53 protein-coding genes and 1 pseudogene (1 of these 54 cut by a window edge) are annotated in these 56,308 nt (G+C 66.7%); 21 read left to right on the forward strand and 33 right to left on the reverse strand.

Annotated elements, in window-relative coordinates; all coding sequences use genetic code 11:
- The 10 genes and pseudogenes from PY310_RS17645 to PY310_RS17690 all read right to left on the reverse strand — a co-directional run.
- Nucleotides 1-505, reverse strand: a pseudogene (locus PY310_RS17645) (HNH endonuclease signature motif containing protein); the annotation flags it as partial.
- Between the two features lie 159 nt (nt 506-664).
- The gene (locus PY310_RS17650; RefSeq protein ID WP_275215770.1) at nt 665-1,981 is read right to left on the reverse strand and encodes an ATP-binding protein; all 1,317 of its coding nucleotides are present in this window, start codon (nt 1,979-1,981) and stop codon (nt 665-667) included.
- A 109-nt stretch (nt 1,982-2,090) separates the two neighbouring features.
- Nucleotides 2,091-3,467 carry an FAD-binding oxidoreductase gene (locus tag PY310_RS17655; RefSeq protein ID WP_275215771.1) on the reverse strand — a complete coding sequence of 459 codons (1,377 nt, stop codon included), beginning with the start codon at nt 3,465-3,467 and terminating at the stop codon, nt 2,091-2,093.
- Between the two features lie 359 nt (nt 3,468-3,826).
- On the reverse strand, nt 3,827-4,321 hold the full coding sequence (locus PY310_RS17660) for a universal stress protein (protein WP_275215772.1): 495 nt from the start codon (nt 4,319-4,321) through the stop codon (nt 3,827-3,829).
- Nucleotides 4,322-4,491: 170 nt separating this feature from the next.
- On the reverse strand, nt 4,492-5,439 hold the full coding sequence (locus tag PY310_RS17665; RefSeq protein ID WP_275215774.1) for an L-lactate dehydrogenase: 948 nt from the start codon (nt 5,437-5,439) through the stop codon (nt 4,492-4,494).
- Between the two features lie 155 nt (nt 5,440-5,594).
- Nucleotides 5,595-7,115 carry an amino acid permease gene (locus tag PY310_RS17670; RefSeq protein ID WP_275215775.1) on the reverse strand — a complete coding sequence of 507 codons (1,521 nt, stop codon included), beginning with the start codon at nt 7,113-7,115 and terminating at the stop codon, nt 5,595-5,597.
- A gap of 78 nt (nt 7,116-7,193) precedes the next feature.
- Complete coding sequence (locus PY310_RS17675; RefSeq protein ID WP_275215776.1) at nt 7,194-8,627, reverse strand: aspartate ammonia-lyase; 1,434 nt, start codon at nt 8,625-8,627, stop codon at nt 7,194-7,196.
- Between the two features lie 8 nt (nt 8,628-8,635).
- Nucleotides 8,636-9,766, reverse strand: coding sequence for an asparaginase (locus PY310_RS17680; protein WP_275215777.1), 1,131 nt, complete (start codon nt 9,764-9,766; stop codon nt 8,636-8,638).
- A 55-nt stretch (nt 9,767-9,821) separates the two neighbouring features.
- Nucleotides 9,822-10,577, reverse strand: a complete 756-nt coding sequence (locus PY310_RS17685; RefSeq protein WP_419095518.1) for a FadR/GntR family transcriptional regulator — start codon at nt 10,575-10,577, stop codon at nt 9,822-9,824.
- A 108-nt stretch (nt 10,578-10,685) separates the two neighbouring features.
- Nucleotides 10,686-12,542, reverse strand: a complete 1,857-nt coding sequence (locus tag PY310_RS17690) for a glycoside hydrolase family 15 protein (RefSeq protein ID WP_275215778.1) — start codon at nt 12,540-12,542, stop codon at nt 10,686-10,688.
- Nucleotides 12,543-12,663: 121 nt separating this feature from the next.
- On the opposite strand from PY310_RS17690, the gene PY310_RS17695 reads away from it, so the two are divergent.
- Nucleotides 12,664-13,626, forward strand: coding sequence for a polysaccharide deacetylase family protein (locus PY310_RS17695; RefSeq protein WP_275215779.1), 963 nt, complete (start codon nt 12,664-12,666; stop codon nt 13,624-13,626).
- Nucleotides 13,627-13,647: 21 nt separating this feature from the next.
- Here the strand turns inward: PY310_RS17695 and PY310_RS17700 are convergent, their stop codons facing one another.
- Nucleotides 13,648-14,268 carry a DedA family protein gene (locus PY310_RS17700; RefSeq protein ID WP_275215780.1) on the reverse strand — a complete coding sequence of 207 codons (621 nt, stop codon included), beginning with the start codon at nt 14,266-14,268 and terminating at the stop codon, nt 13,648-13,650.
- 180 nt (nt 14,269-14,448) lie between these two features.
- Here PY310_RS17700 and PY310_RS17705 point away from each other — a divergent pair, with 180 nt between their 5' ends.
- Nucleotides 14,449-14,715 carry a helix-turn-helix transcriptional regulator gene (locus tag PY310_RS17705; RefSeq protein ID WP_275215781.1) on the forward strand — a complete coding sequence of 89 codons (267 nt, stop codon included), beginning with the start codon at nt 14,449-14,451 and terminating at the stop codon, nt 14,713-14,715.
- Nucleotides 14,712-15,956: a type II toxin-antitoxin system HipA family toxin gene (locus PY310_RS17710; RefSeq protein ID WP_275215782.1), complete on the forward strand. Its 1,245-nt coding sequence runs from the start codon at nt 14,712-14,714 to the stop codon at nt 15,954-15,956. Before PY310_RS17705 ends, PY310_RS17710 begins: the two co-directional genes overlap by 4 nt.
- Nucleotides 15,957-15,998: 42 nt before the next feature.
- On the opposite strand, the gene PY310_RS17715 is transcribed toward PY310_RS17710, so the two are convergent.
- On the reverse strand, nt 15,999-16,616 hold the full coding sequence (locus PY310_RS17715) for a uracil-DNA glycosylase family protein (protein ID WP_275215783.1): 618 nt from the start codon (nt 16,614-16,616) through the stop codon (nt 15,999-16,001).
- A 126-nt stretch (nt 16,617-16,742) separates the two neighbouring features.
- Here PY310_RS17715 and PY310_RS17720 point away from each other — a divergent pair, with 126 nt between their 5' ends.
- A complete protein-coding gene (locus PY310_RS17720) occupies nt 16,743-17,252 on the forward strand; it encodes a hypothetical protein (protein ID WP_275215784.1) in 510 nt (169 codons plus the stop codon).
- Here PY310_RS17720 and PY310_RS17725 read toward each other — a convergent pair.
- From PY310_RS17725 to PY310_RS17745, 5 genes are read right to left on the reverse strand one after another with little or no spacing between them, the layout of a single operon-like run.
- A complete protein-coding gene (locus tag PY310_RS17725; protein ID WP_164204101.1) occupies nt 17,249-17,629 on the reverse strand; it encodes an RNA-binding S4 domain-containing protein in 381 nt (126 codons plus the stop codon). The two genes, PY310_RS17720 and PY310_RS17725, sit on opposite strands and share 4 nt — an antisense overlap.
- Nucleotides 17,630-17,672: 43 nt before the next feature.
- Nucleotides 17,673-18,671, reverse strand: coding sequence for a sensor histidine kinase (locus PY310_RS17730; RefSeq protein WP_275215785.1), 999 nt, complete (start codon nt 18,669-18,671; stop codon nt 17,673-17,675).
- Complete coding sequence (locus tag PY310_RS17735) at nt 18,664-19,332, reverse strand: response regulator transcription factor (RefSeq protein WP_275215786.1); 669 nt, start codon at nt 19,330-19,332, stop codon at nt 18,664-18,666. The genes PY310_RS17730 and PY310_RS17735 overlap by 8 nt, the downstream gene beginning before the upstream one ends.
- A gap of 4 nt (nt 19,333-19,336) precedes the next feature.
- A complete protein-coding gene (locus PY310_RS17740) occupies nt 19,337-20,035 on the reverse strand; it encodes a DedA family protein (RefSeq protein WP_275215787.1) in 699 nt (232 codons plus the stop codon).
- Between the two features lie 26 nt (nt 20,036-20,061).
- On the reverse strand, nt 20,062-20,865 hold the full coding sequence (locus PY310_RS17745; protein WP_275215788.1) for a phosphatase PAP2 family protein: 804 nt from the start codon (nt 20,863-20,865) through the stop codon (nt 20,062-20,064).
- 139 nt (nt 20,866-21,004) lie between these two features.
- Here PY310_RS17745 and PY310_RS17750 point away from each other — a divergent pair, with 139 nt between their 5' ends.
- Nucleotides 21,005-21,889: a cytochrome c oxidase assembly protein gene (locus PY310_RS17750; RefSeq protein WP_275215789.1), complete on the forward strand. Its 885-nt coding sequence runs from the start codon at nt 21,005-21,007 to the stop codon at nt 21,887-21,889.
- On the opposite strand, the gene PY310_RS17755 is transcribed toward PY310_RS17750, so the two are convergent.
- From PY310_RS17755 to PY310_RS17770, 4 genes are all read right to left on the reverse strand, one after another.
- Nucleotides 21,886-22,545 (reverse strand): GntR family transcriptional regulator, encoded by a 660-nt coding sequence (locus PY310_RS17755; RefSeq protein WP_275215790.1) that lies wholly within the window; start codon nt 22,543-22,545, stop codon nt 21,886-21,888. The two genes, PY310_RS17750 and PY310_RS17755, sit on opposite strands and share 4 nt — an antisense overlap.
- Nucleotides 22,546-22,663: 118 nt before the next feature.
- A complete protein-coding gene (locus PY310_RS17760) occupies nt 22,664-23,617 on the reverse strand; it encodes a transketolase family protein (protein WP_275215821.1) in 954 nt (317 codons plus the stop codon).
- Nucleotides 23,618-23,658: 41 nt separating this feature from the next.
- The gene (locus PY310_RS17765) at nt 23,659-24,531 is read right to left on the reverse strand and encodes a transketolase (RefSeq protein ID WP_275215823.1); all 873 of its coding nucleotides are present in this window, start codon (nt 24,529-24,531) and stop codon (nt 23,659-23,661) included.
- A gap of 65 nt (nt 24,532-24,596) precedes the next feature.
- Nucleotides 24,597-25,934 carry an MFS transporter gene (locus PY310_RS17770; RefSeq protein WP_275215791.1) on the reverse strand — a complete coding sequence of 446 codons (1,338 nt, stop codon included), beginning with the start codon at nt 25,932-25,934 and terminating at the stop codon, nt 24,597-24,599.
- Nucleotides 25,935-26,124: 190 nt separating this feature from the next.
- On the opposite strand from PY310_RS17770, the gene PY310_RS17775 reads away from it, so the two are divergent.
- Genes PY310_RS17775 through PY310_RS17790 form a run of 4 tightly spaced genes read left to right on the forward strand, consistent with a single transcriptional unit; the run spans nt 26,125 to nt 30,117 of the window.
- Entirely contained in the window at nt 26,125-26,949 is an 825-nt protein-coding gene (locus PY310_RS17775) for a sugar phosphate isomerase/epimerase family protein (protein ID WP_275215792.1), read from the forward strand.
- Between the two features lie 43 nt (nt 26,950-26,992).
- A complete protein-coding gene (locus PY310_RS17780) occupies nt 26,993-27,769 on the forward strand; it encodes an SDR family NAD(P)-dependent oxidoreductase (protein WP_275215793.1) in 777 nt (258 codons plus the stop codon).
- Between the two features lie 42 nt (nt 27,770-27,811).
- Nucleotides 27,812-29,584: a dihydroxyacetone kinase family protein gene (locus tag PY310_RS17785; RefSeq protein WP_275215794.1), complete on the forward strand. Its 1,773-nt coding sequence runs from the start codon at nt 27,812-27,814 to the stop codon at nt 29,582-29,584.
- Nucleotides 29,581-30,117, forward strand: a complete 537-nt coding sequence (locus PY310_RS17790) for an RpiB/LacA/LacB family sugar-phosphate isomerase (protein ID WP_275215795.1) — start codon at nt 29,581-29,583, stop codon at nt 30,115-30,117. The genes PY310_RS17785 and PY310_RS17790 overlap by 4 nt, the downstream gene beginning before the upstream one ends.
- 26 nt (nt 30,118-30,143) lie before the next feature.
- Here the strand turns inward: PY310_RS17790 and PY310_RS17795 are convergent, their stop codons facing one another.
- The 4 genes from PY310_RS17795 to PY310_RS17810 all read right to left on the reverse strand — a co-directional run bounded on the left by PY310_RS17795 (nt 30,144) and on the right by PY310_RS17810 (nt 34,227).
- Complete coding sequence (locus PY310_RS17795) at nt 30,144-31,004, reverse strand: SDR family oxidoreductase (protein WP_275215796.1); 861 nt, start codon at nt 31,002-31,004, stop codon at nt 30,144-30,146.
- 9 nt (nt 31,005-31,013) lie between these two features.
- Nucleotides 31,014-32,018: an aldo/keto reductase family protein gene (locus tag PY310_RS17800; RefSeq protein WP_275215797.1), complete on the reverse strand. Its 1,005-nt coding sequence runs from the start codon at nt 32,016-32,018 to the stop codon at nt 31,014-31,016.
- A 107-nt stretch (nt 32,019-32,125) separates the two neighbouring features.
- The gene (locus tag PY310_RS17805) at nt 32,126-33,190 is read right to left on the reverse strand and encodes an aldo/keto reductase (RefSeq protein ID WP_275215798.1); all 1,065 of its coding nucleotides are present in this window, start codon (nt 33,188-33,190) and stop codon (nt 32,126-32,128) included.
- A gap of 170 nt (nt 33,191-33,360) precedes the next feature.
- Nucleotides 33,361-34,227 carry a hypothetical protein gene (locus PY310_RS17810; RefSeq protein WP_275215799.1) on the reverse strand — a complete coding sequence of 289 codons (867 nt, stop codon included), beginning with the start codon at nt 34,225-34,227 and terminating at the stop codon, nt 33,361-33,363.
- Nucleotides 34,228-34,471: 244 nt separating this feature from the next.
- On the opposite strand from PY310_RS17810, the gene PY310_RS17815 reads away from it, so the two are divergent.
- Nucleotides 34,472-34,867: a YchJ family protein gene (locus PY310_RS17815; RefSeq protein WP_275215800.1), complete on the forward strand. Its 396-nt coding sequence runs from the start codon at nt 34,472-34,474 to the stop codon at nt 34,865-34,867.
- Here PY310_RS17815 and PY310_RS17820 read toward each other — a convergent pair.
- The 3 genes from PY310_RS17820 to PY310_RS17830 all read right to left on the reverse strand — a co-directional run bounded on the left by PY310_RS17820 (nt 34,864) and on the right by PY310_RS17830 (nt 38,262).
- On the reverse strand, nt 34,864-35,808 hold the full coding sequence (locus PY310_RS17820) for a hypothetical protein (RefSeq protein WP_275215801.1): 945 nt from the start codon (nt 35,806-35,808) through the stop codon (nt 34,864-34,866). The two genes, PY310_RS17815 and PY310_RS17820, sit on opposite strands and share 4 nt — an antisense overlap.
- A 62-nt stretch (nt 35,809-35,870) precedes the next feature.
- The gene (locus PY310_RS17825) at nt 35,871-37,898 is read right to left on the reverse strand and encodes an acyl-CoA dehydrogenase family protein (RefSeq protein ID WP_275215802.1); all 2,028 of its coding nucleotides are present in this window, start codon (nt 37,896-37,898) and stop codon (nt 35,871-35,873) included.
- Nucleotides 37,899-37,959: 61 nt separating this feature from the next.
- Complete coding sequence (locus tag PY310_RS17830; protein ID WP_275215803.1) at nt 37,960-38,262, reverse strand: hypothetical protein; 303 nt, start codon at nt 38,260-38,262, stop codon at nt 37,960-37,962.
- Nucleotides 38,263-38,572: 310 nt separating this feature from the next.
- Here PY310_RS17830 and PY310_RS17835 point away from each other — a divergent pair, with 310 nt between their 5' ends.
- The 3 genes from PY310_RS17835 to PY310_RS17845 are packed head-to-tail and all read left to right on the forward strand — an operon-like array spanning nt 38,573 to nt 44,264.
- The gene (locus PY310_RS17835; protein ID WP_275215804.1) at nt 38,573-40,030 is read left to right on the forward strand and encodes a DUF3375 family protein; all 1,458 of its coding nucleotides are present in this window, start codon (nt 38,573-38,575) and stop codon (nt 40,028-40,030) included.
- Entirely contained in the window at nt 40,030-40,830 is an 801-nt protein-coding gene (locus PY310_RS17840) for a DUF4194 domain-containing protein (RefSeq protein WP_275215824.1), read from the forward strand. The genes PY310_RS17835 and PY310_RS17840 overlap by 1 nt, the downstream gene beginning before the upstream one ends.
- Nucleotides 40,827-44,264, forward strand: coding sequence for an ATP-binding protein (locus PY310_RS17845; protein ID WP_275215805.1), 3,438 nt, complete (start codon nt 40,827-40,829; stop codon nt 44,262-44,264). The genes PY310_RS17840 and PY310_RS17845 overlap by 4 nt, the downstream gene beginning before the upstream one ends.
- Nucleotides 44,265-44,390: 126 nt before the next feature.
- On the opposite strand, the gene PY310_RS17850 is transcribed toward PY310_RS17845, so the two are convergent.
- Both PY310_RS17850 and PY310_RS17855 read right to left on the reverse strand, forming a co-directional pair.
- A complete protein-coding gene (locus PY310_RS17850; RefSeq protein WP_275215806.1) occupies nt 44,391-44,960 on the reverse strand; it encodes a TetR/AcrR family transcriptional regulator in 570 nt (189 codons plus the stop codon).
- On the reverse strand, nt 44,957-46,927 hold the full coding sequence (locus PY310_RS17855; protein WP_275215807.1) for an MFS transporter: 1,971 nt from the start codon (nt 46,925-46,927) through the stop codon (nt 44,957-44,959). Before PY310_RS17855 ends, PY310_RS17850 begins: the two co-directional genes overlap by 4 nt.
- 240 nt (nt 46,928-47,167) lie before the next feature.
- Between PY310_RS17855 and PY310_RS17860 the strand changes: the two genes are divergently transcribed.
- The 6 genes from PY310_RS17860 to PY310_RS17885 all read left to right on the forward strand — a co-directional run bounded on the left by PY310_RS17860 (nt 47,168) and on the right by PY310_RS17885 (nt 53,416).
- On the forward strand, nt 47,168-48,277 hold the full coding sequence (locus PY310_RS17860) for an ABC transporter substrate-binding protein (RefSeq protein ID WP_275215808.1): 1,110 nt from the start codon (nt 47,168-47,170) through the stop codon (nt 48,275-48,277).
- Between the two features lie 10 nt (nt 48,278-48,287).
- Entirely contained in the window at nt 48,288-49,406 is a 1,119-nt protein-coding gene (locus PY310_RS17865) for a FecCD family ABC transporter permease (protein WP_275215809.1), read from the forward strand.
- Between the two features lie 122 nt (nt 49,407-49,528).
- Nucleotides 49,529-50,512, forward strand: a complete 984-nt coding sequence (locus PY310_RS17870; RefSeq protein ID WP_275215826.1) for a FecCD family ABC transporter permease — start codon at nt 49,529-49,531, stop codon at nt 50,510-50,512.
- A gap of 1 nt (nt 50,513) precedes the next feature.
- Nucleotides 50,514-51,329: an ABC transporter ATP-binding protein gene (locus PY310_RS17875; protein ID WP_275215810.1), complete on the forward strand. Its 816-nt coding sequence runs from the start codon at nt 50,514-50,516 to the stop codon at nt 51,327-51,329.
- On the forward strand, nt 51,326-52,378 hold the full coding sequence (locus PY310_RS17880) for a siderophore-interacting protein (protein WP_275215811.1): 1,053 nt from the start codon (nt 51,326-51,328) through the stop codon (nt 52,376-52,378). The genes PY310_RS17875 and PY310_RS17880 overlap by 4 nt, the downstream gene beginning before the upstream one ends.
- A 195-nt stretch (nt 52,379-52,573) precedes the next feature.
- Nucleotides 52,574-53,416: an SGNH/GDSL hydrolase family protein gene (locus PY310_RS17885; protein ID WP_275215812.1), complete on the forward strand. Its 843-nt coding sequence runs from the start codon at nt 52,574-52,576 to the stop codon at nt 53,414-53,416.
- Here the strand turns inward: PY310_RS17885 and PY310_RS17890 are convergent.
- On the reverse strand, nt 53,413-53,700 hold the full coding sequence (locus PY310_RS17890) for a YciI family protein (RefSeq protein WP_275215813.1): 288 nt from the start codon (nt 53,698-53,700) through the stop codon (nt 53,413-53,415). The genes PY310_RS17885 and PY310_RS17890 overlap by 4 nt on opposite strands.
- Nucleotides 53,701-53,769: 69 nt before the next feature.
- On the opposite strand from PY310_RS17890, the gene PY310_RS17895 reads away from it, so the two are divergent.
- Together PY310_RS17895 and PY310_RS17900 are read left to right on the forward strand one after the other, a co-directional pair.
- A complete protein-coding gene (locus PY310_RS17895; RefSeq protein WP_275215814.1) occupies nt 53,770-54,249 on the forward strand; it encodes a MarR family winged helix-turn-helix transcriptional regulator in 480 nt (159 codons plus the stop codon).
- A gap of 39 nt (nt 54,250-54,288) precedes the next feature.
- Complete coding sequence (locus PY310_RS17900; protein ID WP_275215815.1) at nt 54,289-55,050, forward strand: SGNH/GDSL hydrolase family protein; 762 nt, start codon at nt 54,289-54,291, stop codon at nt 55,048-55,050.
- 16 nt (nt 55,051-55,066) lie between these two features.
- Here the strand turns inward: PY310_RS17900 and PY310_RS17905 are convergent, their stop codons facing one another.
- A complete protein-coding gene (locus tag PY310_RS17905) occupies nt 55,067-55,885 on the reverse strand; it encodes an FAD:protein FMN transferase (protein WP_275215816.1) in 819 nt (272 codons plus the stop codon).
- A protein-coding gene (locus PY310_RS17910; protein WP_275215818.1) for an FMN-binding protein crosses the window boundary here: on the reverse strand, nt 55,869-56,308 show its 3' portion. Its footprint extends 52 nt past the window's final position; the window shows 440 of its 492 coding nt (coding positions 53-492); its start codon lies beyond the right edge, outside the window — the gene reads right to left on this strand; its stop codon occupies nt 55,869-55,871. Before PY310_RS17910 ends, PY310_RS17905 begins: the two co-directional genes overlap by 17 nt.

Consider the following 56,308-nt stretch of genomic DNA (forward strand, 5'->3'; position numbering starts at 1 on the left):
GGTTGGGTGCGGCGGGATCCAGGAAGTGGGCTTCCAGGGCGGCGGCGCCGGCGTGATCGAGGTTGAGGGTTTCGTCCGCCATGACCCGGGCGTGCTGCCAGGACATGGTTCCTGCCTGCAGGGCGGCGAGGGTCAGGGGCAGGGCGGTGGTGAGCCGGTGGGAGGTGGACAGCAGGGACGCGGCGTTTGGTTCGCTGACGGTCAGGACGCAGGCGAGTTCGGCGATCGCGGCCATTTCGTGGGCGGTATTCTCCTGCGGGGACGCGGCAGGGGGTGTGAGTGCCGTGGTCCCGTCGACGTATTCGGTGGTGGTGAAAACTTTCAAAGCGGCCGTGCTTGCTTCGAGCCGGGAGATGACGGCCAGGCGGTCCAGGGAGTCGTCCACACCCCGGCGCAGCGGATCCGGACCGGCTGGGTCCTCACGCTGGCGACGGCGGAGTTCGGCCAGCACGGCAACGGCAGCCACTACCTCATCAAACGCCGCGTCCGCTGCTGTGCCTTCCATGTTTCCATCATGTCGAGGGGGTACGACATTTAAGGTCCCTGAAGCCCCTTCCTGAAAAGAATTCTGGAAATCTTTTTGGCTGCCCCAGTCACCGCTCAGGTGGTCGCCCGCCCAGTCCTGCGCCCGCCCAGTCCTGCGCCGGCCCAGACCTGCCCCGGCCTAGACCCGCCCCAGCGAGTCGATGTCCTCAAGGAAGTCCTGATGGACCTCGGCGCTAACCGTAGTCCGCGTTTCCCCGATGGCGTCCAGGTAATCCTCCGTGGAGGGCCCCTTCCGAACCGCTTCGCGAACTGAAACGCTTCCGCCGGAAGCCGCCCCGCCGTCGTCGTACACTGCCTTTTCCAGCGCACGCTGGGAGGCGCTGCGGGCGGCATACTCAATGTCTGCGGGAGAAAACCCTTCGGTGCGCTCCACCAGGAGTTCCACGTCGACGTCGTCCACCACGGCGGCCGGGATGAAGCGCTGCCACATGGCTTCACGGGCCTGACGGTCGGGCAGTCCGATGGGAATGACGTAGTCGAACCGGCCGTGACGCAGGAATGCGGTGTCCAGCGCCCGGATGAAGTTGGTAGCGCAGACCAGCAGGCGGCCGGGCTGTTCACGGAACGCCGGGATGATTTTCAGCAGCTCGTTCGTGACGCCCTGCAGCGGCGATGGCGGTTCGCCCGAACGCTGGGAAGCAATCTCCTCCACTTCGTCGATAAACACCACGCAGTGCTCCAGTTCGGCAATCTCCAGGAACGTCTCACGCAGCGCACCCGCCAGGCCCTTGGGATCGGAGGCGAGCCGGGACGGGAAGACCTCAACAAACGGCCACTCCAGCCGGGACGCGATCGCCTTCGCGAACGTGGTTTTACCCGTCCCTGGAGGACCAAACAACACCACCGCGCGCGGTGGCACCACACCGTACTCATCCGCGAGGTCCGCCTCCGCGAGAGGCAGGACCAGGCGCCGTTCAAGGAGTTCCTTTTCCTTGCGCATGCCCGCCACGTTTTCCCACAGGTCGCGCGCCAGGACCCGGCCGCCCAGCTGGCCGAGTGCGCCAAGTTCCTGCCGCTGCACCGGGATGGTCCGCTCGAAGTACCGCAAGTTCTTCTTCAGCGCGAAGCCGCGGCTGAGGAAAGCTTCCACCCGGGTTTCGGCCTCGGGCATCAGCGCGGATAGCTTGTTGAGGCCATGCGGGGCCATCCGGTTTTCGACGGCGGCGAGCAGCGACGTGCCGATGCCCCGGCCGCGGTACTCCGGCAGCGTGGCCAGGAAGACGATCCAGCCCTGATCGTGCGCGGCACGTCCGACGGCGGCGCCCACCACCTGCTCGCCCTGCACCGCCACCACTGCATGGTCCTTTTCGCAGGACGCGAGGACCTCGGAGAGGGCATAAACGGGCTCCACGTTGGAGGCCTTGAGGGTCTCCCAGAGGTGCAGGATCCCGTCCAGGTCCGCTGAATGGAAATCCCTGATCCGCCAGTTGGTCATGCCGTGTCTCCCGGGTGGTTCGTCGTTGAACTGCGTGCTCTGCTGAGCATAGGGGATCAGCCCGCGACGAGGGGTTGCAGGAGCGTTGCGTTACAGGATGCCCGGAGGGTCAGGCGGCCGGTTTGATGTTCTGGTTAACGTGGAACAGGTTGTCCGGATCGTATTTCGCCTTGATGCTGGCCAGCCGCTGGTAGTTGCCCGAGTAGTTCTCCTTGGTCCGGGACTGATCGTCGGTGTCCATGAAATTAATGTAGGCGCCGCCGGCGCTGTGCTCACTAAGTCCGGCTGCGTACTCGCGGACCCAACTGATGTTCGCGTCGTTATCGGCAGGGTTCTCCCACATTCCTGCTATCACGGCGGCGAAATCGACATCCCGGTACGGGAAGGCCGTCGCGTCCTTTGGGACCCGATGAACTGCGCCGTTGATGGGGTAGAAGTGGTTGGCGGTCTGCAGGCTCGGGACAGTTTCGCCGTGGTGCTTCGCCAGTTTGATGACCTCGTCAGTCATGGCGGGCAGGAACTCCGCCTTCCAGTAGCCCTGGAGTCCTTTGGGCAACATGGGGTCGAAGAGGGTGTTCAGGACAGGGTAGGGGATCGGTCCCACAAAGGAGCCGGCGACAGGCGCCGCGTCAAAGAACGGCTGCCACTGCCGCTGCCCCTCATCGTGTTCTCCCATCCAGGCGCCCACGAGGACCACCACCGGACGCCCATGGTATTCCTCCGGCAGGAAGGGAACGGGCGGACCCTGGTGGACACCCAGGAAAACGCCCAGTTCCTCCGGAGCCTTGGCGATGGTGTCCCGGTACAACTGGCCCACGGCCTCTGCGTGCTCGAGCAGGTAGATAATCACGCCGCCGTAGACGACATCCACAGGATGAAGGGCGAATTCCAGGGAGGTCACCACGCCGAAGTTTCCGGTTCCGCCGCGGAGGGCCCAGAAGAGATCGTCGTTTTCCGTGGCGCTGGCATGCCGGAATCGCCCGTCTGCGGTGATAACGTCGGCCGATTTCAAGTTGTCGCACGACAGGCCGTACTGGCGCGAAAGGTAGCCGATGCCGCCACCCAAAGTTAGTCCTGCCACGCCGGTGGAACCGATGATCCCGCCTGTGGTGGCCAGTCCGAAGGCGTTGGTTGCGTGGTTGAAATCCGCCCACGTTGCGCCCGTTTCCGACCAAGCCGTTGCCGTGCCGGGATCTACACGTACGCCCCGGCGGTTAGAGAAGTCAAGCACCAGGCCGCCGTCGCAGGTGCCGAACCCGGGGGCGCTGTGGCCGCCACCGCGCAGGGCGATGTCCATCCCCTCGTCCCGGGCGAAATTCACTGCTGTGATCACGTCGGCCACCTGGGAAACCTGAAGGATCCCCGCGGGACGCTTATTGATCATTCCGTTGTACACAGCCCGGGCGGTGTCGTAATCGGGGCTGTCCGCCGTCGAGAGGGAACCGCGTACTTTTTCCTGCAAAGACAAAAGTGAGTTGTTGTTCATGGTGAACTCCAAAGCGCAAAGATGCTGAGGTGTTTAGGCGCGCACCCCGCCAGCTGGCTCTGCCCGATGTGAAAGTTGGAGACCGGTGCACCAGAGGCAGCGGTGCGGTCTGGCCGCACGGTCTGCAGTGGCGTGCTTTATGACTGCAGGGCCGCAGCAGGGCAGCCCGGAACCGGGCACTTCAACGGGTCCGGTTATCCACAAACGTAAGCCCGCGGTCCAGTGCGGTCAATGCCGGGTTTTAGGTCCGACGGTGCCACGTCCGACGACGGCACCGCTGGCTCCATAGGCAGGAAGCCGGGGCGCCGCCGTCGTGGGTTCAGCTTCTTTTTCGTGCCGGAGCGGAATAGCTCAGTGAACTACACCGCGGGGGTGTTTTCGCCCTCGGCCCGGAGGTCCCGTCCGAGGTGGTGCGGGGCGTAGCGGCCATCGGAGTGGATCACCAGGACCGGGCAGGCAGCATGTGAAACACAGGCTGAGCTGACAGACCCCAGATGCATGCCCATGATTCCACCGTGGCCGCGGCGGCCGACCACCAGCATTGCGGCGCCTGCCGCTGCTTCGACGAGCTTGGCCGGCGCGGGACCACGAACCAGCTCATGAGTCATGTTGGCAGGGGCGTCGGGGCCGAATGCTTTGCCGATCGCCTCAGTGAGGGTCTTGGTTGCGTCCGCTTCGAAGGCGTCGAAATCGGGCGGAACATAACCGGCGTACATCTGCGGGAAGTCCCAACAGGCCACCGCGTGAATCCGGGCATCGAGGGCGGGTGCCAGCCGTGCCGCGAGGCGCAGCGCCTGCACCGAGGAATCAGAGCCGTCCACACCAACAACAATCTTTGCTTCGGGGTTGTCCATCGGGATACTCCTTCAAGAAAGGTGATTCTTTACGAATGGAAGAGAACGACGGCGGCATGCCGGTTTCGCCGTTGAAACAGCAGGATGGGGCTGACGCTAGCCCCGGGCCGTGAGGCCCGTCAAGAGGCGGCACTGACATGTGGAAAGAGTCGTGCCCGTTCTTTCGCCGGCTAGATACCCAAAGTGGCCAGGGTGCTCCGCAGGGTGTCGGCGGAATGCTGAAGGGCGGCCAGCTCGTCGTCGTCCATGGGCGTGTGGAGGATCCGGTGCACCCCGCCGCGGCCCACGACGCTGGGGAGGGACAGGGCCACACCGCTAATGCCGTAGGGGCCGTCCAGCACGGTGGAAACAGGGAGGACAGCGTTCTCGTCCCGGAGGAGCGCCTCCACGATCCGTGCTCCGGACAGGCCGATGGCATAGTTGGTGGCACCCTTGCCGGCGATAACCTTGTACGCCGCCTGGGTCACTTCACGGGCGGTTTCATCGAGGTAGTCCGGGGTGAAGACGCGCTGGCCTCCTTCTTCCCACTCGCGGATGGGGACCGGACCGATCGTGGCGCCCGACCAAACGGGAAATTCAGTATCGCCGTGCTCGCCCACCATGCTGGCGTGGACGCTGGCGACGGCCACCCCGGCGCGCCGGGCCAGCAGCCACCGTAGCCGGGATGTGTCCAGCACGGTACCGGAGGAGAAGACACGTTCCGGTGGCAGCCCGGAGATCTTCCGGGCTGCCACCGTGAGCACATCGCAGGGGTTGGTGACCAGGACATAGACCGCATCCGGTGCATGCCGGAGCAGCTGCGGCATGAGCTGTTCGAGGATGCGGACGTTGGTCCCGGCCAGGTCCAGCCGCGTCTGGCCCGGAGCCTGTTTCGCCCCTGCCGTGATAACCACGACGTCGGCGTCTTCAGTCACGGCGATGTCGCCGCCGCCGGTGACGGTTGCCGCGGCCGCTGTGAATTGGGTGCCGTGCGCGAGGTCCAATACCTCCGCCTCCGCCTTCAGCGCGTTGACGTCAAAGAGCGCGACGTGGCTGGCCGAACCCCGGATCAGGGAAGCGTAGGCCAGGGAGGTGCCCACGCTGCCGGCTCCCACAACGGCAAGTTTGGATCCTGGCATGAGCCACCTCTTCCCCCGGTCCCGGAGCTGCGGGAGCTCCGGGGACCGCGTTGTTGGTTGTCCGCAATGGCCTCATGCTACCGATTCATGCAGGACCGCACAGCAGGGGAATCCCGCCGGGGGCTGCACCCATAGGGGAGGGGACAGCCGGGAGGCTACTTCTTGAATGTCGCCGCCGGCGGGTTGGCAATCACCGGGGCTGTGCCGGTGAAGCCCTCACGGGCCTCGGCGATCTCCCGGATGCGGTGACGGCAGGCGTACCACCCCACCACCATCAGGACGGAGGCGATGGCGGTGACCAGCATGGTGAGCGGGGATTCGATGAACACCATCACCAGCACACCCACGAGGAACAGCAGCGAGAGGTAGCCGGTGTAGGGGGCCCCGAACATCCGGAAGGACGGGCGCTCCACCCAGCCTTTGTCTGCCCAGCGTTTGAGCTGGATCTGGCAGAGGACAATGGTTGCCCAGGTCATCACGATGCCCACGGAAGCCACGTTGAGCACAATCTCGAAGGCCTGGGCGGGCACCAGGTAGTTCAGCGGGACGCCCAGCAGGGACACCACGGCGGTGATGGCGATGCCGCCGTAGGGAACGCCGGCCTTGTTCATCCGGGAGGCGAACCTGGGGGCGGAGCCGTTGACGGACATGGAGCGAAGTATGCGTCCGGTGGAATACAAGCCGGCATTGAGGGAGGACAGCGCGGCCGTAAGCACCACGAGGTTCATGATGACATCCACACCCTGAATGCCGATGGAGCCGAAGAACGTCACGAACGGGCTGACACCCTTTTCGTACGACGTGTACGGCAGCAGCAGGGCGAGCAGGATCACGGAGCCGACGTAGAAAACGGCGATGCGGAACACCACCGAGTTGATGGCCTTGGGCATGATCTTTTCCGGGTTTTCAGTTTCGCCTGCCGCGGTGCCCACCAGCTCAATGGAGGCGTAGGCGAACAGGACGCCCTGCATCAGGATGATCATGGGGAGCAGGCCGTTCGGGAACACGCCGCCGTTGTCTGAGAGGAGGTTGAGGCCAACCTGCTGGCCGTCCACGGGGGTGCCGAAGATGACGAAGTAGGTGCCCACCACGAGGAAGATGACCAGCGCGGCAACCTTGATGAGTGCGAACCAGAACTCCATCTCGCCGAAGACCTTCACGGAAACCAGGTTCAGGGCAAGGACCACAAGCAGGGCGGTCAGGGCCCATGCCCACTGCGGGACGGCCGCCATCCAGGGGATGTAGTTTCCGAAGAAGTGCATGTAAAGGGCGGCGGCGGTGATGTCCACGATGGTGGTGGTGGCCCAGTTGATCCAGTAGAACCAGCCGGACACAAAGGCGGCCTTCTCGCCGAAGAACTCACGGGCATAGGAGACGAACGAGCCGGACGACGGGCGGTGAAGGACCAGTTCGCCCAGGGCCCGAAGGATCAGGAAGGCGAAGAAACCGCACACAGCGTAGGCGATCACCAGCGACGGCCCGGCGGCGTTGAGGCGGCCGCCGGCGCCGAGGAACAGGCCGGTACCGATAGCGCCGCCAATGGCGATCATCTGGATCTGCCGCGGCTTCAGGTTCTTGTGGTAGCCCTTGTCCTCCGCGTGCAGTGCTGTTTCGGAGGCGTGGGCGTGGCCGCCGTCAATAACGTGGTCAGGGATGGGGGTGGGGGGATTAGACATGGGGGAGTGTCCTTTGAAATCCGGTTGGTGGGCACGGAACTGCAGGGTTGAGGGCCTGCGTCGGGGTGCTGCTGGGGATTACTTGCTGAGGTTGGCCAGGCGTTCGGGGCTGAGGAGCTCCTGCAGCTGGACTGCGGTGAGCAGGCCGTGTTCCAGGACGAGTTCGGCGACTCCCTTGCCGGTGGCGAGTGCTTCCTGCGCGATGGCGGTGGCAGTGGCGTAACCCAGGTGGGGATTCAGGGCGGTGACCAGGCCGATGGACTGTTCAACGGTGCGCCGGAGGTGCTCGGTGTTGGCGGTGATGCCCCGGATGCAGCGGGCCGTGAGGGTGCGGCAGGCGGCTTCGAGGTGGGAGATGCTCTTGTGGAGGCTGTGGACGATGATGGGTTCGAAGGCGTTGAGCTGGAGCTGCCCGGCCTCGGCGGCCATGGTGATGGTGACGTCGTTGCCGATGACTTCGTAGGCCACCTGGCTGACCACTTCCGGGATGACCGGGTTGATCTTGCCGGGCATGATGGAGGACCCGGACTGGACGGCGGGCAGGTTGATCTCGCCGAAGCCAGCGCGCGGCCCGGAGGAGAGCAGGCGGAGGTCGTTGCAGATCTTGGAGAGCTTCACCGCCACCCGCTTGAGGACGCCGGACAGGTGGACGAATGCGCCCACGTCCTGGGTGGCTTCGATGAGGTCGGGCGCGGTGACCAGCGGAAGGCCCGTGATCTCGGCCAGGTGCCGGCAGGCTGCTTCGGCGTAGCCGGCGTGGGCATTCAGGCCGGTGCCGATGGCGGTGGCGCCGAGGTTGATCTCGTGAATCAGCAGGTCTGCTTCGGCCAGCCGCAGGCGGTCCTCGCCGATGGTGATGGCGTACGTGCCAAACTCCTGGCCGAGGGTCATGGGGACCGCGTCCTGTAGCTGCGTGCGGCCCATCTTCACCACGGTACGGAATTCGAGCGCCTTCTCGGCGCAGGCTTCCTCAAGTTCTGCCAGGGCAGCGAGGAGTTCGCGGGCGGCGAAGATGGTGCCCAGCTTCACGGCCGTGGGGTAGACGTCGTTGGTGGACTGGCTGAGGTTCACGTGGTCGTTGGGGTGCAGCCTTGCGTAGTCACCTTTGGGATGACCGAGGATTTCCAGTGCCCGGTTGGCGATGACCTCGTTGGCGTTCATGTTCGACGACGTCCCGGCACCGCCCTGGATTACGTCCACCACAAACTGGTCGCTGAGTTTGCCGTCCATCACCTCGGTGCAGGCCTGGCCGATTGCTTCCGCCCGTTCAGCGTCCAGCAGGCCCAGCTCGTGGTTGGTCCGGGCGGCGGCGAGTTTCACCGCGGCGAGGCCGCGGACCAGGTGCATGTTGGAGGACAGGGGCTGCCCGGTGATGGGGAAGTTTTCCACGGCACGGAGCGTGTGCACGCCCCAGTAGGCGTCCGCGGGGATGTCGCGGTCGCCGAGGAGATCGTGTTCGGGCCGGGTTTCCTGTGCAAGGTCGGGGGCGTCGAGAGTGGTCAGGGTAGTCATCAGGGTCCTCAGAGGGCTTCGTTGACGGGGATGGGCAGGGGAGCTGCGGGGGCAGATGAGGCAAGCGCGGTTGATGGAGCGAGGAAATCCGTCGGCTGGAGCAGTCCCACCTGGTGGCCGCCGCCCAGAACCGGGGCGGTAGCGATGCCGGCCAGCGGTGCGGTGTCGAGGCCGAGGGCCGCCAGGATGTGGACGGTGGCGGGCATCCGGGCGCGGTCTCCGCCGTCGGAAATTTTGACCGCGACGGCGCGGCCGTCCGGCAGGCCCAGCAGCTGCACACCTTCAAAACCGTCCTTTGCCACGGTGCCCGGGAGCAGCCGCATCAGTTCGGTGACGTCCCGGCGCTCGCCGGCCACCATGTCCGGGTGTTGCCGCATGGCGAGTCCGACGGCGGCTTCCGGACGCAGCTGGGCGGTGGCGCCGTCGTCGGGGGTGCTTGCGTGAGAGGTGGCTGCGGCGGAAGCGGCAGCGGCGGCGATGGTGCCGAAGGCGCGGGCCATCCCGCGGAGGGTGAGGGCGAACAGCGGCGTTCCGCAGCCATCGGTGCTGCGGACGGACGGTTCCTCTCCCGCGAGTTCCGCGACCGTGGATGCGACCAGCTGCTGCAGGGGGTGCGACGGGTCCAGGTAGCCCTCCACCGGCCAGCCGTTGATGACGCAGGTGGCGGCCATGGCAGCGTGTTTGCCGGAGCAGTTCTGCGTCACCTGCGTGGGGTTGAGGCCGGCGCGCAGCCAGTTTTCGCGTTCGTTGGTGCCGTACGGGAGGTCGGTGCTGTTCTTGAGGTCGTTGGCGGTGAGGCCATGCATGGCGAGGATGCGCTGGGTGCCGCCGCGGTGCCTGGAACCGCCGGAGTGGCTCGCGGCGGCCAGGGCCAGGAGGTCCGGGGGGAGCCTCAGGCCGGCGCGGACCATGGCCACAGCCTGCAGCGGCTTCAGCGAGGAGCGCGGGTAGAACGGCGCCAGGGGGTCCCCGGCGGCGGCGAGGATGGTGCCGTCCGGGGCGGTAGCGATCGCCGAGCCGTAGTGGACGCTTTCCACGAGGCCGTCGCGGGTGGCGACAACCAGGGGCGCGTGCTGCGGAAGGTTGCCGGGGCTGCCGGGGGCAGCAGTCTGGGCAGCATGAAGTGCAGGGGCAGGCATGGAGTCCTAGGGTGTGGTGAAGGGATTCTTGCTGACGCGTTGGTGGCGGAAAGTTTTAGTGATTGAGGATGGAATCGAGGGCGACTCCCACGGCGCGCAGATGTTCGGCCATCGCGCTGCTGGCTTCATCGGCGGACTGGGCTTCGATGGCCTCGAGAATCCGCTGGTGCTCGGCGTCGGAGGCGTGCTGGCGGTCGGCCACCATGTTCAGCGTCTCGGACTGGAAGGCCAAGGCGCCCCTGATGTCCGCCACCACGCTGGCGAACACCCTGTTTCCGCTGGCCCGTGCGATGGCGGCGTGGAAGCTTGAGTCCAGGGCCACCCAGGACTCGGGGTCGGTTTCGGTGGTCATGGCGGCCACGATGTGGCGGAGGGTTTCCAGCTCTTCAGCAGTCCGGCGCTGGGCAGCCAGCCCGGCGGCGGGAACTTCGATGTGGGGGCGGGCCTCGGTAAGGTCCCGGGCCGAGTACTGCCCGAGGGTGAGATCGTTGGCCACCTTGTTGGCCACCACAAACGTGCCCTTGCCGGTCTTGGTGACCGTCAGGCCCAGCGCTGTGCAGGAACGGAGGGCTTCGCGGATGACGGAGCGGCTGACGCCGTACTGCTGCGACAGGGAAGCTTCGGAACTGAGCTTCCCGCCCACCGCCACGACGCCGGACTCGATGTCACCGCGGATGGCGTTGAACACCGCTTCGGCAGCGCTGAGTCTCGCGAGCGCCCGGAACGCCGTGGCCGGAGTCTGGAGTGCGGGGGGCTGCTCGCGTAATGGATCTGCAGGCTGTCCTGCTGTCCGGCTGTCTGACAGGTTCACCCCTCAAATATGGCACGGGTCACAGAGTGTGTCAATGTCTGAGGCGGCCCACGCGCCGGGAAGGCGGCCCAGTTGGGGGCCGGCGTCGCTCATTTCCCGCACCATGGGTCAGGACTGTGAGGCCTTCCGTCGCTGCGCCTTGAGTAGGCGCAGGCCGCTGGACAGCACCCCCACGTGGCTGAAGGCCTGCGGAAAGTTGCCAAGGAACTCCCCGGTGTCCGGGTGGATCTGTTCAGGGAACAGGCCCAGTGGGTTGGCCCGCCTGCACAGCGACTCGTAGAGTTCGTGCGCCTCATCCAGCCGCCCCTGGCCGGCCAGGTTGTCCACGAGCCAGAAGCTGCAGAGCAGGAAGGCGCCCTCACCGCCGGGCAGTCCGTCGGGTGACGCAGCAGGCAGGTAGCGGAAGAGGAGCCCGTTGCCTGCATCCAGGTTGGCTGCTATGGCGTTGGATGTGGATACCATCCGGGGGTCATCGAACGGAATGACATTCCTGATGGGGAGGGTCAGCAGTGCCGCGTCCAGTCCGCCCTGGCCGCCCTGGCCGCCCAGATGTTCGGTGAAGGTGTGCCGTTCCGGGTCCCAGGACAGGCCGAGGGCCGCCCGGTGGATTTGCCGGGCCGCCGCCTCCCAGCGCCTCTTCGGATAGGACAGCCTGTGCTTCCGGGCAATCTGGATGGCCCGGTCCAGGGCCACGTGGCACATGGCTGCCGAGTAGGTGAAGGGGCGGCCATCACTCCGGACTTCCCAGGGTCCGTTGTCCGGCTTCTTCCAGCTGGCGATGGCTGCTTCCACAATGGGCACCAGGGTGGACCACAACTGGTGGTCCACGGGCTGCCCGCTGTTGGACCACTGGTAGGCGATATCAACAATTTCTCCGTAGACATCGTGCTGCACCTGGTGGACCGCGCTGTTTCCCCACCGCACCGGGGATGACCCGCGGTAGCCTCGCAGAACCGGATCCACCACCTCGTCCGGAGGCTGGGACCCGTCCAGCGCGTACATAACGTGCGGGACGCCGTCGCGCTCCACATTCGTCAGGACCCAGGCGAGGAAGACGTCGGCGTCGCTGCGGTCACCGATCCGCCGGAACACATAGTTGGAGAAGGACGCGTCGCGCACCCACGTGTACCGGTAGTCCCAATTGCGGGCAGCGCCGGGCCACTCAGGGAGCGAGGACGTGGCGGCGGCCATGATGGCGCCGGTCTCCGCATGGTCAAGCAGCTTCAGGGTGATGGCGGACCGTTTCATCAGCTCTGCCTGGGAACCCTCGCAGTTCAGATTTGACGCCCATTCCCGCCAGGCTCTTACCGTCTGGTCGATGAGCCTCTTTGCGTCGGGGCGTTGGCGGAGGCGGAACCGCCCCGACCAGTACAGGGCCGCGGTCAGTGTTTCACCGGCGCGCAGGGTCAGCTCGGTACTGAGCCCGCGGCCGTCAGGATGGAGTTCCTCCGATGACCACAGGTAGACCTCCTGCATCCCGTCCACGGGCCAGTCGAAGCGCCAGCCGGATGCGAGCTGATCAAAAGTGGCACCGGCTTTGGGTTCGATCCGAATGCGCACCCGCACGTTGCCGCCCACGGCCTGAGCGTGCCGGAGCAGTTCGCTCCGGCCGGCCGGGACGGGTTCGGCAAGGTTCGCTCCGGAGCGCAGGGTAAGGCAGTCCGTCACCTGCAGCATTCCGCGGTCCGAAAACAGGGACGTCACCACCACCCCGGAGTCCTCTGTGTAGCGCTGGTCCGCGGACAGGAGCGGTACGGGCGTGATCTCGAACCGTCCCCCTGCCTCGCTGTCCAGAAGGCCGGCAAGGAACGGCGGGCTGTCGAATTCGGGCAGGCACAGCCAGGAGATTCCGCCGTCCCGCCCCACCAGGGCACACGTTGACCCGTCGCCGATGAGGCCGTGGTCCTCGATGGGCAAGTAGCCGTCGAGGCGCTCCACCGGACGTGAATGTGCCGGAGCATGCATGCCTGCTGGCTCCTTCAGTGGTTTCCTGTACCTCTTAATTCTCCCGCTGTTCCCTGACCTTTTCCACCGCCTTGGGCCTTTCTGCCCTTCCTTGGGGCTCTTCGTCCTGCCACGCTGAAGCATGAGCCCGCTCTCCGCCAAGGACCGCCGGATTTGGGCTGCCCTCCTGGCCGCGGCGCTGGTGATTGGCCTGGCCGTGTGGGGGATGGTGCTGTTGAGTGCCCCTCCGGCGGGCGGTCCGGCAACTTCAGTTTCGCCGTCGGCCGGGGCCATCACCGGGGTTCCCTCCTCGACTGGCGCGCCTGCCACGGCGACGGCTCCGGCGACGACGCCGCCCCCTCCCGCCGAGCGGCTTCCGTCCCCGGCGCCGACGGCTCCGCCGGTGGTGGGCCCGGAACCTCCCGTCACGCCGCAGCCCCCGCCGCCGCAACCGCCCCCCGCGGCGCCGTTCCCGCGGGCGCTCCTCGGCCAGGACATTGAAGCAATACCGGGTGCGGGACGGGTCGTCGCACTGACGTTCGACGCCGGCGCGAACTCGGCTGCCTTGCCCAGCATTCTGAACACACTCGCGCGGGCCGGAGTGCCGGCGTCGTTCTTCCTTACCGGGAGCTGGGCGGCAGCGAATCCTGCCGGCGTGTCCGCGATTGTGGCCTCCGGGCACCGTGTGGGCAACCATTCAATGACTCACCCCGGCTTCACCGGACTCTCGGACGCAGGAATCGCGGCCGAAATCCAGGGGGCGCAGCAAGCCATCCTCGCCGCTGGGGCAGACCCCGCGCCGCTCTTCCGTTTTCCCTTCGGCGAACGGGACGCCCGCACTATCGCGGCCGTGAACAACCTCGGCTACGTGCCAGTCAGGTGGACCGTGGACACGCTCGGCTGGAAGGGGACCAGCGGGGGAATCAGTGCGCAGCAGGTGGCGGACAGGGTGCTGGCAGCACTGCGCCCGGGCGAGATCGTCCTGATGCACATCGGGTCCAACCCGGACGACGGCAGCACCCTGGACGCCGACGCCCTCCCGCACATCATCGACCGTGTGCGGCAGGCCGGCTACGGCTTCGTTACCTTGGACAGCCTGCTGTAAGCGGTGTGCGGGGGAAGCCTGCTATTCCCCGTTTGATGTGCGTTCCCTGCGCCACTCCCGCAGGCGCCATGCCACCAGCGCGGCAACGGCTACCGCAGCGATGATGACGGCGAGGTCCTGGCCGGCTGCCTTGGCCACGGCCTCATAGGAGTTGCCGGCAAGGTAGCCCAGCAGGACAAAGCCGATGCCCCAGACGAGACCGCCGGCCGCGTTGAAGAGCAGGAAGCGGCCGTAGGGCATCCGCGACGCGCCGGCCAGGGCGGGCATCGTTGCACGGAAGAAGGCGACGAACCGTCCCAGAAAGACCGCCCAGCCGCCCCTGCGGCGCAGGAAGCCCTGCGCCTTGTGGACCCGTCTCCTGTGCCGGGACAGCGATCTGGACTTCAAAAGGCGAGGGCCCAAATGCTTCCCGACCTCGTAGCCCACGGTGTCGCCCAGAATGGCAGCGGCCACCACAACAAGCATCATCAGCGGCAGCTGGACTTCGCCGCGGCTGGCCACCACGCCACCCAGGACCGCTGCTGTTTCACCCGGAATGACAAAGCCGACGAACAGCGCGTCCTCGGCGAACACCAGGCAGAACACGGCGATGAAGGCCACGAGCGGGTTGACGTTCAGGATGCCATCGATGAAGCCGCTCATGGGGACATCCTAGGCCCGCCGGAGGGGAACACGAGGCGTGGCGGCGGAACTCAGCCACTACTCATCGGATACATTCGTCCGGCACGTTCGTGCCGATCCTCCGCTAGTCAGAAACCCGTGGCGGGCGTAGGATCGTGCCAGCCACTAAAAGCGGCACGATCGTACCTATTGGAGGTTGCGGTGGAACCCCTCGCCAGCATGCTCGCCGCCGAGGTCCGCCTGCGGCGCGGGCAGCTCGGCCTCACCCAGCGCGATCTCGCGGACATGGCCGGGGTCTCGGAACGGTTCGTACGTTTTGTGGAGCAGGGCAAACCCAGTGTTCAGCTCGATTCCCTGACCGCGGTCCTGGACACCCTGGGCCTCGAACTCCGGCTCACCACCAGGACCAGCGAGGCCGCCCGCGCCCTCGCGGAGAATGCCGGCGCCCACCCGAACACGCAGCCATGACGCACCGCATCGCAGATATCTACAAGGCCGGCGTCCTGGCGGCCAAGCTCGAACGGCACGACGGCGGCACCCGGTTCAGCTACCTCCCGGCCTACCTGCAAAGCGGGGGACCCGCCGTCGCCAGTTCCCTGCCCCTCACCGCCGAACCCGTGATCTCAGCAGCGGGAGCGGCGCCGCCCTACTTCACCGGGCTGCTCCCGGAGGGGCGCCGGCTCAACGCGCTGCGTCGGTCCATCAAGACCAGCGCCGACGACGACCTGTCCCTGCTCATCGCCGCCGGGGCAAACCCGGTGGGCGACGTCCAGATTGTGGGCCACGGTGAACCGCTGGACCCGGACGAGCACGCCGTGGAGCTGGACCCCAAGCTGCCCGTGGATTTTGACCAGCTGCTGGGCGACCCTGACCTGATCGACCCCGTGGCCCTCGCCGGTGTGCAGGACAAGTTGTCCGCCGGGATGATCTCGCTGCCCGTTGCCAGCGCCGGCAAGCGATTCATCCTCAAACTCAACGCCCCCGAATTCCCGCACGTGGTGGAGAACGAGCTGGTCATGTTCCGGTACGCGGCCAAACTCCGGATCCCGCTAAGCCCGGTGCGGTTGATCAGGGATGTCGAAGGACGGCCCGGGCTGCTCGTGGAGCGTTTTGACCGGGTCCCGGTTCCGGGCGGTCAGCCCGACCAGGTTCAGCGGCTCGCCGTGGAGGACGGCGCCCAGGTGCTCAAGCTCTACCCGGCCGACAAGTACAACGTGGGGTACGGCACGGTGTGCCACGCGCTCGCAGATCACTGCGCCGCCCGCCTCCCGGCCCTGCGCAACCTCGCCATTCAGGGGGCTTTCGCATGGCTGAGCGGCAACGGGGACCTGCATGCCAAGAACGTCTCCATGGTCCAGCAGCCGCACGGAGAGTGGACCATTGCGCCTGTTTACGACATTCCCTCCACAGTGGTCTACGGCGACAAGACCCTGGCCCTGACCCTGAACGGGAAGCGGAGCGGAATTTCGCGCCGGCATTTCCTGGGCTGGGCGACGGACCTCGGGCTCACCGGCCGCACCGCGGATCAGGTGGTGGAGCTGGCCCTCAGGGCGTCCGGTCCGCTGATCGCCGACCTGGAGGCAGGCACGGCCTTCGCCGCCGGCACCAGTCCGGGAAGAAACGACGACGGCGCCTCACCCTTCCCGGACATGGTCACCAGGGCGTGGGTGAAGGAGCTCAAGCACCGCAGGCGCCTGCTGGAGGGGTGAGGCACCACGGTGAGTGCCGCCGTCGTACTTAAGAGCGGGAGCTCAGAGGTGCTGGATGCCTGCCCGCTGCATGGCGTCCTTGTAGACTTCCACGCTCTTGGCCAGGAGGTCCTCCTGCTTGGCCTCGGAAACAGCAAAGGCCCGCCCGCCGAGCGCGCTGGCCTTATAGATCTTGATGCCGTTGTTCTTCAGGGAGGAATGGTAGGTCTTCTCGAAGAGGGTGAGGAACGTGGAAGCGTCGGTGCCGTGGGCGATGACTGCCGAGACCCGGCGGTTGATTTTCAGGAACTGGCGGAACGGCCGGAGGCCATCGGTCTTTTCCTGAACGTTCAGGGCCGAGGGCAGCTCCGGATCGCGGACCCACGGGTAGGCGTTCCACGGCATTACGTAGCGGGGATCGAGTTCCGCGAGTTCGTAGATCTGCGTGGCACGGCGGGCGGCTTCGTCATCGTTGAAATGGGAGACGAACCCCGATTCGGTACCCTTGCCCGGGCTCACATGGAGGCTGACAATGCGGCATTCGTCCTCGTCATGCACGGGATCGATGTAAGGAACAACGGACCCTGGCTTCTTTTCCATCAGTTCGTCGCAAAGCTGCGTTACCGCCGCGATGTTTGGTTCCTGTAGCAGGGCCTTTTTTTCGTCCCAGTCAATCGTCACGATCTCTCCCTCAGCAGCAAGGCGTCCAGAATCAGGCGTCTAATGCCACTCTACGCTTTTGGACGTTTCGGTGCGCAGCCGGGATGGGCTCACCGGACCGGTGCCCGCCCGGGTAACCTCGTCAGGGTGAACAGGAAAACGCTCAAATCCGACGGCTTCGCAGGCTTCAGGCAGTTCGACGACCTCGAGATCATGAGGGTGCCGCAAGGTACCGGCGTGTTCGCCGTCCTCCGGCCCAACGAGTACGAGCCGCACTTCCTGAAACGAAGCACCGCCGGTGTCTTCAAAAAGAAGATCCCCACGCTGCCGGCCGAAACGCTGTTCCAGGAGTGGGTGGACGGTGCGGACATTCTCTACATCGGCAAGGCGGGGCCGGGAAGCAAGGGCAACCGGGGCCTTCGCAGCCAGATCAAGGAGTTCCTGGACTTCGGCCGGGGTCTGCCGCCGGGACACTGGGACGGCCGGCTCATCTGGCAGCTGACCCACACGGACGAGCTGATCATCGCGTGGAAAGAGCTGCCCGCCGAAGAAGTGAACCAGGCCGAGGCCGCCTATCATGCTGCCTTCGTGGCGGACCACGGCCGGCTGCCGTTCGCAAACCTCGTGCAGGCCAGGTTCAAAACAGGCCAGGCTTAGGAGCCTTTGAGCCGTTCCATCTCGCGCCGGTCCTTCTTGGTGGGCCGTCCGGCGCCGCGGTCACGCTGCGGCAGTCCCAGCGCCGGTGCGACGGGGCGGGGCGGGGTGTGGTCCGTGAAGCAGTGCGATGCGGCCTCGGCACCCACCCGTTTGGCGATCAGGCGGCGGACCTCAAGGATGCGTTCGAAGCCGGACATGCGGATGGTCACGGTCTCACCCGTCACCAGCGTGGCCGAAGCTTTCGCGGGGCTGCCGTTGAGCCGCACATGGCCGGCCCGGCACGCGGCAGTGGCGGCGGAGCGGGTCTTGTAGGCGCGGATGGCCCACAGCCACGCATCAAGGCGGACGCTGGCGGGGGAGGCGGGAAGGCTGGTCATGGCTGGCACCGAGTATACGGCGTGGCGCATGCGTACCGGCAGTTCAGGGCGTGGCCAGCGGCAGGACGATCCGCATGGTGGTCCCGCCCGGGCCGGTGCTGGCGATCTCCACCGTCCCCCCGGCGGCAGCAGCCACATCGCGGACCAGCGCCAGCCCGATGCCGAAGCTGCGTTGCGCCCGGGTTCCGTCCGGACGCGCTGTCCTGACGAAGCGTTCAAAAATCCTGTCGCGTTCGACGCCGGTGATCCCGTTTCCCGTGTCCGTCACCGTGATCACCGCGTGCCGTTGGTCCGCTGCCGCGGCCAGGGTGATGGTCCCGCCGGCCGGAGTGTGCGCCAGGGCGTTGTCAGCCAGGGCGAGGATGGCCCGGCGGAGGCTGCTTTCGTCGATCCGGGCCAGCGGACGCGCGCCCGCCGTGACGGCCACGCTGACATCCTGACCGTCTGCGATGGTCCGGACACTTTCCGCCACAGCCTCCACCACTCCCGCCACGTCAATCGGCTCCGCCGGGATTTCTGCGGCGTCTCCCGTGGCCGCCAGGAGCAGTTCGTTAACAATGGCCGTCAGGGCCGAGGTGTCCTGGCGGATCCGGGCCAGCGCCTGCCCCGGTTTTGATTGGGGCGGGGTATCGCGCTGGGCCAGCTGGATCCGGGCATCCAGGATTGCCAGCGGCGTACGCAGTTCGTGGCTGGCGTCCTGGACGAACCGGCGCTGCAGGGCCATCGCGGCACCCAGTGGTTCGATGGCGCTGCGGGCACTGAACCAGCCGATTACCCCGGCAAGGACGATCCCTGCCGCACCGGCGATGATCAGGGCTTTGAGCAGGTCCTTGTAATCAAGGTACGCAAAGTCGGCGGCCGGGTTGGAGGTGCCGGGCAGTTCCGGGTGGGACAGCTGGTTGGTCAGGTAGATCGCGGCTCCTGCGAGCAGGCAGAGGACCATCACGGCGCAGGCGGCACTGATGCGCACGGCGATCCGCAGTGAGGCCTTGCGGAGGGTGGCCCGGTCCGGGTCTGCCGCGGCCCGGCGTCGTTCATTCATGGCCGTCCCCGATCTGGTAGCCCACGCCGTGGACGGTGCGGATCACATTCCGGGAAATCTTTCGGCGCAGGTGGTGGACATACGTGTCGATCACGCCGGGCTGGTCGGTGGAGGGGAACACGGCGCCGATGAGCTCGTCCCGGCTGAAAACGCGGTCCGGCTCCGTCGCGAGGGCTGCCAGCAGCTCGCACTCCTTCGCGGTCAGCGTCACCAATGGACCATAAACGGACCGCACGGAACGGCCCACGGCGTTCAGTTCCCAGTCGCCGATACTCATCGTGGGCTGTGCGTAACTGCGGGTCAGCGCGCGCAGCCGCGCACCCAGCTCGCCGGCGTCGAACGGTTTGGTCATGTAGTCATTCGCGCCGGCGTCCAGGCCCCGGACCTTCTCATCCGTTGCGCCCAGCGCCGTGAGGATCAGCACCGGCGTCGAAATCCCTTTCGCCCGGAGGGCGCTGATCAGGGCGATGCCGTCCATGCCGGGAAGGCCGCGGTCGATCACCATGACGTCCCAGGGTTCCCCGAGGGCGGCCCCCAGGCCGGTCCGGCCGTCCGCTACCAGGCTGATCCGGTAATCGCTTTCCAGGAGCTCGGCAATAAGCGGGCCCAGGACCGGATCGTCCTCGACCAGAAGCAGGGACGGCCGGGCATCTGTTGTCATGGGGCTATTCTTCCGTGACCAGCTCTTCCATGGGCTGATTCCCGGGTTCTTCGGCCGGTTCGCCGCTGGTGCGCTTGTTCTTCCGGCTCTTAAGGTACTCAATGCCCCACGGGATGACGGAGATCAGGACCATGGCCACCGCAATCAGGTCGATGTTGTTGGCGATGATGTCGAAGTGCCCCAGCCAGGAACCCAGCAGGATCACCGACGCCGACCACGCCACCGCGCCCACAATGTTCCAGAGGGCGAACTTCCGGTACGTGTAGTGGGCTATGCCCGCAGCCAGCGGGGCGTAGGTGCGCACGATCGGCACGAAGCGGGCCATCACCACCGCGCCACCGCCGTGCCGGTGGAAGAACTCTTCAGTCCGGGTCAGGTGCGAGGTCTTCAGGATCCGGGCATCATCCTTGAACCACCGGCGGCCGAACTTCCGGCCGAGGAAGTAGCCCACCTGGTCCCCTGCCACCGCCGCGACGGAGACGACGCCGATCAGGAGCGGGAGGGTGAGGTTCAGCTGCTGATGGAGCAGCCCCGCCGTGAAGAGGAGCGAGTCCCCGGGCAGGAACGGGAAGAGGACACCGGATTCGATGAAGACCATCCCGGCGATGACCGCCAGGGCGGCCGGTCCCAGGCCCTCAAGGAGGCCCGCCGGATCCAGCGGTGAAGAGGCGGCTACCGTGGCCAGTGCATGAAATGTCTGCATGATGCCTTTCTAGGGCTGAAAAGTCTTTAAGGCAGGAACGGACGCGTGACCGCGTTCACCGGTACCCGCTGCCACACCCGGGGCGCCAGCCAGTTCCAGCACCCGCTCACCAGGATCACAGCTGCGGTGCCCGCCAGCAGCGACCCGGCGACGTCGGACGGGTAATGGACGCCGATGTACAGCCGCGACCACGCCACCAGGGCCACCACCACCACGCCGGCAACGGCCGCAAACTTGGCCCGGCGCGTCCCGCGGGCCAGGAAATACACGGCGAAGGCAAGGGTCACGGCGAACGTGACGTGGCCGCTCGGGAAACTGTCCGCACCGTTTTCCGGGGCCAGCGGATCGAACAGCAACGCGGAATCCGGGCGCTGCCTGGCCACCAGGACCTTGAAGAATTCGCTCGCCGCCCAGCCGGACACGGCCACCAGGCCAAACGCGACAGCATTGACGGGGGCCCGGCGCACCAGGAGCAGGAACAACGCGACGGCGGCGATCAGCAAAACCCCGGTGACGGGTCCAAACAGCACATTCAGGGCCATGGCCACGCCGGTCAGCAGGGCAACGTGATGCCGGCTGAGGCTCTGGTCCACGCCGAGCTCGTCGGTGCTGATACCCGGAACGTCGGCAACGGTGATGCCAAGAGCCACCACGGCAGCCGCCAGGACGATCCCCCACAGGGCCCAGAGGCGGGGCCGGGGCAGGGCAAGAAGCCGCGTGCTTGCGCCGTTTGGGGTGCGGGTTCGGCTGGCGTCCGTCTGGGTGGCGTCCGCACGGACGGTGTCTGCAGGAGAAGGGGGCAAACTCTGGCTGTGGACGGTCTCAGGCATCAAATACTCCGGCTCGCTTTCTGCGGCCGGCCGGCCGCTTCAGGACCAGTCTTTCCCAGGGCCCTTAAGGAATCCTTAAGAATGAAGTACGCCATGGAGTGCCCGGCGTCTTCCAAGGAACGTCCCTTAACCTTGGCCTGTGCCCCCCTTCGAAGTTGTCTTAGGTGCCTGGCAGGCCGACTGGGCCGCCCTGATTCTCATTGTTTCCGCCGGCGTGCTGTACGCGCTCGGCATCCGGACGGCAGCGGCCCGTGGCCGCCGGTGGCCATGGTGGCGGACCGTGGCGTTCTACTTACTGGGCCTGGGATCACTGACGGTCCTGACCTGCGGCTTTCCCGGCGTCTACAGTGCGGAACTCCGTTGGGCGTTCACGCTGAAGATCTCCCTGCTGCTTTTTGTGGTGCCGTTGCTGATTGGGCTGGGGAAACCTATTTCCCTGGCCCGTGCGGCGCTTCCGGCCGCGGGCATCGCGCGGTTGAACGCCGTGCTGTCCCACTCGATGGTGCGTTTTTTCAGCAATTCACTGGCCGCCCCGCTGCTGGGGCTGGCCCTCTTTGCGACGTTCCTGACGCCGTTCTTCTACACCCTGAGGACGGATCCGGTGGCGGCGGCCCTGCTGACCGTAGGTGTCCCGTTGCTGGGCCTCCTGATGGCGCTGCCGATCATTGAGGAGGCGGACTTCCAGCGGTCCAGCGCCTTCATCACGCTCGAATTCGTCTTTGTTTTCATCGAGCTGCTGGTGGACGCCGTCCCCGGGATCCTGCTGCGCCTCAACGGCCAGGTGCTGGACCATGTGACCACCGTGGCGGGCTCGGCGCCGGCCTGGTTCCCGGGCGCCCTCCGCGATCAGCAGCTTGCCGGGGATCTCCTCTGGTTCATCTGCGAAATTGTGGACCTGCCGCTGATCATCCTGATGTTCATGCGTTTCTCACGGAGCGACAAGCGCGAGGCCCGCAGCTTCGACGACCTCACGGACCAGGAACTGGACGGCCTCAACGCCGAGCACCTCAGGCGCGGCCGCTAAGCGACCAGGTTCGCGGCCGCGGTATCCATGTGTTCCCGGATGGTATTGCGGGCCAAGGTGGCATCGCCGGTCTCGATCGCCGCCACGATGTCGTAGTGCCGGTCCACGCTCATGTTCATGACGCCCTTGTCCTGGCCCGCGAACATGATGGACATCCGTATGGAGCCCTCCAGTGACTCCCAGGAATGCAGCAGGGTTTCGTTGCCGGTCAGCCGGCACAGGGTCCGGTGGAATTCCAGGTCAGACTCAACCCGTTCCTGCAGTCCGGCCTTTTCCGCAGCGGCCATGGCATCGATGGCGGACTTCAGCGAGGCGATGGCCTGCTGGCGGTCGGAGAGTTCGCACAGCGTCCGGGCAGCCAGGGACTCCAGCGCAGCCCGGACCGAGTAGATGTCCCGGATTTCCTTGGCATCAAGGTGCCGCACGGAGAGCCTGCCGCGTGGTCCGGCGGAGAGCAGTCCCTCCTGTTCCAGCTGGCGCAGGGCTTCGCGAAGGGTGCCGCGGCTGATCTGGAGCATCTCGGAGAGCTCCGTTTCCACCAGGTGCCGGCCGGGCTCCAGCTCACCGCTGGTGATGGCGGCACGCAGTGCGGCAAGGGCCTGCTCGCGGAGGCTCCTCTTCTGCAGTCCCAGCAGCGGTGCTGTAGCTCCGGCCATGATGTATGTCCTCAATGTCAGTGGTCGACTGTTTACAGTCGATCTGTTAACAGTCGATGTTACGGCAGAAGCGCGGCGCCGGGGTGGGTTCGGCGCCGCGCTTCTGGTGGATTTCTTCCTACTTCAGTTCTGCGAGTACTTTTGCCACGATTTTTTGGATGCTCAGTCCGTAGCGGTCGTGGAGGGTGGGGAGGGCTCCGGCGTCGAGGAACTGGTCCGGCAGCGCGATGGGCACCACCCGCTTTCCCAGCCCTGCGGTGACGACGGCGGAGGCCACGGTTTCGAAGAGGCCACCGATCACGCTGTGGTTTTCCAGGGTGACGGCCAAGCGGTCGGTGTTGAGTTCGGCGAGGACGGTTTCGGCGTCGAACGGTTTGATTGTGGGAGTGTGCACGACGGCGACGTCCACGTTGTGTGCCGCCAGGACCTTGGCTGCGTCCAGGGCGCGCATGGTCATGAGCCCGGAGGAAACGAACACGACGTCGTTCCCACCGCGCAGGATCTTGGCTTTGCCCAGTTCGAAGGTGTAGCCGTACTCGTCCAGGACGGTGGGCACGTTCCCGCGCAGCAGCCGGAGGTAAGTGGGGCCTTCGGAGGCGGCGAGCTGGGGGACGGCCTGTTCGATGTCGATCGAGTCGCAGGGGTCCACGATGGTCAGGTTGGGCATGCCGCGGAAGATCGCCATGTCCTCGGTGGCCTGGTGGCTGGGTCCGTACCCGGTGGTCAGGCCGGGCAGGCCGCCCACGATGTTCACGTTCAGGTTCGGCTCGGCCGAGTCCAGGCACAGGAAGTCGTAGGCGCGGCGGGCGGCGAACACGGAGTAGGTGGACGCGAACGGGACGAGTCCGGTTTCGGCCAGGCCGGCGGCGGCGCCGAAGAGCAGCTGTTCGGCCATCCCCATCTGGAAGAACCGTTCCGGGAAGGCCTGGGCGAAGATGTGCATGTCCGTGTACTTGCCCAGGTCCGCGGTGAGCCCGACAACTTTGTCGTTCTCCTGTGCGGCTTTGACCAAGGCGTGGCCGAACGGTGCGGACGCGGTCTTCTGGCCGGGTTCGGCGAAGGACGCGATCATCGCCGAGGTCTTGAGCTTTGGTTTGGCGGCGGCGGTGGTGCTCACTTGGTGTCTCCTTCGGCGGTTTCGTATCCGGCGGTCAGCTGTTCGCGGCAGGTCTGCCATTCGTGTTCTTCGATGCGCATGAAGTGTGCTTTCTCGCGCTCCTCAAGGAGCGGCACGCCGCGGCCTACCTTCGTGTCGCACAGGATCACGGAGGGGCGTCCGACGGCGGCGGCCTGGTTTGCTGCGTTGTCGAACGCTGCGAGCAGCGCGCCGACGTCGTTTCCGTCCACGCGCTGGGTGTACCAGCCGAAGGATTCCCACTTTTCGGTGACGGGTTCGGTGCGGAGGACGGTGTCGGTCTTCCCGTCGGCCTGCAGGGCGTTGATGTCCACCATGGCGGTGAGGTTGCCGAGCTGGTGGTGGTGCGCGCCCATCGCCGCTTCCCAGGTGGAGCCCTCGTCCAGTTCGCCATCCGAGAGGAAGTTGTAGATCCTTGCCGTGGAGTTCTGGTAGCGCAGGCCGAGGGCCATGCCCACGGCGATGGTCAGGCCGTGGCCCAGGGAGCCGCCGGAGATTTCCATGCCCGGGGTGTAGGTGGACATTCCGGACATCGGCAGGCGGGAATCGTCGGAGCCGTAGGTTTCGAGTTCTTCCACGGGGACGATGCCGGCCTCGGCCAGGGCTGCGTAGTGGCCGATGGCGTAGTGGCCTGTGGAGAGCAGGAATCGGTCCCGGGCTTCCCACTCCGGGTCTTCGGGGCGGTAGCGGAGCTGGTCCGAGTAGACGGTGGCGAGCATGTCCGCCGCGCCGAGGGCCTGGCCCACGTAGCCCTGGCCCTGGACCTCGCCCATGTTCAGGGCGTGGTGGCGGATCCGGTAGGCGGCGGCACTGACGCGGTGCAGGCGTTCGGCGGCAGTTTCCTGGGTCATGCGTTCCTTCTGCGGGAGTTCAGGCGTGTGCGGTTCGTGAAGCTTCAGGTCCGGGGTGGTGGTCATCAGACGCTCACCGTGTTGGGGGTGCTTTTGGTGGCCTCATCCGCGAGCTGGCGCTCACGCTTGCCCCAGGTTTCGCGGGTGGCTACCGCGGCCCAGAGGCCGATGGCGGCGTAGGCGCCGAAGAGGAGCGCCGGGCCCATCCAGCCCAGGGCAACGAACAGCAGGGTGGTGATGAACGGGGTGAACCCGGAGACCATGGCCGAGATCTGGTAAGCCAGGCTGGCGCCGGAAGCGCGGGTCCGGGCCTGGAAGAGCTCGGGGAACCAGGCGCCCTGGGCGCCGGCAAGGGAGTTCTGGCAGACGGCGTAGGAGATGACCAGGGTGGCGATGATGAAGAAGAACATGCCGGTGTTCACCAGCAGGAACATGGGGACCGCAAACACCACGGCGAAGGCGCAGGACCAGAGGTAGACGGGCCGGCGGCCGATCCGGTCGGTCAGGCGGGCCCATGCCTGGGTGGCGAAAATGCCGATGGCGGAGGCGATGCAGAGGGCAACCAGGGTCTGGGTCTTATCGGCCAGGTGCTGGCTGTTGAGGTAGGAAATCATGTAGGTGATGGAGACGGCGTAGCCTGCGGTCTCGGCCACGCGGAGGCCGATGCCCTTCACAATGTTGCGCCAGTCGGTCCTGATGACCTCCACGATGGGGGACTTGACGATGTCGCCGCTGTCCTTGACCTCATCGAAAACGGGGGACTCGGGCACCTTGGAGCGGATGATCAGGCCCACGATCACCAGGATGATGCTGGCGAGGAAGGGGATGCGCCAGGCGAGTTCGCCGCCGAAGTTCACACTGACCAGGAAGACGAGGTTGGCCAGCAGCAGGCCCACGGGGAAGCCGGCCTGGACGATGCCGGTGTACTTGCCCTTGGATTTCCACGGTGCGTGCTCGTAGCTCATCAGGATGGCGCCGCCCCACTCGGCACCGAATGCCAGGCCCTGGACGATGCGGACGAAGACCAGCAGGGCCGGAGCCAGCAGGCCAACCTGTCCGTAGGTGGGGAGCAGGCCGATCAGGAACGTGGCCACGCCCATGAGGATGAGCGAGGCGACCAGCACGGGCTTGCGGCCCACCTTGTCGCCGAGGTGGCCGCCGATGATGCCGCCGAGGGGACGGGCGGCGAAGCCGACGCCGAGGGTGGCGAACGCTGCCAGCGTGCCCGTCACCGGATCGCCGGTGGGGAAGAATGCCGTGCCGAAGTACAGGGCGGCTGCCGTGCCGAACCCGATGAAGTCGTAGGTTTCGATGACGGCGCCAACGCCGGAGCCGATTGCGACGCGCCTGGCGTCTTTGGTGCCATGCACGTGGCCGCGCATTTTCAGAGCTTCATTGCCCATTGCTGGATCCCTTTCGAAAAGCGTTCCCGTGCTTCCGCCGGGCCGCTGTGTCGACTGTTAACAAATGATATGCCAGTGTGACCCGCGTCATGCGTCAATGTCAACAGTCAATGTTTGAGGTTGACTGTTAACAATGAATTGGCCTACAGTGATTCACATCACCACCCGCTTATCCAGAGGATCAACGACGATGTTCAACTCCCGACTCGGCTGCTCGTCCATCAGCTTCAGGCACCAGGACCTGCCGGCCGCCCTGCGGACCATCAGCGGCCTGGGCTTCGAAGAGATCGATCTCGGCGCCCTCCCCGGTGTCTGTGACCATGTCCCGTACAGCCTGGATCAGGCCGCCGTCAGCGCCGTGACCGCGGAAGTGGCCGCCTCCGGGCTCCGCGTCCGTTCAGTCAACGGGGATATCGGCGATCTCAACGCAGTGCTCGACGCCGATGCAAGCGAAGCCCGCGAACGTCACCTCGAGGCGCTGCTCACCCTCGCCGCCGGCACCGGTGCGAAGGCACTGGTTCTCCCGTGCGGCGCGCTCAGCCACAAACCGGTCCGAAGCCTCCGGGAGGACCTGGACCTTATTGCAGCCCAGCTCACCCACGCCGCACAACGCGCGGCGGAGTTCGGCGTCGAGCTCTGGACCGAGTCCCTGCACTTCCTGCGGTTCTGCTGGAACCTGGAGCGCGCGGAACTGCTGGCACAGCGGCTGGCGGGTGCCGGCGTCGGGATTGTCATGGACTTCAGCCACATCGTTGCCGCCGGCGAGGATCCGCTGGAGTACCTCGAACGGCATCAGGGCCGCATCTCCCACGTCCACCTCCGCGATGCGGTGCCGGGCAACATCAACCTGAGCATCGGCAACGGCCAGGCAGACTTCGCAGCCGGCCTCCGGGCGCTCGCCGCGAGCGGCTACACGGGCAACTTCTCGCTCGAACTCGAAACCCGGGACGTCACGCACGACGAACGCCCCGCCGCCGCAGCCAAAGCGGCAAGCTTCATCACCGACCTCATCTGACCCCTCACTTCTGAACCACCACCCAAGTAACCCAAGGAGCATCATGACCACCACCATCCAGCGCACCGCCGTCCTCACCGGAGCCACCTCGGAGCGGGGCATCGGCATCACCACCGCCCGCCGCTACGCCAGCCAGGGCTGGGGTGTGGTGATCCTGGACCTCGACGGCGAGAAGTCCGCCAAGGTCGCCGCCGACATCGGCAACGAGTTCAACGTCCCGGCGTTCGGCCACAAGATCGACGTCGCGAACGAATCCTCCGTCCTCGCCGCCTACGCAGCCGTCAAGAAGGAGATCGACGCCGGCATCCTGCCTGCTGTGGGCGCCCTCGCCAACATCGCCGGCATCACCTCCCCGGTCCCGTTCCTCGAAACCACCCTGGAACTCTGGCACAAGGTCATGGACGTCAACGCCACCGGCACCTACCTGGTCACTAAAGCGTTCCTGCCGGACATGATCGAGAACGGCTGGGGCCGGATCGTGAACATGTCCTCGGTATCCGCCCAGCGCGGCGGCGGCGTGTTCGGCAAGGTCCCCTACTCCGCTGCCAAGGCCGCCATCCTCGGCTTCACCAAGGCCCTGGCCCGCGAAATCGGCGCCACCGGCGTCACCGTCAATGCCATCACCCCCGGCGCGGTGGACACCAACATCCGCGTGGGCAGCACCGAGGAGCAGGAAGCCGCCATCAACGCCGGCATCCCGCTGGGCCGCAACGCCACCACGGAGGAAGTCGCCGCCGTCATCACGTTCCTGTCCTCCGAGGAATCCGCGTACCTGACCGGCACCACCATCGACATCAACGGCGGAAGCCACATCCACTAGCAGCGGCAACCCCCAAAGCCCAGGCACGTTAGAGAGCCCACCATGACCAAGATTTTCAACGACCCCTCCGAATTCGCCGAAGAAGCCCTGGCCGGATTCTGCGACATCCACTCCGGCCTGGTGCGCCAGGTTCCTGGCGGAGCCGTGCGGCGCCACCGGCCGGCCAAACCCAAGGTGGCCGTCCTCGCCGGCGGCGGCTCCGGGCACTACCCGGCGTTCGCCGGGCTGATCGGGCCCGGCCTGGCCGACGGCGCCGTGGTGGGAAACATCTTCACCTCGCCGTCCGCGCAGCAGGCCTATGCCGTGGCCAAGGCCGCTGATTCGGGCGCCGGTGTGGTGTTCACCTACGGCAACTACGCCGGTGACGTGATGAACTTCGGGATGGCCAGCGAACGCCTCGCCGCCGAGGGGATCCAGGTGGACAACGTCCTGGTCACGGACGACATTGCCAGCGCCCCGCCGTCGGAATCCGAAAAACGCCGCGGCATTGCCGGTGACTTCACGGTCTTCAAGATCATGGGCGCCGCAGCCGAAGCGGGGGCGGAGCTCGCCGAGGTGGTGCGGCTCGGCCGGAAGGCCAACGGCCTCACCCGGACCATCGGCAGCGCCTTCCACGGCTGCACGTTCCCGGGCGCGGACGCGCCGCTGTTCGCGCTCAAGGACAAGCAGATGGGACTCGGCCTGGGAATCCACGGTGAACCCGGCCTGTTCGACACCGATCTGCCCTCCGCCAAGGAACTGGGCCAGGAATTCGTCACCCGGCTGCTGGCCGAGACGCCCGAGGGGGCCGGCGACCGGCTCGCGGTCATTCTCAACGGACTGGGCTCCACCAAGCATGAGGAACTCTTTGTCCTCTGGCTGACCGTGGCACCGCTGCTCCGGGAGTCGGGCTACACGCTGGTGCAGCCCGAGGTGGGGGAACTGGTCACCAGCCTGGACATGGCCGGGGTGTCCCTGACCATCACCTGGCTGGACGAGGAACTGGAACCCCTCTGGACCGCCCCTGCCGAGACGCCGGCTTACCGGCGCGGGAACGCCGCGGTCCAGTCGGGGGAGGTCTCCGGAGCGGAAACGTCCGACGCCGCCGCCGCACCTGCCGCCTTCGAGGCCTCCGAGGCGTCGCGCGAGTACGCAGCCCGGTGCCTTTCGGCGCTGGATGCCGCCCGCGACAGCCTGCACGCAGCCGAAACAAAGCTCGGGGATATGGACGCCATCGCCGGAGACGGTGACCACGGCCGCGGCATGGTCCGCGGCATCGACGCTGCCACCGCAGCAGCCGCGGCTGCCGCCCGGCAGGGCGCCGGCGCAGGATCGGTCCTCATCGCCGCCGGCGATGCGTGGGCGGACAAGGCCGGCGGCACGTCCGGGGTCCTCTGGGGTGCCGGCCTGCGGGCTTTCGGGGAAGCGCTGGGGGACCAGGTCAGCCCTGACGTATCCCAACTGGCGGCCGGGGTGGCCGCCTTCACGGACAGGATCACCGGCCTGGGCAAAGCCGCCCCCGGCGATAAGACCATGGTGGATGCCCTGGTGCCTTTCACGGAGACGTTGACCCGGCTGGCTGCGGACGGTACGGAACCGCACCAGGCGTGGGCTGCCGCCGCCGTCGAAGCGACGGTTGCGGCCCAGGCCACGGCATCGCTGCGGCCGTTGAAGGGACGCGCCCGGCCGCTTGCCGAAAAGAGCGTGGGCACGCCGGATCCAGGGGCTACGTCCCTGGCAATGATTTTTACCGTGATGGCTCCGTCCCTGGCAGGTTCGGGCCAGCCAACCCCTGCCGCCGCCACCATCGGCCAGCCGCAAGGAGCACTCTCATGACCACCACGCAGGAAACCACCACGCAGGAAACCACCACGCAGGAAGCAGCCACATCGGGGAAGCCCGGACTCCGCCTCGTTGTGGGGGCCGATGAAGCCGGGGTGGACTACAAGAACCGCATCCTGGCCGATCTGCAGGCTGATCCCCGGATCAGCGAAATCATCGACATCGGGGTCAACCGGACCGACGCCCCGGAAGACTTCACCAAGCCCTACCCCTACGTCGGCATCGCCGCCGGGGAACTGATCCGCGATGGCAAGGCGGACCGCGCCATCCTCTTCTGCGGCACGGGCATCGGGGTGGCGATTGCTGCCAACAAGGTGGACGGCATCCGCGCCACCACCGCCCACGACTCGTTCTCCGTGGAGCGCTCGGTGCTGTCCAACGACTGCCAGGTGCTGACCATGGGGCAGCGGGTCATCGGCGTGGAACTCGCCAGCCGGCTGGCCCGCGAATGGATCGGCTACACCTTTGATCCGGCGTCGGCCTCGGCGGACAAGGTCAAGGTGCTCACCGCCTTCGAAGGCTGCTGACCGTTGGAGCCCGGCCGGAGCGCAAACTACAGCTGGGGCTGCGCCAGGAACCCTGCCAGGCTCAACGGGTCCCGGCCGGTCAGTGCATGCACATCCGGTGAGAGCCCGGCCATTTCCCCCGCGGCGATTGCCGTGTAGGTGCTGACCCAGGCGTCCACCTGCCAGGGCGGTGCCCCGTAGGATGCCCGGGAGGCGTAGGCCTCTTCCACCGTTTCCGGGTGATAGGTGACGGTGCGCCCGGTTTTTGCGGTCAGGATGTCCGCCGCCCGGGCCAGAGTAATCTCTTCCGGTCCGGTGAGGTTGTATGTGGTCCCCACATGGAGCGCGGGATCCCTCAGCACCGCCACCGCACACCGGGCAATGTCGTCGCGGGACACCGCGGACACCACGCCGTTCCCCGCGGGCCCGCGGATCACCCCGTCTTCGCCTGTCAGGAGCGGCAGGAAGTCCAGGTAGAAGTTGTCCCGCAGGAAGGTGTAGTTCATGCCGGAGGCCTTGATGCGTTCCTCGGTGGCGAAGTGGTCCCGGGCCAGCGTGAAGGTGGCGTCCGGGGCGGCACCATAGAACGAGGTGTAAACGACGTGCTGGACCCCGGCCGCAGCAGCCGCATCAATAAAGGTGTAGTGCTGCTGCAGCCGGTCCTCGGCCTCGGCCGCGGACACCATAAACAGGACCTTGACTCCCTCCAGAACCTGGCGTGCCGAATCCGGGTCCGCATAGCTGAACACCAGCGGGTCGGCGCCCTCGAGCTCAGGGGCGCGGCCGGCGTCGCGGACCAGCAGGCGCTGCGCCTGCCCCACGTCCGCGAGCTGCCGGGCCACCATCCCGCCCAGGCCGCCGGTGGAGCCGGTAATAGCGAGATCGGACAGGTTCGAAAGGGAAGCCAAGGGGTGCCCTTATGCTTCGCGGGTGGCGGGCGAGGTGGTTTTCGCCGGATCGCGCTCCGCGAGCGAGCCGATGGCGTCGTCGATCTTCTTCAGCACGTCAGGCTCGAGGGTCACCCCTGCGGCAGCCACGCTGTCGGCGATCTGCTCGGGGCGCGAAGCCCCCACAATGGCGGAGGCCACGTTCGGGTTCTGCAGGACCCACGCAACCGCGAGCTGCGGCATGGTCAGCCCGGCTTCCGCCGCGATCGGCTTGAGCGCCTGGACGCCGGTGAGGACGTCATCGCGCATCCAGCGTTCGATCATTTTGGCGCCGCCCTTGCTATCCGTGGCGCGGCTGCCTTCAGGTGCAGGCTGGCCGGGCAGGTACTTTCCGCTCAGGACGCCCTGGGCCATGGGAGACCAGACGATCTGCGAGATGCCCAGTTCTTCGGACGCCGGCACAACCTCAGCTTCGATGACCCGCCACAGCATGGAGTACTGCGGCTGGTTGGAAATCAGCTGGAAGCCCAGCTCCTTGGACAGCCTGTGGCCCTCGCGGAGCTGCTCGGCGGTCCATTCGCTGACACCGATGTAGAGCGCCTTGCCCTGCCGGACAATGTCCGCGAACGCCTGCATGGTCTCTTCCAGCGGCGTTTCGAAGTCGTAGCGGTGCGCCTGGTAGAGGTCCACGTAGTCCGTCTGCAGCCTGCGCAGCGAGCCGTTGATGGACTCCATGATGTGCTTGCGGGACAGGCCCACATCGTTCTTTCCCTTGGGACCGGTGGGGCCGAAGACTTTGGTGAAGATCTCCAGGGATTCGCGGCGCTCGCCCGTCAGGGCCTCGCCGAGGACAGTTTCCGCTGCCGTGTTCGCGTAGACGTCCGCCGTGTCAAAGGTGCTGATGCCGGCGTCGAGCGCCGCGCGCACGCACTGGGAGGCGACGTCATTCTCCACCTGCGAGCCGTGGGTCAGCCAGTTGCCGAACGTAATTTCCGAGACTTTGAAGCCGCTGTTTCCGAGGTATCTGAATTCCATGGTTCCCACGCTAACGGAGTTGGTTGCTCAGGGTAAGTGCCTGTCCGGTTGCGTGGCCGGGTTTTGGCGCTAGTGGCGTCCGACGGCGTTGCGCCCGGTTCCGGCGGTCAGCGGCGGCGGAGTTCCGCGTACTCCAGGGACGGGACCACCGCCCCGGCATCGCGCTCCACGAAGTTGGTCCCGGGCGGCACCAGGTCATCGATCGCATCCAGCACCGGCTCGCTCAGCAGGGTGTCCGCCGCCTTGAGGTAGGACTGCAGGTGGGCTTCCGTCCGCGGGCCGATGATCACGCTGCTCACCGCGGGGTGGTTCAGCGCGAAGCCGACGGAAAGCTCCACCAGGGAGATCTCCAGCTTGTCCGCCAGCCTGGCCAGCGAGTCCGCAGCCAGGAGCTTGCGTTCGCTGGAGGGCCCGGAGATGTCATAGCGGCCCGGGAGCGAATGCACCCGGGTGCGCGGCTTGCCGGCGTCCAGGACAAAATCGCCGGACTGCCAGCCGCCGGCCAGCGGTCCGTAGGCGAGCACGCCGAGGCCGTACTGCTGGGCGATGGGGAGGACATCCCGCTCGTTGCCGCGCACCAGCATGGAATAAGGGACCTGGTTGGCCACGGGCGGGATCAGGTGGTTGGTGGTGGCCAGCCACTGCGCCTCCACCAGCTGCGCGGGGGTGAAGACCGAAGTGCCGTAGTAGAGGATCTTGCCCTGGCGGATGAGGTCGTTCAGGGCGGTGATGGTTTCCAGGACGTCCGTGTTGTAGTCCGGCCGATGGGCCTGGTAGAGGTCGATCCGGTCGGTCTGGAGCCGGCGGAGGCTGCCCTCCACCGCTTGCATGATCCAGCGCCGGGAGTTGCCGGAGTGGGCGGGGTTGGGGCTCATCTGCCCGTGGAATTTCGTGGCCAGGAAGACGTCGTCGCGGCGTCCGCGGAGCGCGCGGCCCACTACCTGCTCCGATTCGCCCTGCGAGTAAACGTCCGCGGTGTCCACCGCGGTAATGCCGGCGTCCAAGGCCGAGTGGATGATCCGGATGCTGTCCTCCGCGCCGGTGGGGGCGCCGTTTGCCGAGGTGCTGTCCGCGGCGCTGCCCGTGCCTTCGCCAAAGTTCATGGTGCCCAGGGTGAGCGGGCTGATAGGTGTGCCGGACCGGCCGAACACCCGAAGTTCGCTGAGGCTCATTCCCGGCTCCTCACGGTCGATTTCCACGCGGTTTGCTGTGGATCGTCACGACGCTACACAAATTCGGCGGGGCGGAAACGATTCGTGCCTAAGTAGTTCGTTTTTCGTCGCCGGATGTAACGGAGCCCGTGCCGTGACGAATTATGAAGATCCGCGCTGCGGGCTGAAGCTCAGTTGTTGTTGTTGGCAGGCAGCTTGGTTCGGAGCAACTTCGCGTGACCGGTCAACGAGACGAGCGAGCCGGTGTCCAATGGAGAAGCCGGTGACTGCGGCTTCGTAAAGGAGCGGGCAGCGCCGGGGGCGGGGACCGCGTCGCCGGTCCCCGCAGTCTCTTCGGTGTCAGGAGTTCCGGTGCCCGCGGGCACATTCCGGTTTGGCCCGGTGTTCCCGGGACCGGGAAGGTCCTTGCGTGCGGGAACGTCCTGGTGCAGCGCGGACTGCACGAGCGGGGCCACCGCTTCCACCTTTGCCGCAGGAAGGGAGGGCGCCGGAAGTTCGCGGACTGTCACTTTGATCTCGGGGGCAGCGGCACGTGCCCTGGCTACGGCGCGGGCATCGGCCTCGGCGACGGCCGCGGCCCAGTCTTCGGCCAGCGCCTGCTGTTCACGCCGCGGGGCACCGGGCAACGGGTGGCGCGTGGTGCCGTCCTGCAGCCGGGCGCCCTGGCCTGATGGTTTCAACCGGCCCCAAACATTAGGCAGGCCCATGCGTCGGACGCCGGCAACAAAGGCCGCCGCGCGGGGAACCCCGGCGGGGGGCCGCGTGGCGGCGGAGGGGGCGGCAGCGGCGTCGTCGTGCGTTGTCCGGGGTGCATCGGACGGATGCCCGGTCGCCCCGGTCAGGTGGACCAGCGGAAGGGTTTCGTTCCGGGGGAGCCGGCCAAACAGCGCCTGCACGGCGAGCACCAGGAGCCGCCCGACGCCGGCGAGCACCAGCGTGAGGATGACCAGCAGGAACAGGCCCACGAACATCAGGAACGCCAGCCCCAGGGTGCCGAAAAATGTCAGGTTGAGAGCGATCGTTGCTGAATCTCCCACGTCATCACTCCAATCTGCCAGCGGCGGAGTCCGTGCCGGCAGCCACCACCCGGGCACCAAACTCCTCCACTACCTTACGGACTATTTTCCGGACACGCGGCCGGTTGCGGGGGTGCGCTGGAGGTTGTTTCAAAGCTGTTACCGGATATGACAAGGCGCCGGGCCGCCTGTACCGCCACCTATAGTCGGTAGGAAAAGCAAAGCAGCCGGGCTGCAGCCAAGCCCACCCTCAAAAGGAGCGCCAGTGAACGCCAAACCGGGCCCTGCCGGCAACTGCCCCTGCCTGTCAGGGGAGGCCTATCCCGAATGCTGCGGACGCTTCCTCAGCGGCGCAGCGGATGCCGCCACCGCCGAGCAGCTCATGCGTTCGCGCTACACCGCGTTTGTGCTGCTCAACGCGGAGTACCTCAAAAAGTCGTGGCACCCCAGCACCCTGCCGGCGGACCTGGAGCTGGATCCCGGGATGGAGTGGCGGCGCCTGGACATTGTCTCCACGCACCGGGGCGGCCCGCTGGACACTGAGGGCGTGGTGGAGTTCAAAGCGTTCTACCGGCACGACGGCGAACGCGGAGTTCACCACGAAACCAGCCGTTTTGTGCGGGAGAACCGGCGCTGGTATTACCTGGACGCCGTCGCTTAGCTTTCGCTGTACGTCTCGTCCGGGGTGAACCCGGCCCGGTCCACCTTGCGGTGGAAATGCATCCCGGCCAGGCCGCCGAGCACGGCCCCCACCAGGGCAACCACGGCCACCACAACGGCGGCGATGATGCTGGTGACGGTCAGTTCGCCTTCGTTGATGGGGATGCGGGGGAAGCTGTTGAGATTGGCCAGGACGTTGAACTGCTGCCCCGCGATCAGGCCGAGCACGGCCACCACAACGGCGGCGATCAGGGCCCACACCCACACCATCATGCCCTGCTTGGCGCCATTGAACCGTGCCATCCGGCCGGCCACGTAGCCGCCTGAATAGTAGGAGACGAACAGGATGACCAGCAGGACAATGATGCCTACCAGCCCCACGGTGCCGTTGGTGGTCACCTGGTTGACGGCCGCGTTGACGTCCGTATTGTTCGCCAGCCCCACCGCGGTACCAGCCGCGGCAACAAAGGCCGTCAGCAGGACGGCCATGCCGGTGGCGGCCAGCCAGCCGAAAAATGCTGACCCCACCTTCACACCGCCGAACTGTTCCTTCTCGCGGGCCACGGCGGTCTGCTGGTCGGTCAGGCGAGGATCCGTCAGGCGCGGATCGATGACGGGTGTTGTTACCGCCGGTTCCGCGCTGGGAGGTTCCGCGGCATACGCTTCCCCGCTGACCGGTTCTGCAGCGTACGGCTCCCTGGCCGGGGTTCCGGCCGGGTAGGCCGGTTCCGCCGTGTAGGCGCGCGCCTCGCGGGACCGCTCAGTGGAAGCCGGCCCGGCGTAAGACTGATCGGCGTAGGGCTGTGTCTGGTCCATGGCGCGTGTTGGCTCGCCGCCCGGCCCGCTGCCGGTGAAGGCTGTTTCGCGGGCAGTTTCGCTCCTCAGATTCTCCTTCCGGGTGCGCCGCGGAAGTCCGTCCCCTGGTTCCATGTGGTTGCTCATGCCTCAACTCAACCACTGGTCAGCGGCGATAACAAGGGTACTTACTATTGCCGGGGCCTGGCCTAGCGGTAGCTGCGGTGCAGGTTTTCCTTCGTGGAGGCCCGGGGCGTGGCGTCCGCGATCCACGGCCCGGTGCCTTCGGACTGGTCCAGGATTCCGGCCTCCAGCCAGGTGTAATCCCCGGCCAGGACCTTTCCGGTGAGCGCGTGATCGGAGTCGTCGGTGTTGCGCCAAAGCTGGTCAAAGTACTCGTCAATGCGGACGCGCGACTGCTCACAGAACGCCTCGGCCAGCTCGTAGGCTCCCGCGGCATGTTCCGGGGCGGTGCGGAGCAGCATCTCGGCCCGTGAGCAGGTTGCCGCCATGGCGAAGAGCTCGGCGCCGATGTCCACCACACGGCCCAGGAACGCCTGTTTGTATTCCAGCTTCGCCTGCCAGCGTCCCATGCCGTAGAACGTTTGCCGGGCCAGCCGCCGTGAGGTCCGTTCCACAAATCGAAGGTGCTTGGCCAGCCGGCCGAAGTCGCTGTAGGAGCGGGGGTCCATCCCGGCGCCGGCCACGAGTTTGGGCAGCCACTTTGCGTAAAAACCTGAAGCCCCGACGGCGGCCTTCGCCTTGTCCTGCAGGCTCGCATCCACGGAGGCAAGATCGCCGGCTGCGGCAAGGTGCGCGTCCACGGCCTCGCGGGCAATGAGGAGCTTCATGATCTCCGAGGAACCCTCGAAGATGCGGTTGATCCTCAGGTCCCGCAGCTGCTGTTCGGCCGGGACCGCGCGTTCCCCGCGGGCCGCCAGCGATTCCGCTGTCTCAAAACCCCTGCCGCCGCGGATCTGGACCAGTTCATCGGCGATGCTGCAGCTGATCTCGGTGGACCACAGCTTCGCCAGGGCGGCCTCGATCCGGACGTCCTTCTGCCCGGCGTCCGCAAGTTCCGCAGACAGCTCAAACACGGCGTCGAGGGCGAAGGCGGACGCGGCGATGAAGGCGAGCTTCTTGCCCACGGCTTCGTGTTTGCCCACCGGCTGGCCCCATTGCGTGCGGGCGTTGGACCATTCCCGGGCGATCTTCAGGCTCCAGCGGCCGGAGGCCACGCACAGGGCCGGCAGCGAGAGGCGGCCCGTGTTCAGCGTGGTGAGTGCGATCTTCAGGCCCTGTCCCTCGCGTCCCAGCCGGTTTGCTGCGGGTACCCGCACCTGATGGAACCGGGTCACGCCGTTTTCGATCCCGCGCAGACCCATAAACGCGTTGCGGTTCTCCACGGTGATGCCGGGGGAGTCCATCTCCACTACGAACGCGCTGATGCCGCCCTTGTGCGCCGTTCCGTCGGCGTCGGTGTGGGCCGGAACCAGGGCCATGACCACCACCAGTTCGGCGATCACCCCGTTGGTGGTCCAAAGTTTCACGCCGTCCAGAACGTAACTCTCGCCGTCGTCCGTGGGAACGGCGGTGCTGCCCATCCGGGCGGGATCGCTGCCCACGTCCGGTTCGGTCAGGAGGAAGGCGGTGATGGCCCCCGCGGCGCAGCGCGGCAGGTATTCGCGTTTCTGCTCAGCGGTGCCAAACACTTTCACGGGCTCCGGCACGCCGATTGACTGGTGGGCCGAGACCAGGGCGCCGAGGCTTGGATGAACACTGCCCAGCAGCGCCAGGGACCTGCCGTAGTAGACCAGGGACAGGCCGAGCCCGCCGTATTCGCGGGGGATCTTCATGCCGAAGACGCCAAGCTCCGCCAGGCCGCGGATGTATTCGTCAGGGATTTTTGCGTCGCGCTCGATCACGCGGCCGGACATGGTGCGGGCATACTCCGTGAGCCGCTCCATGAAGGCTTCGCCACGTTCCACGTCCTCAGCCTGGGCCTTTGGCCAGGGGTGAATCAGGCCGAGGTCAAAACTTCCCAGGTACAGTCCCTTCGCGAAGCTGGGCCGGTCCCAGCCGGTCTCGCGGGACGCCTCGGCCAGTGCACGGGCATCAGCGGCGGTGGCTTCCGGGCCGATGTTGCCGGCGTCCACCGGAACATCGGCGTCCGGGGCGTCCACGGGAGGCGCCTCGGGGGCGGCCTGGGTAGCGGAACTGTCAGTGGCGGAGCTCATGGGGTATCTCCTTCGCCGGATGGCCGGTACTAGCCATGGATCCGCCGGGTTGGAGAACCCTTTAGCTGTCTCCCAACATTACCCGCGGGTAGGTTCCCGTGCTAGGGGCAGGCTGCCCTTGAAAGTCGCCGGGGAGTTCGACGTTGCCGGCTTGGCGGACCAGCCGCTCCCACCCCCGGTTGATACCGTGGACGACTGCCAGCAGCGAGGTGGATGCCAGGAACCAGGCCAGCTTGCCCACCCCAACCAGGACCAGGGCAACGAACCCTGCGGTCAGGACAAAGGCCACGATGACCAGGGCGAAAATCATGGTTCCGATGAACACCATGGTGGCCGTTTCCACTGAACTTAAGTCGAACTGCATTCTTCCCCCTGTGCCATTGCTTCGGTCGAGCCAGTAGGACTGAGCGTAGGGGTTGCCGGCTGCCCCCAGCCAGACACGGGGCCGCCCCGGGCGGGGGTTGATATGGGATCGCAATGCTACCCGCAGGTAGGTCACGGGGCGGTCGCGGAAAGCCTGCACGCTCCTCCCAACGCGGGGTCACTTTGCGCCCAATAGCCGTCCCCCAATCAGGCGTTATGTGACTCCGCGTTGGTTGCACGGGCGGCTGCGTTAGCCTTGTAGTTGGCAGTTTTCCTGCCGAAACCAACCCCCAGCTGTTGAAGGAGAGTGCGTGCCCCGCTCCGCCAGGTCATCCGCTGACGCGATCAGCGCCCGGCTCCGGGACCTCGAACTCCTCACCAAGGGCCCCGCCTGGGCGCTCACCCGCTCCGCACCGTGGGTGATCGCGGTGCTGCAGGCATCCTTCACCCGCACACGCCCGCAGCTGCCGCTCGAGGAGTTCCACGCCGACGTCGACTCCTTCCTTGAGCAGTTGCGGCGCCAGGAGCCCGGCGGGGCCGCCGCCGGGACCTCCACCGGCAGGAACTATGCGGACGAATGGACCCGCAAGAACTTCCTGACCCGCCGCAACCAGTCCGGGCAGATCGTCTACGAAGTCACCGAGCCTGCCGCACGCGTGCTCGCCTTCCTGGACAGCCTCTCCAGCGAACGGTCCACCCTGAACGGATCCCGGCTGGGAACCCTGCTCGGCGATGTGGAGAAGCTCGCCAACGAAACCAACCCGGACCAAAGCGCCCGGCTGGAATCGCTCGAGGAAGAGATCGGGGAACGGCAGCAGCTGATCCAGGACATCAGCAGCGGGGATTTTGACGGTCTGCTCGATGACGACGAAGCCGTGGAGGCCGCCGGAAACATCCTGGACCTCGCCGCGAGCCTGCCCGCCGACTACAAAAAGATGCGCGACCGCATCGAAGAGCTGGTGGGCGAATTGCGCAACCAGATCATCGAGGAGTCGCTGAGCAAGGGCGCCACCATGGCCCAGGTGCTGGAAGCGGACAAGCGGCTCCGGCAGAGCCCCGAGGGCAGGACCTTCCGTTCCTTCACCGCGTTCCTGGACGATCCGCAGCAGCAAATGCGGTTCCGCTCGGCCATCGGCGAGGTCCTGAGCAGGCAGTTCGCCGATGACCTCACGCCCGAGGACCGCGAGACCCTGAAGAACCTGGTGGCCGAACTCCGCCACCAGCACGGCCAGATCCAGCGCATCTACGGCAAGCTCAGCGAAAGCCTGAACACCTACGTCCAGAGCGACGACTTCCGCCAGTCCGTCCGGCTCCGGAAGGTCCTGCGGGAGGCGGAGCAGGCCATCAGGTCCCTGCCGTACGAACGTGAACGGGCCGGCCTGGTCCGGGGGCCGGTGCTGTTCAACGCCGGTTTCGAATCCCTGGCCATGGTCAAGCTCTATGACCCGGACGAGTTTGCCGTCCCGCCGAAGCTCGCGGACCCCATCGCCTTCAGCGACTCGGACCGTGTGCGCTCGCCGAGGACAGGCAAAGCCCGGCCGGAGGCCATCCGTGCCGCCGTCGCCGGAGCTTCCACCCTGGCCGAGGCCTGGGCGCAGCTGCCCGCCGACGAGCAGCACATCAACTCCATCCGCGCGCTCCTGGCGCATGCCCTCCAGGAAGGCGCGGCCTTCGACCGCGAAACCTGGGACGGCCTGGACTTCGAACAGATCGACGGCACCACCCGCAAGGCGTACCTGCCGGTGGTCACCCTCAAGAAGGATTCATGATGACTGAAGACATGACGACGGCGGCAGCTTCCGTTGAGGAGGATGCCCGCTTTGCGGGGGTGGCATCGGGCGCTGAGCGGACCATTGCGGCAGCCCTCACCCCGCGCGACACCTTTGTGGACGGTGCGGCGCTTTTCCCGGGTGACACCGGCGTGCTCCCGATGAAGGTGCGCCAGGCGCTGGTGAAGCTGCTGAAGGGCCCCTACGTGGACGGCGGCCGGGACGAGAAGCTGTGGACCACACTGCTGGATAACCAGCTGATCCTGCGCAGCCGGCTGTCCGAGCTCTTCCTGACCCTCCAGCTGGACCACGAACGCAAGATCGCTGTCCTGCGCCCGGTGGACCCGGACGCCATCGGCGGCAGCACGCGTTCCAGCATCCTGCGCCAGCAGAGGGCGCTCAGCCGGGTGGAGACCATTGTGCTGCTCCGGCTGCGCCTGCTGCTGGACCGCCACGTCACGGCGCAGACCGATCCCACCATTACCCGCGAGGAGATCGCGGATCTGGTGGCCCACTACCAGCCCGCCGGCCAGCAGGACGCCCTCCGCGACTCGGACGTGGTGAACCGCGCCATCACCAAGCTCCTGGCCCGCCAACTCCTCCTCACCACCGGCTTGGAAGACGTGTACGCCATCTCCAACGCCCTGCCCCTGGCACTCCCGTTCGAAAACATCGGCGACATCCCGGCCCAGATCGAAGCCCTGGTAGCAGCCACAACAGACCCCACCGGCACCGAACCGCTGCTGGAGCTGGACCACGACGCGGAGACTGAAGCCACCGAAACGGAGGACGACAAGTGAGCATCGCAACCATGCTGCCGATGGGCGAACTCACGAACCCGGGCCAGATGCGGCTCGCCTTGGTCCAGGTGGTCAACTGGGGCACGTTCCACGGAGCTCACACCATGCACGTGGACCGCAACGGAACCCTTCTGACCGGCAACTCCGGCGTGGGCAAGTCCACGCTTTTTGACGCCATGCTGCGCGTGTTTGACGCCCGCCCGCGCTCCAACGAGGCCGCCGCCCAGCGCGCCGGCGGGGCTGTGGAGGACAAGAGGACCACGTTCACCTACATGCGCGGCAAAGTGGGCGATAAGGCGGTGGGTGAGGGCTCGGCCAGTGCGTTCCAGCGCCCCGGTGCCACCTGGTCCGCCGTCGCGCTGACCTTCGATAACGCGGCGGGCACCCGTGTCACCGTGTCGGCACTGTTCGATGTGCCCAAGAACGGGACGGAGTCCAGCGTTGGACGTTTCTACCTGATCGACAACAAGCCGCTGGACCTGCCCGCCATCGAGGACATCGCCGAGAAACGCTTCACCAAGGCCGCGCTGGAAGCGGTTTTCCCCGACGCCCAGATCTTCGACGTCCACAAGGCCTTCGCGGAGCGTTTCCGCCGCCTGCTGGGGATCAGCTCGGACCAGGCCCTGCCGCTGCTGCGCGTGATCCAGGCCGGCAAGGGCCTGGGCGGCAGCGTTAACACCTTCTTCCGCGACCAGGTCCTGGACGCCCCGGCCACCCTGTCCGCGGCGGACGCGGTGGTGGAGGAATTCAGCAACCTGATGTCCATCCGGCAGCGGCTCGAGGACGTGCGCCAGCAACGCGACCAGCTGGCCCCTGTGCCGGGCCTGAATAAGGAATACGCACAGTCGCTGCTGGACGCCAACCGGCTCCGTGAGCTGGCCGGCGAGGAGTTCGAGGCCTACAAGCAGCAGCTCGCGGTCACCGTGCACCAGAAGACCCTGGCCCGCTTCAAGGAGCTGGCCCAGGCCAAAGCCAGGGAACTGGGCGCCGAACGCACGGTCCGTGACGGGCTCGCCAAAGAGCTCCGGGAGCTCGAGGCCGACTACAACAACCAGGGCGGCAACGCGATCTCCGCGATCGAACAGTCATTGGAGAACGCCAGGGTTGGCCTGCGGCTCCGCGAACAGGTGGAGGAAGCCGCGCGCACCGCCCTGTCCGACGCCGGCCTGCAGCTTGACTGGTCGGCCGAGGGCTGGGAGCAGGCCCACGAGCAGGCGGCCGCCCGTGCCGCTGAGCTCAAGGACGATTCCCAGGCGTTGCAGGACCTCCGGTTCGAGGCCTTCGACGGCCACGCCACCAAAAAACGCGAGTTCGCGGCTGCCCAGCAGGAGCTCCTCTCGCTGAAGACGCGCAAGTCCCTGCTGCCGCCGTCGAGCATTGAAAACCGGGCGGCGATCGCGGCGGCCACCGGCGTCCCCGAGGACCGGATGCCGTTCGGGGGCGAGCTGATGGACCTTGCCGAGGGGCAGGAACACTGGCGGCCGGCCGCCGAGCGCGCGCTCCGCAATCTGGCTACCACGCTGCTGGTCCCCGGCGAACATTTCGCCGCGGTGACCCGCTACCTCAACGACCACAAGGTGCGCGGCGCGGTGCGTGCCGTGGACGTGTCCAAACCGCTCGCAGGCGGTGCCCTGGCCGTGGAGGACGTGCGCGACGGCGACCTGCTCACCAAGCTGGATATCCTCGCCAGCGGCGCGGTGGCCGACGCCGGGGAGTGGATCCGCGAGCGGATCGCCCTCGATTTCGCGTACCCGTGTGTCGAGGACCCTGACGAGCTGGCGAAGCTGGACAAGGGCCTGAGCCTGGGCGGGGTGGTCAAGCGCAACCGCCACACGGTGGAAAAGGACGACCGTTTCACCGGCCGCCAGGACTACGTGCTCGGGTTCGACAACGCCGCCAAGCTCGAACTCGTGGCTGCCCAGGTGGCGGACCTGCAGCAGGAACTGGCCAAGGCCGCCGAACTGGCCCAGAGCCGCGAAGAGTCCCATCAGGGCATGAGTCGGCAGCTCGACGCCCTCCGCCGCATCGCCGAGGACCACCGGCCCTGGGAACAGGTGTCCGCTGCCGTGGCTGCCGAGGAACTCACCAGGATTGAACAGCGGCTCAAGGACGCACTGGCAGCCCAGGCGGACCTGGAACCGCTGCGGACCAACATCGAAACGGCGCGGCAGAAACACCAGGCGAGCACCGAGGCCGCGGCCGTCCTGCAAAGCGAATACAAGGCACTGGACCGCCAGCTGAGCGCTGCAGATTCGTTGCTGGAAGCCGCGCGGGCCCGCCTGGCCCAGGCGCCGCCGTCGGACGCTACCGTCTCCGCGCTGGAGCCGCACTTCGCGGACTTCGGGGACGTCAGCGAGATGCATGAACTGGACAACCTGGCCAACCGCGTCCGGACCGCCCTGCTGGGGGAACTGCACACGGCCGAGACGCGCGGGCAGGCCACGTCGGAGCGGCTGACCCGCATCTTCGAGGGCTTCGTGCGCGAGTGGGGCTCGGCCATCTCCGCCGATCACGGCACGTCCATCGGCGCGGCCGGCGAGTTCGAGGCCCGCTACCACGCGATTGTCAGCGACGGCCTGCCCGCGCAGGAGAGCGAATTCCGGCAGTTCTTCAACCAGCGAACGCACGAATCCTTCAGTACCCTGCTGCATCTGCTGGACGAGGAACGGCGCTCCATCACCAGCCGCATCCTGCCCCTGAACGGCATCCTGTCCGAGGTCAACTTCCATGAGGGCAGCTTCCTGGAACTCGACATCAAGCAGACGCTTCCGGCCACGGCGAAACAGTTCAAGGACGCCATCCAGAACGCGCTGAAGGCCCGGCACACACGGCCGGTCCGCGGTGCTGCGGCTTCAGGAGCGGAAACGGACGACGACGCCGAGCTCACCGCCCGCTACAAAACCTTGGAAACACTGGTCAAGCGGCTCGGATCGGCCACGCCCGAGGACCGGCGCTGGCGCGCGGAGGTCCTGGACGTCCGCGGCCACCTGTTCATCCAGTGCAAGGAACACCGGAAGACCGGCAAGCGCACCGACGTTTACATGCATGCCGATACCGGGTCCATGTCCGGCGGCGAGCGGCAGCGGTTCACCGCATTCATCATGGCCGCCGCGCTGAGCTACCAGCTGGGTATCGCCGAGCAGGGCTTCACCACGTACGGCACGGTAATGATGGACGAGGCCTTCGTGCTGGCCTCGGAAGAGTTCGCCGGCGCGGGCATCAAGGCCCTGCACGAGTTCGGCTTCCAGCTGCTGCTGGCCGCCCCGGAAAACGTGATCGACCTGTCTCGGCACCTGGGTTCCGTCACGGAAATCCTCCGCGACAAACGAACCAACCGCTCCGGGGTGTTGACGGCGCCGGTGATCCGGCGCCGCCCCGACGCGGAGGGCGAATGGCGGTCCGAGGCCAACCCGGTGGACATCGTCCTCCGCTAACCCTGCCGCCACCCAGGACGCTCTCTCACTTAATGTGGATTTTTGACCATCCCTCTCTCACTTTCTTGAAGAGAGTGAGAGAGCGTCGCCCAGAAGGCGCATTAAGTGATGGAGCGTTGGGAAATTTCACGCATTAAGTGAGAGAGGGTTTCCAGGGGGTGGGGGCGCCGCGTCGATCTGGGCTTGGATGATGGGCCCGAAGTGCGCCACGAGCTCGTCAAACCCCCAGTGATCGAACAGGCCCAGCGTGCGGAGCGTCTCGCCGAACCCGGTCATCAGGGCGATCACCGTCGCGGCCGCACGCCGATCGGGCGACGTGTCGCCCATGGCGCGGGCGACGGCGGCGAGGTAGCGTTCGCGGATCTCGGCGCGGGCAGCGTCGGGGTCCGGGGCGTCCTGGATGGCGAACGGGATCATGGCCCACGGCTCCTGCACGCCGCGCTCCCGGCGCATCAGGACCCGGAACACCAGCGCACGGCCAAGTTCCGACGTCGGGACGTCCAGGTCGGTGAGGAGCGATTCGTCCGGTTGGGCCGCGGCGAAGAGTTTTTCCTTGGAGCGGAACAGCTTCATGACCAGGGCCGCCGAGATGCCGGCGTCGGCAGCGATGTCCCGGACTGTCACACCCCGGTATCCGCGTTCACCGAAGAGGCGCCTGGCGGACTGCAGGATGGTGTCATGGCTCGGGCTGCTCATGCCCGCACCGGTTCGTCCGTGTTTTCCTCTGAAAGCGGCGCGGCGAGGTCCAGGGTGACGGAACGGCTGTCCACGGCCAGTTTGCCGGCCAGCGCCTGGTGGGTCACCGGATGCAGCATGCTGACAACGTAGCGCCCGGCCGGCGGCAACGGAAAAGCGTACGTGCCGTCGTTGCCGGTGTGCGTGGTTGCCACGTGCTCGCCCGTCGCCTGCAGCAGCGTCACCACGGCACCCGGGACTGCGCGGCCGCCAACACTGACAGTGCCGCTGAGTTCCAGGCGCTTCGCCAGGAGGAAGTTGTGCTGGAGGGTGCGGCCGTCGAAGTCGAAGACCTGCGCCAAAGGCGCCCAGCCGCCCGCATTGGCCACAACGAGGTATTTCCCGGCACCGGGCAGCGCCACCGAATAGTTGCCTTCCGCGTCCACCCGGCTCCAGTCCACCGGCTCGCCGCCGGTCCGCAGAACGGTGACGACGGCGGGCGTGAGGGGGCGGTGGTCCGCTGCCAGTACGCGCCCTTGGACCACGAGTTCGCTGACCGCGCCCACGGGCACCGCCGGGCGGGGTGCCGCCAGCCGCGGGATGAACACCGCGGCAAGGATGGATCCCGCCGAGGCCAGGGCTGCCATCCAGAAAACGTCCTTGAACGCATCGAACGAGGGAAGGTGGGCGGCGCCCACCGTGAGGGTCACGGAGGTGAGGACGGCTGCGACGGCGGCGCTCGACGTCGAGGTGCCGATGGACCTGACCAGGCTGTTCAGTCCGTTGGCGGACGCCGTCTCGGTGATGGGAACCACGCCCATGATCAGGGTGGGCATGGCCGCGTAGGCGATGGCCGTTCCGATGCTGACCACGGTGGAACCGATGATGACTGACGCGATGGAGTCGTAGAAGAACACGCGGCCCACGTAGCCGGCAATCATCACGGCGGCACCGGCAATCAGCGCGGTCTTGCCGCCAAAAACGCGGATCAGGCGGCCGGAAACGGGTGCGAAGATCACCATGGCGAGTCCGGACGGGACCATGCACAGCCCGGCTGTGATGACGCTCAGCTGGAAGCCATAGCCGGTGGACGCGGGCAGTTGAAGCTGTTGCGTCGTGAGCAGCATGTTCGCGAACATGGCGAACCCGATCAGCAGGGAGGCCACGTTGGTCATCAGCACCGGGCGGCGGGCGGAAGTCCGCAGGTCAACCATCGGATGGCTGACCTTGAGTTCGTAGGGCACCCACATGGCCAGCAGCACCACGGCGCTCAGGAACAGCAGCAGGACCGGTTCCGAGCCCCAGCCCCACGAACCGCCCTTGGAGATGGCCAGCAGGAGGGCCGCCAGCGCACCGGACAACACCACGGCCCCGGCGTAATCGAAGCGCCCCGGCGTACGGACCTTCGATTCTGGGACCACCAGCACGACGGCCAGGAGCAGCAGCGTGCCGGCCGCGGCGGAGACCCAGAAAATGGACGCCCAGCCGAGGCCCTCGTACAGCACGCCGGCCAGCGGCAAGCCCAAGGCACTGCCGATGCCGAGGGTGGCGCTCATCAGGGCAACCGCCGATCCCATCTTTTCCTTCGGCAATTCGTCCCGCATGATGCTGATGCCCACGGGAATCAGCGCTGAGGAGAACCCCTGGAGGGCCCGTCCGATGATGAGCCACAGGAAGGACCCGCCAACGCCGGCGATGACGGAGCCCGTCACCATGATGGCCAGGCAGATCACCATCATCTTGCGCTTGCCGTACATGTCCGCGCTGCGGGACACGATCGGTGTTGCCACCGCGCTCGAGAGCAGCGTCGCAGTCACGAGCCAGGAGGCGTCGTCGGCGGTTACGCCCAGGATGCGGGGGAAATCCGGAAGCAGCGGGACCACCAGCGTCTGCATCAGTGATACCACCGTGCCGCTGAGCGCCAGGACTGCGGTGATGAGCGACGGCGCTGGGCTGCGTTGGGGACGGGCGGCGGTGGTACGGGGCATCTGCTGCTTTCGAAGGGAGCGGGGCGTGGGAAGCCGGGGCGGGAACGCGGCCAGCAATCCACGCGAGGCGGTGAACGGGCGTTTACCCTTCCACCAGTGAACCACCGTTCACCCCCGAGTCGCAATCTGCGGGGCGCGTTTTCTTCGTCACATGAGTAATTACGCAAGGCAAAGCTTTCGTAATTGCCATGAGGGTAGGCTAGCCTTACTTAGGTTTGCTTCACTGACCTAAGGAGTTTCGTGACTTCCCCCCTCTTCCGTGGCCCCAGCGCCACACGCCGGACCCTGTTCAAAACAGCCGGCAAGGCCTCTGCGGTGCTGGCAGCAGCGGCACTCAGCCTTTCGGCCTGCTCCACAGGTCCTGCCGCGGGTCCCGCGGCGAGTACGCCCGACGCCGGAACCTCCAGCAGCTCCCAGTTCCCTGTCACCATCAAGCACGTCTTCGGCGAGACCACCATCAAGGAACGGCCCACACGCGTGGCCACCGTCTCCTGGGTCAATGACGATGTGGCCATCGCCCTCGGCGTTGTACCCGTGGGTGTGCCCAAGAACGAATGGGGCGGCAACGAACAGGGCTCCACGCCGTGGAAGGACGCCGCGCTCAAGGAACTTGGCGCCGGATTCGGCACGGCCAAGGCGCCGGTTCAGTACTCGGAGGCCGACGGCATCAACTTCACCGAGATCGCCAAGCTGACCCCGGACGTCATCCTCGCCGCGTACTCCGGGCTGAGTGAAGAGGACTACCGGAAGCTCAGTGAGATCGCCCCGGTTGTGGTCCACCCCGAGGTTGCCTACGGGACGTCCTGGCAGGACTCCACCGCCATCATCGGCAAGGCGCTGGGCAAGGACGCCGAGGCCACCAAACTGATTTCGGCCACCGAAGCCACAGTGAAGAACGAAGCTGCCAAGTACCCGCAAATCGCCGGCAAGAGCTTCATCTACGGCTACGCAAATCCCGCAGATCCAACGGCCACAGGCTTTTACACCGCCAACGACAACCGTCCGAGGTTCCTATCTGCGATTGGTATGACGCTCGCCCCGGTCGCCGAAAAGGCCTCCGCCGGCTCCAAGGAATTCTTTGTACCCTGGTCCGCCGAAAAGGCCAACGAACTGGAGTCCGATATCTTCCTGAGCTCGGTGGAGGACACCGCCGCCGGCGAGGCCGTCAAAAGCGACCCGCTGCTGGGCCAGATCCCGGCGGTCAAGCATGGCGCATTCGTTGCCGATGCGGACAAGAGCCTGGTGCTGGCCATCTCCGCGTCCTCGCCGTTGAGCCTGCCCTGGGCGCTGGACACGTTCCTGCCGCAACTCGCCACCGCCGCGGACGCAGCCGCCGGCGCGACGAAGTAGGCACCATTTCATGACGAAAAGTACGACGGCGGCACGCGCCGAGGGGCGGGATCTCGGCGCTTTGGTACCCCCAGAGCGCCGATATCTCACCTCTGGGCGTCCTTCCGGCGGCCACTCCCGTTCCGGGAGCCGCGCGAGAGGTGGGCCAGCAGCGTGGCTGCTGGCCGCCGTCGTCGTACTGGCTCTGCTGGCAGCCGCTTCCCTGGCCATCGGGGCCCGCGGCCTTCCGCTTGCCACCGTGTGGCAGGCACTCACCCAGTTCGATACCGCCAACGGGGACCACGCGGTGGTGCACGCCCGCATCCCGCGCACCGTCCTGGGACTGCTTGCCGGCGGTGCACTCGGCCTGGCGGGCGCCGCCATGCAGGGTGTGGCCCGTAATCCGCTGGCCGATCCGGGCATCATGGGCGTTAACGCAGGCGCGGCGCTGGCTGTGGTCACCGGCATCTATGTCTTCGGAGTTTCATCCCTGACCGGCTACATCTGGTTCGCTTTCGTGGGCGCCGCAGTGGCCGCCGTCGTGGTTTACGTCATCGCCTCGCTGGGCAGGGACGGCGCGACGCCGGTCAAGCTCGCCCTCGCCGGCGCGGCCCTGAGCGCCGGTCTGTTCTCGCTCATGAACATCATCCTCGTCTCAAGCCAGGACACCCTGGACCGGTTCAGGTTCTGGCAGGTGGGCGGGATCGCCGGCCGCGACTGGTCCGTGGTGCTTCCCGGCCTCCCGTTCCTGGCAGTGGGGGCCATCATTGTCCTCTGCACCGGCCGCATCCTCAACAGCCTGGCGCTGGGGGATGACATCGCTCGCGGTCTCGGCCACCGCGTGGGACTGGCACGGGGCGTCACGGCTTTGGGCATTGTGCTGTTGTGCGGCTCCGCGACGGCTCTGGCCGGGCCCATCGGCTTTGTTGGGCTGGTCATACCGCACGCTGTCCGCTTCCTCACCGGTCCGGACTACCGCTGGATCCTCCCGTTCTCTCTGGTCCTGGCCCCGGCGCTGCTGCTCGGCGCCGACATCATCGGCCGGGTGGTGCTGCTTCCGGGGGAGGTCCCGGCCGGAATTATGACCGCGCTGGTGGGCGCGCCTGTCTTCGTCTGGCTGATCCGTCGCGGGAAGGGGGTGGGACTGTGAGGATAATCGCCCCGATCCACCCCGAGAGCGCACTTCACGCCAATCCGCAGCCCAAACATTGGCGTTATCTGCCCGCTCGCGGGGTGAACCGGACCGCTATCCTGGGTTTCGCCGTCGTCCTGATGTTCGCCGTGTACGTCCTGCTCGGCAGTTACACCGTGACCATCCCGGACTTCTTCAGAATCCTCGCCGCGCACCTGACCGGCGGTGAAAGAATTCCCGGCGCCAGCTTCATCGTGATGGAAAACAAACTCCCGCGCGCGGTAGTGGGCACCCTGATCGGGGCAGCGTTCGGCCTGGCCGGCGGACTGTTCCAAACCATGCTTCGCAACCCGCTGGCCAGCCCGGACGTGATCGGCATCAGCTATGGCGCCAGCGCCGCGGCCGTCACGGCCATCGTGGTCTTCGGCGCCTCCGGGGCGGCGGTCTCCGGCGCTGCCCTCATCGGAGCGCTCGGCGTGGCCGCCGTCATCTACGCCATTTCCCGCGGCGGATCCCTCGGCTCAGGCGGCGGAAATGGGGGGAGTGCTGCCGGCAACCGCCTGATCCTGGCCGGGGTAGGCATCGCTGCCGCCCTGCACGCCGTGGTCAGCTTCCTGATGACCCGGGCCGACATCCGCACCGCCGCCGACGCGCTCGTCTGGCTCAACGGCTCCCTCAACTCCGCCAACTGGGACCGTGCCGCCACGCTCTCCCTTGTACTTTTGGTGCTCATCCCGGCGGTCAGCGCACTCGCCGGCCCGCTGCGCATCCTGGAACTCGGCGACGACGCCGCTGCCGGACTGGGCATTCGGGTCGGGTTCACGCGGCTTGCCGTGGTGGTCACCGCGGTGTCACTGGCAGCGGTGGCGACGGCGGCAGCCGGCCCGGTAGCGTTCGTCGCCTTCGTCGCCGGTCCCATCGCGCGGCGCTTCGTCAACAAAGCCAGCCTGCCGGCGTCGGCTTTTGTGGGCGCGCTGATTGTCCTGACGGCCGACTATTTTGCCGCCAACATCGCTCCCTTGCTGCTGGACGGCACCGTGCTGCCCGTCGGCGTCATCACCGGCGCGCTCGGTGCCCCCTTCCTGCTGTGGCTCCTGGTCACGGCCAACCGAAAGGATGCCTGACATGGCAGTTCTCAGCGCACACGACCTCACGCTGAAGTACGACCAGCGCTGCGTGGTGGACGGGCTCACGGCAGAAATTCCCGAGGGCAAGGTGACCATGATCGTCGGTGCCAACGCCTGCGGAAAGTCCACACTCCTCCGCGGCCTGTCCCGGCTCCTCAAGCCCGCCGCCGGCGTAGTGACACTGGACGGCAAGGACATCCACGTCCGCCCGGCCCGCGAACTGGCCCGCACCCTGGGCCTCCTCCCGCAGCACCCCACCGCCCCGGACGGCATAACGGTCCGCGATCTGGTGGGGCGCGGGCGGTACCCGCACCAGGGCTTCTTCCGGAGCTGGGGAGAAAAGGACGACGCCGCGGTGCAGCGCGCGCTTGAGGCGACGGAAACGCTGGAACTCGCTGACCGCAACGTGGACGAACTGTCCGGCGGCCAGCGGCAGCGCGTCTGGATCGCCATGGCCCTGGCCCAGGAAACCGATGTGCTCCTGCTGGACGAACCCACCACCTACCTTGATCTGGCCCATCAGGTGGAAGTCCTGGACCTGGTCACGGACCTGAACCGCAAACGCGGCACCACCGTGGCCATCGTGCTGCACGACCTGAACCTCGCGGCACGCTACGCGGACCACGTCATCGCCATGAAAGCCGGGGCAATCGTGGCCCTCGGCGCCCCCACAAAAGTTGTCACCGAAAAAATGGTTTTGGACGTCTTCGGACTCGAGTCCAGGGTCATTCCGGACCCCATTTCGGGAACGCCACTGATCATTCCCATCGGCCGCCACCACGCCACTGCCAACGAACTGGAGCTCGTTTCATGAAGACCCGAGAGATCGCCGCCACCGAGCCCATGACCCTTGCGTTCGAGGTCACCGTTTCCTCTGTCCAGGAGCTGAGCCCCACCTTCCGCCGCATCACCTTCGGCGGTTACTCGCTGCGCGACTTCGGCGTCTCCGGGGACACCCTGGACCTGCGGATCAAGCTGATGATTCCCTCGCTCGACGGCGACGGGCGGCAGATCCCGCTGCCCACCTTCACCATGAACGCCTCCGGCTGGTACCAGGAATGGCTCGCGATGGACCCCGCCGTGCGCGGCTCCATGCGCACCTACACCGTGCGCAGCGAACGCCTGGACGGCGTCTACCCGGAAATCGACGTCGACTTCGTGATGCACTCCGACGCAGGCGGGTACTTGGACACCGTCAACGGGCCCGCCGCCAACTGGGCTCAGAACGCCCGGCCCGGCGACGCCCTCACCATCATCGGACCCAACAACCGGGCCGCGCAGTGCCGCACGGCCGAAACCTACGGCGGCATCGAGTGGCGTCCGGGCCTGGCCCAACGGGTCCTGCTCGCCGGTGACGAGACAGCCGTTCCCGCCATCTCCGCCATCCTCGAAAGCCTGCCGTCCTACATGAGCGGCCATGCCTTCCTGGAGGTTCCCGAGGCCGGTGACTTCCTCGACCTGAAGACCGATGCCGCCGTCGACATCACCTGGCTCGCCCGCGGGGCCGGCATCGGCCGCTCCCGCCAGCACGGCGAGTTGCTGCAGCACGCCGTGCGTCAGGCCGTGCCGGTACCCGGTTGGGTAGGCATCAAGGCGGCCAGCGGCGGTGGGGGCCCCGAGCCCGAGGACGTCAACGTGGACCTGGACATCCTCTGGGAGACTCCGGCGCGGATGGAGGCAGCGGTGCTCGAGGCCAGCAGGAACCCGGACATGCCGGCGGGTGCCATGCCCTTCTACGCCTGGATCGCCGGCGAGGCCGCCGTCATCAAGGACATGCGCCGGTACCTCGTGCGGGACGTCGGCATCGACCGGAAACAGGTCGCGTTCATGGGCTACTGGCGCCACGGGAAAGCGGAGGGTTGACCGCTCAAGGGTGGAGGGGAGGCATCCTCGGCGTGCTCGCTCGTTCCTCGCTTAGACGCACGCTGCCGGATGCCTCCCCTCCACCCCTTCCAGACGCTCTCTCACTTAATGTGGGGTTTTTGGCAACCCTCTCGCACCCCACGCCTGTTGCCCGGTGTTAACGTCGGCTTTGCTTTCGACGGCTACGGTGGTGGGGTGTGCGCTGAATCTTTGCTTCCTTCGAGCGGCCGGCGCGTTTTTGTTGCCTTGGGGGATTCCTTCACAGAGGGCGTCGGGGACCGGGATGAACGGCTGCCCAACGGGGTGCGCGGGTGGGCTGACCGGGTGGCTGAGAAGCTGGCAAAGGCTAACCCGGGCTGGGAATACGCCAACCTGGCCATTCGGAGTAAACGGCTGCGCCACGTGGTGAGCGAACAGCTGGAGCCGGCGCTCGCCATGAAGCCCGCCTTGATCACCCTGTACGCCGGCGGAAACGACATCCTGGACATCGGCACTGACATGGCTGTCCTGATGGATGACTACGAAAAGCTGGTGGCACGGCTTGCCGGGAGCGGGGCAACGCTGGTCCTGTTCACGGGTTTTGACGTCAAGGTTTCGGCCGTGCTGGAGCTGCTGAAGAAGCGGAACACCGTCTACAACCAGCGGGTCCGGGAAATCGCGGCCCAGTACGGCGCCGTGCTGGTGGATTACTGGTGCCTGGATGCGTTCCATGACCAGCGGATGTGGGACTCGGACCGGCTCCACATGTCCAAGGCGGGCCACAAATACCTCGCGGGGCAGGTCTTGGACCAGCTCGGCGTGCCGCACAAGATTCAGCCCAAGGAATGGGAGCCGCTGCCCCGGCTTAGCCTGCGCGAGTGGGAGCAGCAGCAGCGGCGCTGGGTCAATGACTGGGTGGTGCCGCTCTTTGGCCGCAAGATCAGGGGCATCACGCTGGGGGACTCACTGGCGGCGCGCTGGCCCGAACCGGTCAGGGTACCGCGGAAGCGTGGCCTGAAGAAGGTGGCGGAGAACCGCGCCAAGGCCACAGGGGCTTAGGTGTCCAGCAGGTTTTCGTAGCCCTCGGCCACGGTGGTGGCCGTGAACTCGATGACCTCGAACTCGGCCACCCCGTTGCTGTAGAACGGGTCCCTGGCCAGGGCTGCATCAAGGGTGGCGCGGCTGGCCTTGGACAACAGCACACCGCCCACCGCCGGAACCAGGCGTCCGGACGCAAGGAACACGCCGTCGTCGAACGCTTCTTTGACCCAGGCCATATGCGCGGGGCGGTGATAGTCAACGATGTCTTCGGGCACTTTGTAGGTGAGCGACACAACAAACATAGGCCCAGCCTACCGGCGCGCGGACCCGGCACTTGAACTGTCAAGAGTTTGTCCTCCTAGAATGGAGTCATGACCGAACCGCGCTGGCTGAACGCCGACGAACGCCGTGCCTGGCTGGCGATCCTGAGTATCAACACCCTTCTCCCCGCCGCCCTGGACAGTCAGCTCCACACTGCCGGCAAGGTATCCCTGTTCGACTACAACGTCATGGCGATGCTTTCGGAGGCCGAAGGGCATTTTCTTCCCATGAGTGAGCTGGCAGCCCGGACCAGTTCGTCGCTGTCCCGGCTCTCGCATGTGGTGTCGAAACTGGAAAAGCGCGGCTGGCTGGAGCGGCGTCCGCACCCGCGTGACGCGCGGGTGACCACAGCGCACCTGTCCGACGACGGGATGGCCACTTTGGTGAACCTCGCCCCGGGGCACGTAGAGGCAGTCCGGACAAAGTTCCTGGATGCGCTGACGGACCGCGACGTTAATGATTTGGCCCGCATCGGGGAGAAAATTGTGGCCCGGCTCGACGATGACCACTGGATCCTCCGCGAAAGCTGATTCTTGGTTGCTCGCGGCAACGGATGACAGACTGGCGCTATGGATTTTTCGGCCCGGTACGTAGCCCTTGGTGATTCCTTCACTGAAGGAGTCGGTGATGATGACGCCACCCGTCCTAACGGAGTCCGGGGCTGGGCCGACCGCGTGGCTGAGCAGCTGGGCGCGGCGGATCCCGCCTTCGGCTACGCCAACCTCGCCATCCGCGGCAGGAAGCTCCGCCAGATCATGGCAGAGCAGGTGGACGCCGCCGTCGAGCTTAAGCCCACCCTGGTAACCATTTATGCAGGGGCCAACGACATTCTGCGGCCCAGGATCGACATCGACGATCTGCTCACTGAGTACGACGCCGGCATCCGCAAGCTGACCGCCACCGGAGCCACCGTGGTGATGTTCACCGGCTTCGATGCACGCGGTTCCAAGGTGTTCAGCGCCATGCGCGGGCGCACTGCGATCTATAACGAGCTGGTGCGCGGCATCGCGGGTGACCACGGCGCCCTCCTGGTCGATTACTGGCGCTTCAGCGAGTACTACGACTGGGGCATGTGGGCGAAGGACCGGATGCACATGTCCGCCGCAGGCCACGCCAACATGGCCAGGCGCGTCCTGACGGTCCTCGAACACGAGCACTCCATCGACGTCCCGCCCATGACCCCCGTCCCCGAACTCAGCAGGGCCGAAGCGATCCGCGCCAACGCCCGCTGGGTCCGCGAATTTGCCGGGCCGTGGGTGGTCCGCCGTGTCACCGGGAAGTCCTCCGGCGACGGACTGGCTCCCAAATACGGCCGGCTCACGCACCTCTGAACCGGGCCCGGAAGCTCTAGCGGCGGAAGTCCGGCGTCCCCAGCAGCTCCCCGTCCGGGGCGACGGCCAACACGGCGACGTCCCAGCCATCGGTGGCCCGGTCCAGCATGGGCATGCCGCCGGCCACGATCGCGGTGGCCAGGACGTCGGCGGTGGTGATGTCCGCGGCGGCCACGGTGGCCTGGACAAAGTCGGCGCTGCTTCCCACCCGCCAGATGTGCTCCCCGCGTTCCGCAGAGCCGGAGGTGGCGACGGCGCTGTGCCGGCTGCTGCCACCCAGCGCGTAGCCGGTAAGCAGGCTTTGGCGGTCCGCCGGGTCCACGATGCCGGCTTTCCAGGGCTCGCCGCTGCCCGGGCGGGGCGAGCCGCTGACCAGGACGTCGCCGCCGGCATTGAGGCACCAGTCCGTGCGCCCGAGCGCCAGCAGGGACGTCCCCGCCTCCCGGATTGCCTGGGCCTTGATGAGCCCGGAAAGGTCCAGCACGCCGTCGGGCCGTTCCGGCGAGAAAGCCCCGTGCGTCCGCAGCCGCCATTCGTGCGCCTCGGCATACCGCTCGCGCATCTCGGTTGAGGCGCCGCGCAGCGTCAGTTCGCCCCGGGCCAGCCTGGCCGCTTCGGAATCCACGCGGTAAAGACTGAATCTTTCGTCCAGGTCCCCGAAAAGGCGTTCGACGACGGCGGTGGCGGCAGCGAGCTCCTCGAGCCCTGGCTGCCCTTCCGCGGGGGAGTCGATCGGCAGCGTCAGCCCGATGACCGTGCCCATGCATTCAAAGGTGCGGGCCTTCAGGACGACGCCGCCGGCTGCGGCGTCCAGGGGGTTAGAGGTGGGCTGCATCAATTGCCGCCTGGACTGAGGTCAGGTACGCGTCGCTGGTGATGGTGGCGCCGCTGACGGTCTGAACATCCGCCGACTGCGCCGCGAGGACCTTGCTCCGGAGCAGGGGCGCCGCGCGGTTGCTGATCTGGATCGACTTGCCGTCGGTGTTGGTCAGCTGGAGGGCGGTGACATCCGTGATCTTCCCGTTGGCTACCGTGATCTGGACCTGCACGGGACCGAACCGGGTCTGCACGGCGGTTCCCTTATACGTGCCGGAGGCGGAGGTTCCGGTCGAACCGGAAGCGCTTGAGGAACCGGACGACCCGGACGAACCCGACCCGGACGAACCGGTACCCGTCGAACCCGTGGTGCCTGCCGCCGTCGTACTTGACGCGACGGTGCTGATGCCGCCTGCCTGGGTGCCTGTTTGCCATCCCGCCA

The sequence above is a fragment of the Pseudarthrobacter naphthalenicus genome (assembly GCF_029076445.1).
GTDB classification, from domain to species: domain Bacteria; phylum Actinomycetota; class Actinomycetes; order Actinomycetales; family Micrococcaceae; genus Arthrobacter; species Arthrobacter naphthalenicus.

Coding starts and splice junctions, on each gene's coding strand:
- PY310_RS17695 (WP_275215779.1), top strand. CDS start 12,664: ATGAGCCCGCTCTCCGCCAAGGACCGCCGGATTTGGGCTGCCCTCCTG.
- PY310_RS17700 (WP_275215780.1), bottom strand. CDS start 14,268: ATGAGCGGCTTCATCGATGGCATCCTGAACGTCAACCCGCTCGTGGCC.
- PY310_RS17850 (WP_275215806.1), bottom strand. CDS start 44,960: ATGAGCAGCCCGAGCCATGACACCATCCTGCAGTCCGCCAGGCGCCTC.
- PY310_RS17900 (WP_275215815.1), top strand. CDS start 54,289: ATGGATTTTTCGGCCCGGTACGTAGCCCTTGGTGATTCCTTCACTGAA.
- PY310_RS17660 (WP_275215772.1), bottom strand. CDS start 4,321: ATGGACAACCCCGAAGCAAAGATTGTTGTTGGTGTGGACGGCTCTGAT.
- PY310_RS17725 (WP_164204101.1), bottom strand. CDS start 17,629: ATGACCAGCCTTCCCGCCTCCCCCGCCAGCGTCCGCCTTGATGCGTGG.
- PY310_RS17760 (WP_275215821.1), bottom strand. CDS start 23,617: ATGATCGCGTCCTTCGCCGAACCCGGCCAGAAGACCGCGTCCGCACCG.
- PY310_RS17890 (WP_275215813.1), bottom strand. CDS start 53,700: ATGTTTGTTGTGTCGCTCACCTACAAAGTGCCCGAAGACATCGTTGAC.
- PY310_RS17655 (WP_275215771.1), bottom strand. CDS start 3,467: ATGAACAACAACTCACTTTTGTCTTTGCAGGAAAAAGTACGCGGTTCC.
- PY310_RS17875 (WP_275215810.1), top strand. CDS start 50,514: ATGGCAGTTCTCAGCGCACACGACCTCACGCTGAAGTACGACCAGCGC.
- PY310_RS17710 (WP_275215782.1), top strand. CDS start 14,712: ATGACGCACCGCATCGCAGATATCTACAAGGCCGGCGTCCTGGCGGCC.
- PY310_RS17840 (WP_275215824.1), top strand. CDS start 40,030: ATGACTGAAGACATGACGACGGCGGCAGCTTCCGTTGAGGAGGATGCC.
- PY310_RS17745 (WP_275215788.1), bottom strand. CDS start 20,865: ATGCCTGAGACCGTCCACAGCCAGAGTTTGCCCCCTTCTCCTGCAGAC.
- PY310_RS17895 (WP_275215814.1), top strand. CDS start 53,770: ATGACCGAACCGCGCTGGCTGAACGCCGACGAACGCCGTGCCTGGCTG.
- PY310_RS17820 (WP_275215801.1), bottom strand. CDS start 35,808: ATGAGCAACCACATGGAACCAGGGGACGGACTTCCGCGGCGCACCCGG.
- PY310_RS17825 (WP_275215802.1), bottom strand. CDS start 37,898: ATGAGCTCCGCCACTGACAGTTCCGCTACCCAGGCCGCCCCCGAGGCG.
- PY310_RS17650 (WP_275215770.1), bottom strand. CDS start 1,981: ATGACCAACTGGCGGATCAGGGATTTCCATTCAGCGGACCTGGACGGG.
- PY310_RS17865 (WP_275215809.1), top strand. CDS start 48,288: ATGACGAAAAGTACGACGGCGGCACGCGCCGAGGGGCGGGATCTCGGC.
- PY310_RS17740 (WP_275215787.1), bottom strand. CDS start 20,035: ATGCAGACATTTCATGCACTGGCCACGGTAGCCGCCTCTTCACCGCTG.
- PY310_RS17855 (WP_275215807.1), bottom strand. CDS start 46,927: ATGCCCCGTACCACCGCCGCCCGTCCCCAACGCAGCCCAGCGCCGTCG.
- PY310_RS17790 (WP_275215795.1), top strand. CDS start 29,581: ATGACCACCACGCAGGAAACCACCACGCAGGAAACCACCACGCAGGAA.
- PY310_RS17905 (WP_275215816.1), bottom strand. CDS start 55,885: ATGCAGCCCACCTCTAACCCCCTGGACGCCGCAGCCGGCGGCGTCGTC.
- PY310_RS17870 (WP_275215826.1), top strand. CDS start 49,529: ATGTTCGCCGTGTACGTCCTGCTCGGCAGTTACACCGTGACCATCCCG.
- PY310_RS17805 (WP_275215798.1), bottom strand. CDS start 33,190: ATGAGCCTCAGCGAACTTCGGGTGTTCGGCCGGTCCGGCACACCTATC.
- PY310_RS17670 (WP_275215775.1), bottom strand. CDS start 7,115: ATGTCTAATCCCCCCACCCCCATCCCTGACCACGTTATTGACGGCGGC.
- PY310_RS17765 (WP_275215823.1), bottom strand. CDS start 24,531: ATGACCCAGGAAACTGCCGCCGAACGCCTGCACCGCGTCAGTGCCGCC.
- PY310_RS17785 (WP_275215794.1), top strand. CDS start 27,812: ATGACCAAGATTTTCAACGACCCCTCCGAATTCGCCGAAGAAGCCCTG.
- PY310_RS17780 (WP_275215793.1), top strand. CDS start 26,993: ATGACCACCACCATCCAGCGCACCGCCGTCCTCACCGGAGCCACCTCG.
- PY310_RS17735 (WP_275215786.1), bottom strand. CDS start 19,332: ATGACAACAGATGCCCGGCCGTCCCTGCTTCTGGTCGAGGACGATCCG.
- PY310_RS17880 (WP_275215811.1), top strand. CDS start 51,326: ATGAAGACCCGAGAGATCGCCGCCACCGAGCCCATGACCCTTGCGTTC.
- PY310_RS17675 (WP_275215776.1), bottom strand. CDS start 8,627: ATGACTACCCTGACCACTCTCGACGCCCCCGACCTTGCACAGGAAACC.
- PY310_RS17830 (WP_275215803.1), bottom strand. CDS start 38,262: ATGCAGTTCGACTTAAGTTCAGTGGAAACGGCCACCATGGTGTTCATC.
- PY310_RS17730 (WP_275215785.1), bottom strand. CDS start 18,671: ATGAATGAACGACGCCGGGCCGCGGCAGACCCGGACCGGGCCACCCTC.
- PY310_RS17690 (WP_275215778.1), bottom strand. CDS start 12,542: ATGCATGCTCCGGCACATTCACGTCCGGTGGAGCGCCTCGACGGCTAC.
- PY310_RS17775 (WP_275215792.1), top strand. CDS start 26,125: ATGTTCAACTCCCGACTCGGCTGCTCGTCCATCAGCTTCAGGCACCAG.
- PY310_RS17800 (WP_275215797.1), bottom strand. CDS start 32,018: ATGGAATTCAGATACCTCGGAAACAGCGGCTTCAAAGTCTCGGAAATT.
- PY310_RS17680 (WP_275215777.1), bottom strand. CDS start 9,766: ATGCCTGCCCCTGCACTTCATGCTGCCCAGACTGCTGCCCCCGGCAGC.
- PY310_RS17755 (WP_275215790.1), bottom strand. CDS start 22,545: ATGGCCGGAGCTACAGCACCGCTGCTGGGACTGCAGAAGAGGAGCCTC.
- PY310_RS17665 (WP_275215774.1), bottom strand. CDS start 5,439: ATGCCAGGATCCAAACTTGCCGTTGTGGGAGCCGGCAGCGTGGGCACC.
- PY310_RS17770 (WP_275215791.1), bottom strand. CDS start 25,934: ATGGGCAATGAAGCTCTGAAAATGCGCGGCCACGTGCATGGCACCAAA.